This is a genomic window from Bacillus sp. ISL-78 (assembly GCF_018613455.1).
Lineage (GTDB): Bacteria > Bacillota > Bacilli > Bacillales > DSM-1321 > Peribacillus > Peribacillus frigoritolerans.
The window spans coordinates 56,850-98,450 of the sequence record NZ_JAGGQC010000044.1; the positions used below are offsets into that span (position 1 = coordinate 56,850).

General features: G+C 43.5%; 35 protein-coding genes and 3 other annotated features (1 of these 38 cut by a window edge). Of the genes, 8 read left to right on the forward strand and 27 right to left on the reverse strand.

Translation table 11 applies throughout. The features are described 5' to 3' along the window. From J7I96_RS26125 to kdgD, 8 genes are all read right to left on the reverse strand, one after another. On the reverse strand, positions 1–1,850 hold the 5' portion of the coding sequence (locus tag J7I96_RS26125) for an efflux RND transporter permease subunit (protein ID WP_214924780.1). 1,186 nt of this gene lie to the left of the window's left edge; the window shows 1,850 of its 3,036 coding nt (coding positions 1–1,850); the start codon lies at positions 1,848–1,850; its stop codon lies beyond the left edge, outside the window. Positions 1,851–2,389: 539 nt separating this feature from the next. Further along, positions 2,390–3,088: a polysaccharide deacetylase family protein gene (locus J7I96_RS26130; protein WP_214770559.1), complete on the reverse strand. Its 699-nt coding sequence runs from the start codon at positions 3,086–3,088 to the stop codon at positions 2,390–2,392. A 101-nt stretch (positions 3,089–3,189) separates the two neighbouring features. Continuing rightward, the gene (locus J7I96_RS26135) at positions 3,190–3,636 is read right to left on the reverse strand and encodes an ASCH domain-containing protein (RefSeq protein ID WP_214770556.1); all 447 of its coding nucleotides are present in this window, start codon (positions 3,634–3,636) and stop codon (positions 3,190–3,192) included. A 111-nt stretch (positions 3,637–3,747) separates the two neighbouring features. Beyond that, complete coding sequence (locus tag J7I96_RS26140; protein WP_214770553.1) at positions 3,748–4,068, reverse strand: hypothetical protein; 321 nt, start codon at positions 4,066–4,068, stop codon at positions 3,748–3,750. A gap of 130 nt (positions 4,069–4,198) precedes the next feature. Further along, on the reverse strand, positions 4,199–4,651 hold the full coding sequence (locus J7I96_RS26145) for a GNAT family N-acetyltransferase (RefSeq protein ID WP_214770549.1): 453 nt from the start codon (positions 4,649–4,651) through the stop codon (positions 4,199–4,201). 179 nt (positions 4,652–4,830) lie between these two features. Continuing rightward, a complete protein-coding gene (garD, locus tag J7I96_RS26150; protein ID WP_214924788.1) occupies positions 4,831–6,366 on the reverse strand; it encodes a galactarate dehydratase in 1,536 nt (511 codons plus the stop codon). An 83-nt stretch (positions 6,367–6,449) separates the two neighbouring features. Further along, on the reverse strand, positions 6,450–7,913 hold the full coding sequence (gene gucD / locus J7I96_RS26155; RefSeq protein ID WP_053536105.1) for an alpha-ketoglutaric semialdehyde dehydrogenase GucD: 1,464 nt from the start codon (positions 7,911–7,913) through the stop codon (positions 6,450–6,452). An 18-nt stretch (positions 7,914–7,931) separates the two neighbouring features. Then, complete coding sequence (kdgD, locus tag J7I96_RS26160; RefSeq protein ID WP_034309652.1) at positions 7,932–8,864, reverse strand: 5-dehydro-4-deoxyglucarate dehydratase; 933 nt, start codon at positions 8,862–8,864, stop codon at positions 7,932–7,934. 319 nt (positions 8,865–9,183) lie between these two features. Between kdgD and J7I96_RS26165 the strand changes: the two genes are divergently transcribed. The 3 genes from J7I96_RS26165 to J7I96_RS26175 all read left to right on the forward strand — a co-directional run bounded on the left by J7I96_RS26165 (position 9,184) and on the right by J7I96_RS26175 (position 12,784). Then, positions 9,184–10,542 (forward strand): MFS transporter, encoded by a 1,359-nt coding sequence (locus J7I96_RS26165; protein WP_214770543.1) that lies wholly within the window; start codon positions 9,184–9,186, stop codon positions 10,540–10,542. A gap of 30 nt (positions 10,543–10,572) precedes the next feature. Further along, positions 10,573–11,931 (forward strand): glucarate dehydratase, encoded by a 1,359-nt coding sequence (gene gudD / locus J7I96_RS26170; RefSeq protein ID WP_214924790.1) that lies wholly within the window; start codon positions 10,573–10,575, stop codon positions 11,929–11,931. A gap of 151 nt (positions 11,932–12,082) precedes the next feature. Continuing rightward, complete coding sequence (locus tag J7I96_RS26175) at positions 12,083–12,784, forward strand: FadR/GntR family transcriptional regulator (protein WP_214770540.1); 702 nt, start codon at positions 12,083–12,085, stop codon at positions 12,782–12,784. A gap of 344 nt (positions 12,785–13,128) precedes the next feature. Here J7I96_RS26175 and J7I96_RS26180 read toward each other — a convergent pair whose 3' ends face one another. Continuing rightward, positions 13,129–13,887, reverse strand: a complete 759-nt coding sequence (locus J7I96_RS26180) for an SDR family oxidoreductase (RefSeq protein WP_214770537.1) — start codon at positions 13,885–13,887, stop codon at positions 13,129–13,131. A 188-nt stretch (positions 13,888–14,075) separates the two neighbouring features. Here J7I96_RS26180 and J7I96_RS26185 point away from each other — a divergent pair, with 188 nt between their 5' ends. Continuing rightward, a complete protein-coding gene (locus J7I96_RS26185; RefSeq protein WP_214770535.1) occupies positions 14,076–14,690 on the forward strand; it encodes a TetR/AcrR family transcriptional regulator in 615 nt (204 codons plus the stop codon). Between the two features lie 30 nt (positions 14,691–14,720). Here J7I96_RS26185 and J7I96_RS26190 read toward each other — a convergent pair whose 3' ends face one another. Both J7I96_RS26190 and J7I96_RS26195 read right to left on the reverse strand, forming a co-directional pair. Next, a complete protein-coding gene (locus J7I96_RS26190) occupies positions 14,721–15,422 on the reverse strand; it encodes an alpha/beta fold hydrolase (protein WP_214770532.1) in 702 nt (233 codons plus the stop codon). A gap of 295 nt (positions 15,423–15,717) precedes the next feature. Further along, positions 15,718–17,166, reverse strand: coding sequence for a DHA2 family efflux MFS transporter permease subunit (locus tag J7I96_RS26195; RefSeq protein WP_214771289.1), 1,449 nt, complete (start codon positions 17,164–17,166; stop codon positions 15,718–15,720). A 254-nt stretch (positions 17,167–17,420) separates the two neighbouring features. On the opposite strand from J7I96_RS26195, the gene J7I96_RS26200 reads away from it, so the two are divergent. Together J7I96_RS26200 and J7I96_RS26205 are read left to right on the forward strand one after the other, a co-directional pair. Further along, a complete protein-coding gene (locus J7I96_RS26200) occupies positions 17,421–18,317 on the forward strand; it encodes a TetR/AcrR family transcriptional regulator (protein ID WP_251025183.1) in 897 nt (298 codons plus the stop codon). 133 nt (positions 18,318–18,450) lie between these two features. Beyond that, on the forward strand, positions 18,451–20,124 hold the full coding sequence (locus J7I96_RS26205; protein ID WP_214924792.1) for a ribonuclease J: 1,674 nt from the start codon (positions 18,451–18,453) through the stop codon (positions 20,122–20,124). Positions 20,125–20,171: 47 nt separating this feature from the next. On the opposite strand, the gene J7I96_RS26210 is transcribed toward J7I96_RS26205, so the two are convergent. The 4 genes from J7I96_RS26210 to asnA all read right to left on the reverse strand — a co-directional run bounded on the left by J7I96_RS26210 (position 20,172) and on the right by asnA (position 25,102). Continuing rightward, positions 20,172–21,590, reverse strand: coding sequence for an amino acid permease (locus J7I96_RS26210; protein WP_214770527.1), 1,419 nt, complete (start codon positions 21,588–21,590; stop codon positions 20,172–20,174). A 103-nt stretch (positions 21,591–21,693) separates the two neighbouring features. After that, entirely contained in the window at positions 21,694–22,326 is a 633-nt protein-coding gene (locus J7I96_RS26215) for a LysE family transporter (RefSeq protein WP_134783484.1), read from the reverse strand. 142 nt (positions 22,327–22,468) lie between these two features. Next, on the reverse strand, positions 22,469–23,701 hold the full coding sequence (locus J7I96_RS26220) for an MFS transporter (RefSeq protein ID WP_251029253.1): 1,233 nt from the start codon (positions 23,699–23,701) through the stop codon (positions 22,469–22,471). Positions 23,702–24,106: 405 nt separating this feature from the next. Further along, a complete protein-coding gene (gene asnA / locus J7I96_RS26225; protein WP_251025203.1) occupies positions 24,107–25,102 on the reverse strand; it encodes an aspartate--ammonia ligase in 996 nt (331 codons plus the stop codon). A gap of 230 nt (positions 25,103–25,332) precedes the next feature. Here asnA and J7I96_RS26230 point away from each other — a divergent pair, with 230 nt between their 5' ends. Then, positions 25,333–25,959, forward strand: coding sequence for a LysE family transporter (locus tag J7I96_RS26230; RefSeq protein ID WP_214770525.1), 627 nt, complete (start codon positions 25,333–25,335; stop codon positions 25,957–25,959). A 656-nt stretch (positions 25,960–26,615) separates the two neighbouring features. Here the strand turns inward: J7I96_RS26230 and thrS are convergent. Next, positions 26,616–28,523, reverse strand: coding sequence for a threonine--tRNA ligase (thrS, locus tag J7I96_RS26235; RefSeq protein ID WP_396020153.1), 1,908 nt, complete (start codon positions 28,521–28,523; stop codon positions 26,616–26,618). 60 nt (positions 28,524–28,583) lie between these two features. Then, positions 28,584–28,805, reverse strand: a binding site (T-box leader). A 32-nt stretch (positions 28,806–28,837) separates the two neighbouring features. Next, positions 28,838–29,059 (reverse strand) — a binding site (T-box leader). A 32-nt stretch (positions 29,060–29,091) separates the two neighbouring features. Beyond that, positions 29,092–29,312, reverse strand: a binding site (T-box leader). A gap of 109 nt (positions 29,313–29,421) precedes the next feature. Between thrS and J7I96_RS26240 the strand changes: the two genes are divergently transcribed. After that, positions 29,422–29,697 (forward strand): hypothetical protein, encoded by a 276-nt coding sequence (locus tag J7I96_RS26240; protein WP_214770518.1) that lies wholly within the window; start codon positions 29,422–29,424, stop codon positions 29,695–29,697. Positions 29,698–29,737: 40 nt separating this feature from the next. On the opposite strand, the gene J7I96_RS26245 is transcribed toward J7I96_RS26240, so the two are convergent. The 11 genes from J7I96_RS26245 to J7I96_RS26295 all read right to left on the reverse strand — a co-directional run bounded on the left by J7I96_RS26245 (position 29,738) and on the right by J7I96_RS26295 (position 41,206). Beyond that, complete coding sequence (locus J7I96_RS26245) at positions 29,738–30,388, reverse strand: DUF7010 family protein (RefSeq protein ID WP_311315238.1); 651 nt, start codon at positions 30,386–30,388, stop codon at positions 29,738–29,740. A 220-nt stretch (positions 30,389–30,608) separates the two neighbouring features. Next, positions 30,609–32,108, reverse strand: coding sequence for an amino acid permease (locus tag J7I96_RS26250; RefSeq protein ID WP_396020151.1), 1,500 nt, complete (start codon positions 32,106–32,108; stop codon positions 30,609–30,611). Between the two features lie 115 nt (positions 32,109–32,223). After that, entirely contained in the window at positions 32,224–33,549 is a 1,326-nt protein-coding gene (locus J7I96_RS26255) for a peptidase (protein ID WP_214924799.1), read from the reverse strand. Between the two features lie 42 nt (positions 33,550–33,591). Next, entirely contained in the window at positions 33,592–34,254 is a 663-nt protein-coding gene (locus J7I96_RS26260) for a 3-oxoacid CoA-transferase subunit B (protein ID WP_214770513.1), read from the reverse strand. Then, positions 34,239–34,937 (reverse strand): CoA transferase subunit A, encoded by a 699-nt coding sequence (locus tag J7I96_RS26265; RefSeq protein WP_214770510.1) that lies wholly within the window; start codon positions 34,935–34,937, stop codon positions 34,239–34,241. Before J7I96_RS26265 ends, J7I96_RS26260 begins: the two co-directional genes overlap by 16 nt. A gap of 10 nt (positions 34,938–34,947) precedes the next feature. Further along, a complete protein-coding gene (locus J7I96_RS26270) occupies positions 34,948–36,315 on the reverse strand; it encodes an aspartate aminotransferase family protein (protein ID WP_214924801.1) in 1,368 nt (455 codons plus the stop codon). Between the two features lie 45 nt (positions 36,316–36,360). Further along, positions 36,361–36,600 carry a ferredoxin gene (locus J7I96_RS26275; RefSeq protein ID WP_214770505.1) on the reverse strand — a complete coding sequence of 80 codons (240 nt, stop codon included), beginning with the start codon at positions 36,598–36,600 and terminating at the stop codon, positions 36,361–36,363. 12 nt (positions 36,601–36,612) lie between these two features. Further along, entirely contained in the window at positions 36,613–37,476 is an 864-nt protein-coding gene (gene ablB / locus J7I96_RS26280; RefSeq protein ID WP_214924810.1) for a putative beta-lysine N-acetyltransferase, read from the reverse strand. A gap of 65 nt (positions 37,477–37,541) precedes the next feature. Then, positions 37,542–37,808, reverse strand: coding sequence for a YokU family protein (locus tag J7I96_RS26285; protein WP_214770499.1), 267 nt, complete (start codon positions 37,806–37,808; stop codon positions 37,542–37,544). A 2-nt stretch (positions 37,809–37,810) separates the two neighbouring features. Further along, positions 37,811–39,241, reverse strand: a complete 1,431-nt coding sequence (kamA, locus tag J7I96_RS26290; RefSeq protein WP_214771277.1) for a lysine 2,3-aminomutase — start codon at positions 39,239–39,241, stop codon at positions 37,811–37,813. Positions 39,242–39,724: 483 nt separating this feature from the next. Further along, positions 39,725–41,206 (reverse strand): sigma-54 interaction domain-containing protein, encoded by a 1,482-nt coding sequence (locus J7I96_RS26295; RefSeq protein ID WP_251025182.1) that lies wholly within the window; start codon positions 41,204–41,206, stop codon positions 39,725–39,727. Positions 41,207–41,601 lie beyond the last annotated feature (395 nt).

Sequence of the window (41,601 nt, forward strand, 5' to 3'; positions counted from 1 at the left end):
ATTTTTTTCAGGATTGCATCTACATTTGCTTTATCCTTTACCAGGATGCCGAAAATCGCTTCTGTAGGTGATGCGACTTCGCCATATTGTGCTGTCTCGGCAGAGTTTCCTAATTGCATGAAAATATTATCCACTTCACTCATAGCCCGCATCGTTTCTTCGAGTTCAATCGCTTTTTCCTTTACTGTCTCATAGGGCTGATCATTTGGATAAGTTAATGTCACGGAGACATAGTCTGCTGAAGAATTATCAATCGCCCCTTTTGGCATGGCAAAATATGTACCAATGGAACCGACAAACAACAGCATCGCAACAATCAGGACAACCCATTTATGGTTTAGTGACCAAGTAACCAGCTTCGTAAAACGCTTGGCCGGCCGATGTTTTGGCAGCTCCGTCCTTTTCAGCAATCCTGCGCTCATTAACGGAACAACCGTCAATGCCACAATTAATGAAGCCAGCAAAGAATAAGTGACAGTCAAAGCAAAAGGAAGAAGAAACTCCTGAAGCCCTCCATTCAATAAAGCAACCGGCAAGAAAACGGCTACAGTCGTAAGGGTTGAAGCTGTGATTGCCACTCCCACTTCTTTCGTTGCATCCATCACCAATTCTACTGAAATCTTCTCCTGCTGCATTTTCCGGAAAATGTTTTCAATAACGACAATACTATCGTCCACCAAGCGCCCGATCGCTACAGCGACACCGCCCAGCGTCAAAATATTCAGCGTCACTCCCGACAATGACAGCAAAAATAACGTAAAGCCAAGAGATAGCGGTATGGAAACGATTGTAATGAATGTAGATCGTACATTCCGTAAAAAGACCATGATTACAATCGTAGCGAATAGCGCACCCAGCAGAACTTCTTTCACCATCGTCTGAACGGACGTCTCCACCATATCAGCTGTAGATAAATAAATGGTCGATTTCTGGTCACTATACTTTTCATTAATTTCTTTTGCTACTTTTTCAACCTCTTTACTGATTGTGACAGCATTTGATTGACTGTCCTTGATAATGCTTAAATCAATGCTTTCCTTTCCATTAAAACGACTGATGAGGTTGCCATCATTCGCTTCTTCAACTTTTGCTATCTCTCCAAGTGCGACATTAGGAGTGACCTTCAGCGCTTCTAATTTTTCGATACTTGTTAAATCACCAATCACCTTGATGTTACTTGCCTTCCCATCAATCACTCTTTCGCCTACGGCCAGAGCTGCATTCTGACCGTTAAGGACGCTCATGACATCTTGAATGGAGACTTTCTTTTTAGCCAATTCTTCATTATCCACTTTGACTGAAAGAATGGATTGTGAAACCCCAAATGTCTGTACATCCGAAACCCCTTTTATATCTTTATACATAGGCTCCAATTCTTTCTTGGCAAAGTCTATATTTTCAGCTGTTAACCCATCCTTAAAAGTAACTGATACAAATGAAATGGGAATCATTGATGTATTTAACTGTGTAACAGTAGGCTTTGCCATGCTTTGCGGTAATGCCACACTGCCTAAAGCTTCCTGAACATCCAGTTTCGCTTGTTTCATATCCGATCCGGCTTCAAAGAATAGATCTACTTTTGAAAAACCATCTCCAGTGGTGGAGTGTATGGAACTCTTCCCTTTAACTCCCGTAACTGCCCTTTCAATCGGATCTGTAACTTGTGCTTCCATTGTTTTCGAATCGGTGCCCTGCCCCATTGTGATAATCGTAACTTGTGGATTATCGGCAGATGGTAAAAATTCCATCGGCAGTTTAAAATAACTGACAACTCCTATCATCAAAATAAATATGGTTACCAATGAAACGGCAGCCTTGTTCTTGAACGACCACTTAGTAAAAAACTCCACGCACTAATCACCCCTGAATAAAATTTAGAAGAAAATAATTCCATTTCAAATCTTACCATATATTACTAATGTTGGAGTGTTAATTTTTTATTGATTTTTATATTTTTTTATGTCCCTTGATTCAAAGAAACAAAAAAAAGGCTGCGCAGCAGCCTCAAAGAAACAGACTCGATTATTTATACCCTCTGATAAAAAGCATAACGATTGCCAAAACCATTATCCCGATAAGCAATAACGGGCCTATGCCCGAGCTATACACGAAGTATACCGTGATGTGGCGAAAAAAGAGCACCACAAGAAATAGGAATAACAGGAAACCCAAAATCATGATCAGAGCGGTGTTTTTATTCCGATACAAGTAACCAGCCCCATTTTAATAGCTTTATTTCCACTAAGGAAAAATTCATGCGAATCCAAGTCCTAACAACAACCTTCCGTTAAGAAACAATATGCAGCCCATGTTTTGTACTATTCTTTATATCAAATAAAAAAGGGCTGCCGCAGCAACCCCATTCTTCGAAAATCGTCTGGACCAAAAACTACATTTCCTGAAGTTCATTGACCGTCACAAACGTATACCCTTCGTTCGTTAACTCTCGTAAGATTCCTTCAATCGCCTGCAGCTCTTTACCCGTATCATCATACATCGGATGCATCAGGATGATCGAACCCGGTTTTATATTTTCCTTCACATACTTCACTTTGTCAGAAGCGGTAGTGTAATAGCTATCTGGTTCCAGATCCCAGGTAATGGTCTCTCTATCATTTTTATTTAAATAATAAGGCAAACCTATGATTTTTTTCCCGTTTGGAGGCCGGACATCAATTTCACCCTTATATCCGGCGTCCTGAATCAATTTATCCGTTTTCTCGATTTCCTCCTTGATATAAGAAGGCGATTTAAACACCATCCGCCTGTGCGAATACGTATGATTCCCAATCTGATGTCCCGCTTCCGCTATTTTCCCAGCTTCCTCCGGATACTTTTCGATTTCGTTACCGATCAGGAAGAATGTAGCTTTCGCATCGTATTTAGCCAACAACGGCAAAATCTCATTTACATTCTTCGATGGGCCATCATCAAAAGTCAAAGCGACCACTTTTTCATTCGTCTCGACATGATCCGTTAATCCACCGAACACCTGATAGATTCTCGAATTCATTAATTTATACGTACCAAGCAACAGCAGGAAAACAACCAGGATTCCCAAGCCAATGAAAATCAGTTTCTTTTTCATGCAAATACCTATCTTTCTATAAGTTTTTTAATCCAATGACCTATTATAGCAAATCACTGAAAGAAAATACTTATTGCTCTATCCGACCGAGCCGTCCACACTCACTTTACATGTATCAATTCAAAACGCTCACACACCAGCAGCATATCTTCTTTAAAGGTGTGGCCGATTTTGTCCAGTTCTTCTTTAAAAAATTTCTCATGGGCATCCCACCAGTAAGTATAGGTACGATCTCCTTCCCCTTCCGCAATCGCAAACTCTTCACTCACTTCATTCATGGGCAATACTTCGACTTTCACTGTTTGTATGATGGCTAAGGGCAAATCCTCACTGCTTAAAATAATGCTGTAATCACCCACGGATGGTAATGGTTCATTTTCCTCTCCGTAAAAAACATACCCAGAGCATGTAGCCGTTTTTATCCCATCCATCACTAATTGAGCCAAATCATCGGGATCGGCCCCGAATTGCCATGCACTGACTGACTGAGGTTTTTCTTCTTTCCCTTGCCAATATTCATTCCAATATAATTCCGCTTTGACATTCATTCTATGATTCTCCATTCTGTTTTGCAGCTCCACTGAGCATCACGAAAGGTTCAATTGGTTCAACTCCAAACAATCTTCAAGCAAAACTCAGTAACTCTACCAAGGCAACTGCTAATTTGATCTGCGGGGCCATTCTATTTCACCCGTTAACAACAAAGTGATGATGATTACCCAAAATATAAAGAATGATGAGGAGAAAACCAATGATATGATGGAAATCATGTTTTTCTCCGTTTTTTTCAAAATTCCCATGACAGAGAGGACGATGCCGGCAACCGTAAGGAAAAGTGTGATATAACCACCAGTCAAGTTTCCGATATTCACCATTCTGATAGGTGTAATAAAAACAGTAAAAAAGCAAATGATTCCAATGATGAATGAAGTAAAACTAATTACACCGTACCTTTTCTGAATACAAGCTTCGTTTTCCATCGAGCTCACCCCTTTCATCAGTTTTTAAAGCCTATATACATCTTACATCTATTAATATCTCACGCATAATTTTAACATATAATGCCAGATGAATTGATCTGCACAGAAAATGGGGACAAAAGACCGTATATTAAAGCTTCATTTTCATGCCTTCATGAGTGGCTTTGAACCCTAACCGTTCATAAAATCGCAGCGCTTCTTCCCGCTTTTTATCGGTCGTGAGCTGAATGATATGGCAGTCCCGCTTCTTTGCACGGTCAATCGCATATTGAATCAACTTGCTGCCAATGCCTTTCCCCCGTTCTGAGGATGCTGTCCGAACTCCTTCGATCGTAGCTCTCCAGCCGCCTTGATGGGTAATATAAGGTGTGAACGTGATTTGCTGCACTCCAACGATTTCCTCACCAAGGCATGCAACGATCAATTCATTATTTTCATCTCCATCAATGGATTCAAATGCTTTTAGATAGCTGTCAGGAAGCGGGTTTTCATATCGCTCCCTCTCCCTCCCCAATGCATCATCCGCAAGCATCCTTACGATTTCACTTAAGTCTTCTGCTGTCGCATTCCTGAATGTGATCATGGTATCCCTCCCCTTATTTGTACTTCCGTATCACCCTGATGAAAATCAATCGTTCATTAATAACTTCTGCCAATAATCCGGCGCTCCTCTTTTCTGGAGTAAAAGTAATGCAACTGTAAAAATTGGACCAGCAAAAAAAAGGACCCCCTATAAAAGGAAGCCCTTCAATTCATTCACTATTAGGTAATTGGCGCAGGATTGAACAGCGCCAAATCATTATGCAGGCCCCAATGCTCTGCCCAGGTTTTCTTTTTACCGCTGGCCACTTCCAGAATAAGGTGAAATATTTCCCACCCGACTTCCTCTATGGTCGCTTCACCAGTAGCGATCGTTCCAGCATTTATATCGATCAGATCTTTCCATTGCTCGGTCAATGTATTTCGGGTAGATACTTTGATGACGGAAGCCATTGCCAGATTATAAGGTGTGCCTCTTCCAGTTGAAAAAACTTGAAGGTGCATGCCGGAAGCTAGCTGAAGCGTTCCGCAAACAAAGTCACTAGCTGGTGTAGCAGCAAAAATCAGCCCTTTTTCCGTTGCTTTTTCCCCTGGAGCCAGTACGCCAGAAATGGGGCTGCCTCCGGATTTGGCAATGGAGCCTAATGATTTTTCCACTACATTGGCCAACCCGCCCTTTTTGTTTCCTGGCGACGGATTGGCGCTTCGGTCGGCATCACCTAAAGCAAGGTAATTATCATACCAATCCATTTCCTTTATTAAAGCTCTCCCCACTTCTTCATTCACTGCACGAGGCGTTAATAGATGAATCGCATCCCGTACTTCTGTGACCTCGGAAAATAGAACGGTTGCCCCTGCCCTGACCAACAGATCTGTGGCATATCCTATGGCAGGGTTAGCTGTGACACCAGAGAATGCATCACTTCCTCCGCACTGGGTACCGATGACTAATTCGGAAACCGGAAATGTCTCGCGCTTCCGGCGGTTCAACTTGATTAAACGTTCCTCGGCCATTTCTATAATGGATTGGACCATTCCCGCAAAACCCTGCTGATCCTGAAGTGAAATGATATCTGAATCGTCCCCGCTTGGATTTATTCTCATCGGAGACAGTTTTTCACACCCCAGTCCAACTACCAAGGCTTCCCCGCCGAAATTCGGGTGTTTCGCAAGGTTTTGTATCGTGCGAATGGGAATGACCGCTTCCGGTGCATTGATAGCGACTCCGCATCCATAGTTGTGATTTATGGCGAAAACATCATCAACATTGGGATACTTCGGGAGTAGCTCTTTTTTTATCCGGTTCACGACGAAATCCAGCACGCCCACTACACATTGGACGCTTGTTGTGATGCCCAATATATTCTTGGTTCCAACACTGCCATCTTCATTACGGTACCCTTGGAATGTATACCCTTCAAGCGGGGGTAAAGTTTCCGGAATATCATTTGCTACCGGCAATTCCTTTAAATCCGGAGAAGACGGAAGTATCACCAGTGATTCGTCAATCCAACATCCCTTACTGATTGATTTAGCCGCATAACCGATAACTTCCCCATAGCGTATGATGGCTTCATTCTCGACTATGTCCATTAAAGCCACTTTGTGGCCTTGTGGCACTCTTTCTTTCAATTCAAGTCCACAAGGGAATACGGTTCCTTGATCCAAGCCTCCCGTATTAACCACGATGGCGACATTGTCGATCCCATTCACCTTAATATAAAGCGGTACCTCCGTCAGTTGCGTTTTCGTATCCACTTCACCACTCCTTCATTCTAAAAAAGCAAACAGACATCTCTAAACATAATGCCGTTAATTTTCAGAAATACTGTTTTTTCCCCTTATTTGACAAACACCGTTTTAATGGAAGTAAAAAACTCTTTTGCTGCTTCTCCTTGTTCCCTGGAGTGGGAGCTGGAGTTTTTCATGCCGCCAAATGGCGCCTGTAATTCAACGCCTGCGCTCTCGGCGTTGACCCTGATCAATCCCGCTTCCATATCATTAACAAATGAAAGCAGATGTTTGATATTGGCTGTGAAAATCGAAGCACTAAGGCCATATTCCACGCTGTTCGCAAGTTGCAGGGCTTCTTCAACTGAATCAGCTTTCAATAAGGCAATCACCGGACCAAAAATTTCCTCCTGTACAATTGTCATGTCTGACGTACAATTATCAAAAATAGTCGGTTCTACATAAAAGCCATTTGCTTGAGGGCCTTCTTCAGCGCGCTTCCCGCCAATTAGAAGTGCAGCGCCTTCTTCCACACCTTTTTCGATATAGGAAAGAACCGTATTCAATTGACTCTCGCTGGCACATGGTCCCATCCATGTCCCGCTGTCCAATCCATCCCCGATGGAAATGCCTTTCGTTTCCTTCACCAGCAGCTGCTTGAACTCTTCATAAACTTCAGCTGCAACGATGACACGGCTTGTCGCGGTACATTTTTGCCCAGTTGAACGGAACGCACCTGTAATGACTGCTTCTACAGCCAGGTTAAGATCCGCATCCGCTGCAACGATCACCGGGTTTTTCCCGCCCATTTCAAGCTGGTATTTCGCTCCGCGTGCTAACGCCGCTTGTCCAATCCTTTTTCCGACGCCGTTTGAGCCGGTAAAGGTAATCCCGTTTATATCTTCGTGATCGGCGATGCCCTGCCCTATGACACTGCCCGGCCCTGTAACCATATTGACAACACCCGCCGGGAAACCGGCCTCTTCAAAACACTCCATGATTTTCGCACAGGTGATGGCCGTCTCGGTGGCTGGCTTCACCACAATCGTATTCCCATATACGAGGGCAGGAGCCATCTTCCAGATTGGGATGGCAATCGGGAAATTCCAAGGTGTAATGACGCCGACAACACCAAGCGGAACGCGCGTCGTGAACATAAGCGCTGAACTGTCGGTGGATGGAATGACATCCCCCACCTTACGCATTCCTTCTCCTGCATAGTATTTCAGGATCGCGATGCCGCGTGCCGTTTCCCCTTTTGTTTCAGCAAATGTCTTGCCCATTTCCCGTGTTGCACATTCTGCGATTTCATCAATCCGCTTTTCAAGAATTTGCGCTGCTTTATACAGATACTCCCCGCGCTCTGAACCAGCTAGTTTGCGCCATTTATCTTTCGCCTTTTTCGCTGCTTCCACTGCCAGGTCCAAGTCTTCCTTGGTGGATTTTTGTACATAACCGACAATTGCCTGTTTATCAGCCGGGTTTAAACTTTTTTCAACTTCATTTGAAATGGAAGCAACCCATTCACCGTTAATATAGTTAAGATACGTTTTTGTTTGGACTGTAGTTATCATATATAATCCCCACCCTTATTAGATTGATTGAATTGGTGTTTCTTTTGGAAAACGATCTAAAGCATTCTCCAATATCGTTTGCATTTCTGCATAATGTTCTTTTTCCACCGGAAGAATCGGTAATCTGACTGTTTGCCCAACCGGCATTCCCATAATCTCCATACCTGCTTTAATGAGAGAAACGGCATACCCTTTTCGCTGACGGCGAATGTTGTTGATCGGCATGATGACCTGCTGGTAAATTTCATTGACCGTTTCTTGATCCCCGCTCAAAATGCCGTTATAGAACTTTCGTGAGATATGCGGGATGTAATTGGATATCGCCGATGAATAGGAATCAAAGCCAAGTGGAACGTATGCAGACATGGTAACTTCCGCAAGCGGCATTCCGTTCAGCCAGCCGAAACGTTTTCCGAAGGTTTGTGTAAGGAGTCCATTCAACTCCATATTGCCCAGACCGTCTTTGACGCCGACTACCTGCGGGACCTCAGCAAGCGCTTCCAAAGTTGAAAGTGAAAATGCCACATTATCGCGCTGATATACGATGGAATTCAAGTCTGTACTCTCTGCGATGGCTTTGAAATAAGCCGACAGACCTGCCTGTTCTCCAGTAACGAGATATGGAGGTAATATTAAATAACCATCTGCCCCTTTATCCGCAGATATTCTGGCAAGTTCGAGGGAAGTTTGAATATTCCCGCCTACCCCTGTGTATACAGGTACTTTGCCAGCGGTGACGGATACGGCTACCTCAACCATCGCTTCATATTCCTCTTTACTTAACGATGGATATTCCGCTGCTGCGCATGCCACGAAAATAGCTTCTAGTCCCTCATCTAATAAAAATTGGATATTTTGGGCGAGTGCTTGTTCATCAAGCTTATTACTCGTTGTGAATGGTGCCACGGGAAATCCGAGAATTCCTTTAGGTGCCTTGCGGATCTTATTCATTTTTTATTCCCCCTTGTGTATTATTGTTTTATTGTAAGACAAATACACCATCTGGTCAATCGTATTTTTTTTATTTTCTGAAAAATGAAGCACTACTTCATCCCTCGATAATTTCGCTTCTAATATATACAAAAAAACACGATAATGAAGGAGCTAAAATGAAAAAACTTTTAAGAAAAAAGCCATTGACAAACAATTTTATTTGTCTTACCATTGGACAAAACTAAATATTAAGAATTTTCACGAAGGAGGAAACGGTTAACATTGTAAGCGGTATCAATTAGAAAATATAATAAAATACGATTAAGGAAGTGAGTATATGAACGCTGAAGAAAAAGCTTTTCAACCATCTCCTAAACTGCCAAGTGCCCAGAAAAAAACACGCACACGATGGTTCATTGTCTTTATGCTCTTTTTGGTTACAGCCCTGAATTATGCGGATCGTGCGACGCTATCCATTGCGGGGACGGACATGTCTGGTCAGCTTGGTCTCGATTCAGTCATGATGGGCTATGTTTTCTCCGCTTTCGCTTGGTCTTATGTAGCTGGACAAATTCCGGGCGGATGGCTTTTAGACCGTTTTGGGTCGAAAAAAGTTTACTTTTGGAGTATCACGTTATGGTCTACCTTTACGCTTTTACAAGGGTTTCTCGGTTTTTTCGGTTCTGCGGGAACGGCTGTCATCGTATTGTTCGGACTGCGCTTCTTAGTTGGATTGGCGGAAGCCCCTTCCTTTCCGGCCAACAGCCGCATCGTTGCCACCTGGTTCCCAAGCCATGAACGCGGAACCGCGGCTGCCACTTTCAATTCGGCCCAGTATTTTGCAACCGTTCTCTTTGCACCGATCATGGGTTACATTACGTATAAATTCGGTTGGGAATACGTCTTCTTCTTTATGGGTGCTTTAGGAATCATCGTTGCTTTCATCTGGCTGAAAACGATTTATGGCCCAAAGGAACATCCTCGCATCAACAAAGCTGAGCTTGAATATATCGAAGCGGGCGGCGCTTTGATCAATATGGATCAAACCAGTACAAATAAGGAGGAAAAGAAAGGCGTCAACTGGAATCATATTAAGCAGCTTTTATCAAATCGCATGCTGTTAGGTGTTTATCTCGGACAATATTGCATTACGACGTTAACGTACTTTTTCCTGACATGGTTTCCTGTGTACCTAGTGCAAGAAAGGGGCATGACCATTCTTGAAGTTGGATTCGTCGCTTCCCTTCCGGCCATTTGCGGATTTTTTGGCGGCATTCTCGGAGGGACATTCTCGGATTTCTTGTTACGGAAGGGATTCTCATTGACTGTCGCCCGAAAAGTGCCGATTGTTGTTGGGATGATTCTATCGATGAGCTTGGTGGCAGCAAACTATGTAGATACGGAATGGGTTGTCATTTTCGTTATGGCCCTTGCGTTTTTCGGTAAAGGATTCGGGGCACTCGGCTGGGCGGTAGTGGCCGATACCTCACCAAAGGAAATGTCAGGTGTCAGCGGCGGGCTTTTCAATACATTCGGTAACATTGCCGGCATTACAACACCGATTATCATCGGATATATCATTGCCACGACAGGGTCGTTTAATGGTGCGCTAGTCTTTGTATGTGCCAATGCTCTTGTCGCGATTTTAAGTTATTTATTCCTAGTTGGTGAAATTAAACGTGTAAAATTACAATAAACTAAATATTCTGATATAGGAGGAAAAATCATGAACAATCAATTGCTAAAGGATCATGTAAAAATCGGCACACCGGTAATTTCAGAAATGAGCGTCATTCCAGTTGCGGGCCATGACGGCATGCTTTTGAACTTGAGTGGTGCCCATGCTCCTTATTTCACCAGGAACATCGTCATTCTGAAAGACAATGCGGGTAATACGGGTGTAGGTGAAGTTCCTGGAGGCGAAAAAATCCGCCAGACACTCGAAGATGCTAAAGAACTGGTTGTCGGCCAGTCCATCGGGACATACAACAACATTCTAAATGCCATCCGCAAGCAGTTTGCGGACCGGGATGCTGGAGGGCGCGGCCTTCAGACGTTCGATCTTCGTATTGCCATTCATGCCGTAACAGCATTGGAAGCGGCACTTCTTGATTTAGTTGGCCAACATTTAGGTGTGCCGGTCGCAGCCCTTCTCGGCGAAGGACAGCAGCGTGATAAAGTGGAAATGCTGGGCTACTTATTTTATGTAGGTGACCGCAATAAAACAGATCTTGGTTATTTAAGTGAACCGGAAGCTGAAGATGACTGGCTTCGACTCCGTCATGAGGAAGCGCTGACACCCGAATCGATCGTCCGCTTGGCAGAAGCCGCCCACTCTCGCTATGGATTCAATGATTTTAAATTGAAAGGCGGGGTTTTGCGCGGGGAAGAAGAAATCGAAGCGGTGACGGCACTTGCGGAACGCTTCCCTGAAGCCAGGGTCACCCTTGACCCAAATGGCGGCTGGCTGCTTGAGGATGCGATTAAACTTTGCCGCGATCAACATCATGTTTTGGCTTATGCGGAAGATCCATGCGGAGCGGAAAATGGTTTTTCCGCCCGGGAAATCATGACGGAATTCAGGCGCGCAACTGGCCTTCCAACCGCTACGAATATGATTGCAACGGACTGGAGGCAAATGGGGCACTCCATTCAACTTCAATCCGTGGACATTCCTCTTGCCGATCCGCATTTTTGGACGATGCAAGGCTCTGTCCGTGTCGCTCAAATGTGTAACGACTGGGACCTGACTTGGGGATCACACTCGAATAATCATTTTGACATTTCACTTGCCATGTTTACACACGTTGCTGCAGCCGCGCCTGGAAAAATCACTGCGATCGATACCCACTGGATTTGGCAGGATGGGCAGCGTTTGACGAAAGAACCTTTTAAAATTGTCGGCGGAATGGTCGATGTCCCTTCCAAACCCGGACTTGGAATTGAAGTGCATATGGAACAAATCGAGAAGGCACATCAGCTTTATAAACAAAAAGGACTTGGTGCCCGTGATGATTCAATGGCTATGCAATACTTGGTTTCCGGATGGAAGTTCAATCCGAAATCACCTTGCCTTGTCAGATGATTTTTTACCAACAATGCGTGCGTCTCTCTCTTTAGAGCGGCGCATTTTACTTTTTTTGGACATAGGTCTACATGCAAATAAGTGTATTATATTATATAATTAGTCTTACAGTACAAATACATATAGGATTTAACAGAAAAGGGGTTACACAATGGAAGAATCGTCAAAGAAATTAGGCGTACAATCGGTACACCGCAACACTCTTTCACAACAAGTCGTGGATCAAATTGTGCATCTGCTCGTCACTGGACAAATGAAAGCGGGCGACAAACTGCCTCCTGAAATGGAACTTATGAAAGAACTTGAAGTAAGCCGGCCTGTATTACGTGAGGCGCTCAGTGCCCTTGATACACTAGGGGTCATTACGCGGAAAACTCGTGAAGGAACCTTTTTTAACGATAAAATCGGTACACATCCATTCTCTGTCATGCTTGCGCTGGCTACGGATAATTTACCAGCGATCATCGAAGCGCGAATGGCTTTGGAGTTGGGATTAGTAACAATGGCTGCCGAGAAGATCACAGACGAGCAACTGGAGAAACTGCAGGTTACGATTGATACGATTGCCAATAGTGAAGACAACGATTATGGAGAGGCCGATAAAGAATTCCATAAGATCATCGCTTTAAGTGCGAACAATCCCATCATTGAAGGAATGATCGATTCCTTATTGATCACTCATAATAAAATAAATAGCTTGATTCAATTCAGGGAACGGGAACTGACTGTGAAGTATCATAAAGCCATCTATGCTGCACTTGCAGCACATGATCCACATGAAGCATTCAGCCAAATGTACAAGCACCTTGATTACGTCCGTCAGAAAGTCCTTCAATATTCTCACGCAAATTAATATATTGTTTGCGGGGTATCACAGCGTGCTAATGAATTACTTAATGAACAATTTCATAGGGAAAGTGGATTTTTTCAGGGAACCTATTTTGCTTCCGAGATTTCAGAGTTCAACTTATCTTTTAAATCCATTGATAGCATAATTCTTTTTGAGAAAAACTGGATAGCAGCGGAACTATCCAGCCCCCACTAATCCACTTTCGATTGAAATCACCCGTTGAAGTCAAAACCTTCCTCATGGGAATTGATGCTTACACAATCTCCTCCAATGACCAAGGCCCCACTCAAAAAAACATGCATCCCTGCTTTCTGGCAGGAATGCATGGATTCATGTTTATTCATGGCTTAATATGCACTCCAACCAGCATCTGCCGTGATGACAGTACCATTAACAAAACTGGAATCGTCTGAAGCAAGGAATAATGCCACTTTAGCGATTTCCTCAGGTTTGCCGTTTCGTGGATTGATCGCCATGCCCAGTTGTTGGCGAGAGAAGCCAAACTCATTGATATTCGTCATGCTGGATCCAATATTGGTTTCTACCCCGCCTGGTGCTATAGCATTGCAGCGAATCCCTTTATTGGCATACATGTAGCCCGTGTTTTTCGTGAAACCAACGACTGCATGTTTAGAGGCAGTGTAAGCAGCACCAGCCCGGGCACCGTACAAACCGCCAGCAGAAGCAATATTGATGATGACCCCTTTTTGTTTTTCTAAAAAGATCGGCATCACCTTTCTAGTCGAACGCATGACGCTTGTCGTGTTAATGGCAAAAATCCGATCCCATTTAGAATCTTCAATGTCCCCAGCAGGTTCCATGCCATCCATGATACCCGCGTTATTCACCAAAATATCCACCGTTCCATACATACTGACCGTGGTATCGATCAAATGTTGAATATCTTCCTCCACCGCTACGTTCGTTTTAATGGCAAAGGCCACTCCGCCATTCGCTATTATTTCTTCCACCGTATCGTTCGCACCATCAAGATTTAAATCCGATACGACGACTTTAGCTCCTTCTCGAGCATAATCTATGGCAATTTGTTTCCCCATGCCTGATGCTGCTCCTGTCACTACGGCTACTTTGTTTTGTAATTTCATTTGAACTCCCCCATTCATTCTAGTGAAGCGTTACTTATTGTACAGATGTTCATTATCTACCTTCCTATAGTATAATTAGTTTCAGTAGGCTTATACAATCAGCAAATGCTGTCCTCAATGTTGAATAATGAACAGAAAGTAGTAACTATGTTTATTTAAAGCACAATAACGAACAAAGGATGAAGAAAATGACTGATAATAATACTGGAATTGATAGAAGGATCAGGAAATCCAAAATGGCTTTGAAAGAATCCCTCATTTCTTTAATGCAAAGTAAGGATTTCAGGGAGATATCGATTACTGATATTGTAGAACTCGCCGACCTTAATCGGGGTACATTTTATAAACACTATCAGTACAAAGAGGAACTGCTTGAAGAGGTCATGGAGGATGTGATTGCCGATTTGATCATATCTTACCGGGAACCTTATAAGAACTCCGAAACTTTCACCATCAATGAACTAACGGCTTCGGTCATCAAAATATTTGAACATGTAGCTAACCATGCAAACATTTATACCCTCATCCTAAAGTCGAATGCATGGCCTACATTACTGGAGCGGATTTGTAATGAGTTAAAGAAACTTCCAGTGGAGGACCTGGAAGATTACCGGCCGAACCCTAAGATCAATAAAGAACTTGCCTCCAGTTACCAAGCATATGCGATATTGGGCATGATCATCGAATGGGTCAACACTGGCTTTAAATATAGCGCTGACTATATGGCTGAACAGCTGCTGGAAATCCTTAATAGTAAATCGGTAAATGCCGTCTTTAAAATAAACCATTTAAAGCAGAAATAAGAGGGCTGCACCGGCAACCCTCCTATCGCCTTAAAGCGCCTGTCCTTTGGAAAGAAACCTTTTTACGACAGACAAGAAAGCTGGTAAATCATCTTCATGGACAAAGTGTCCGGCACCCTCTATCGTCACCAATTCGCAATTCGGGATAAGCTCGGAAACCTCCTGCAATTTGTTTTGGGGAATATGGCTGGCCCCGCCCCCTATAACAAGCGTCGGCATCATAATATCGGTGAGTCGCGCCCACCATTCGGGATCGGGTTCATTAAGCTGCTGGAGAATCGAAGGCACTACCTGCCAATCAAATGGCAGTGGGACTGAAGGCCTGGAAGGAACCTCCATTGGTTTATCCGAGAAAGGAGGCGGTGTGTCTTCGACAATCAACCTTTCTATCCTCGAAGGAAAGGTTTGCGAGAAAAGATAGGAAACCGTCCCCCCCATGGAATGCCCCATTAGCGAAAACCTTCCCAAATCAAGCGCATCCGCAAAGTGAAGCAAATCATCACGCATCGATTCAAAAGTATATGTATTCGTTCTAGCACTCCCACCGTGGCCCCGTTGATCTAAAGCTAAAACACGATAACTTTCTCCTAATGCTGCAGCCGCTTGGTCCCATGATTCCGAACTTTTTCCCAGCGCATGAAGAACAATAAGCGGTGGTGCAGAAACATCCCCGCACTCCCGATATTGAAACGTGAATCCATTCAACTCAATTTGATTAACCCGAATTTCCATCTACGTTCACTCCCAGGATCGGATTCGTCATTTTGAACCCCGATCTATTTTTAGAAAACCTCTAAAATACTATGTGCACTATAGGTAAATTATACGTTTTATGCCTTCATCCATTTATTCATCCTGCATCTGTTCATTTCTGCCTTCACACCTTCTATTCCTGCCTTCATCCATTGGCTTCATTCCGCAGCAGCCTGAATTACATTCCGATACGGGCCTTAACGTGAAAGCAGAATAGAAAAAGCCCTATGCTACCTGAACGATTCAGGTGGCATAGGGCCTTTTATTGTTTCATTTAAGCGGTTTGATCTTTTTTCACAGCTGGTTTTTCTTCAGCCGGCCAAGCACGCTTAATGAATAATGCCAGAATCAGCGCCACACCGGCGATGAAGGTAGATATAAAGAAGGAGAAGTTAATTCCATCCAGCATTGCCTGCATCCCGATTTGGGCTTTCATTTGGCCCATCATCTCAGCGGTGGGCTGGCTTGTTAATTTGCTCATCGCTTTCGTCATTAATTCTTCGGCAGTAGAAGCTGCACGGTTAGACATGACCGTAACGAGCAATGCCGTACCGATTGCACCTGAAATTTGGTTAAGTGTGTTATTCATGGCTGTACCGTGCGGGTTCATACGGGCTGGCAGCGAGTTCAAACCATTTGTCATGATCGGCATCATGGACATTGACATCCCGAAGGAACGAACGGAAAACAGGATTACAATTTCTGTATACGTAGTTTCCATTGATAATTTACTTAGCAAATACGTAGTTACCACAGTGATGAGCAAACCGATTGAAGCAAGGATGCGGGCACCGAACTTATCGAAAAGCTTACCGGTGACCGGTGACATGAGGGCCATTAATAACGCACCTGGAAGCATCAATAATCCAGAATCGAATGGTGAAATGCCACGTACTGTTTGTGTGTACATCGGAATTAAGATCATCCCCGAGAACATCGCCATGTTCAGTACGATTGAGATCGTTGCGGATAAAGCGAACATCGGGTGCTTGAAGATATTGAACTCAAGCATTGGTGTTTCCATTTTAAGCTGGCGTGTTATGAAAAGGATCAGGGAGATGGCACCGACAATCAGTGTTCCGTATACCTCAAGGCTATCCCAGCCCTTGCTGCCTGCCGAACTGAATCCGTAAAGCAAACCGCCGAAGCCTAAGCTTGAAAGGATGACCGATATTTTATCAATTGAGATATCGACTTTTTCCTTATGGTCTTTAAGTTTAAAGAAGCCGAAAATAAGCACTAGTAAAGCTAGCGGAGTAATGAAATGGAATAGCATTCTCCAATCATAATGTTCGATGATCCAGCCTGAAAGCGTCGGCCCGATTGCAGGGGCAAACATCATGACCAAACCGAAAAGACCCATTGCCGAGCCCCGTTTTTCAACAGGGAATGAAGTTAAAAGTACGTTCATCAATAATGGCATCATGATTGCCGAACCGGCTGCCTGAACCATACGTGCGCTCAATAATAGCGGGAATACATGCGCTACACCTGCCACGATCGTCCCGATTGAGAATAGGAGCATGGCTGTCAGGAACAGATTACGTACCGAATATTTTCTTATTAAGAAGGCAGTTGTCGGAATCATGATTCCGTTCACGAGCATGTAGCCCGTTGTCAGCCATTGGACTGTGGAAGTCTCGATTCCCAGGTCTATTTGGATTGATGGCAGTGCAATATTTAAAAGGGTTGAATTCAGTATCGCTATGAACGCACCGACCATCAGTATGGCCAAAATGCCATACGAACCCTTTTTCTCATTTATTTGTGCAGTACTCACTTTTTATCTATTCCTCCATTCAAACTATTGGTTCATTTAATTATACGAGCGGTATATTCCAATCTCACAAAATCAATAATATACCCCTAGTTCATTTTTTGCAATAAAAATTTACTGGTTCAAATAAGGGTTTGTGCTGTGATGAAAAATAGAGTACGATTAATTTTATACAAGCAGTATAATGAAAATCAGGTGATATGATGAACAACCGAAGGCAGAATGTCATCGATACGGCTCATAAGCTGTTTATTGACAAAGGCTACCAAGCGACGTCCATTCAGGACATTTTAGACGGCAGCGGAATATCAAAAGGTACATTTTATAATTATTTCCCTTCGAAGGGTGAATTATTTATAGCCATTTTCCGCTCCTTTTATACAAAGATTCGCCATGAACGGGAAAAACTGTTGATTGGTCAAGATTCCGCCGATATTGAAATTTTCATCCGGCAGCTCGAACTGCAATTGATGGTGAACAAGCAAAGCAAATTGCTTATCCTGATCGAAGAAGTCCGTGTTTCCAATGATGAAGAATTAAAACAATTCATCAATAAGACACTATTGTTGAGCTTACGCTGGATGTATAACCGTTTTATCGATATCTTTGGTGAAAGTAAAAAACCCTATCTTTTAGATAGCGTCATCATCTTTCATTCGATGATGACCCACATGAGCCATTTTAGTTACCGTGCTAATCCAGCCGGTACACCGGACATACAAATTATTCGCTATTGCATGAATCGCATTGTCCATTTAGTCAATGAAGTGGCTGAAAGCGGGGAACAGATCATTGACCCTGAATTAATGGATACGTGGTTTCCAAAATTCACAAACCAGCTTGATGCTTGCCATAATGATTTGCTTCATTCCACCACGGAATTGAAAAAAGCGATAAACAAAGCTATTCCTTGCGATGAAGATCGAAGAAGAGCCATTGAATTGGTCGATTTCATCCAAGATGAGCTGATGCAGTCAGACAAACCGCGAGAATTCTTGATAGAAAGTCTGCTGGCCACTCTAAAAACTGGATATGCTTCACAGATCCAAGCATTGGAGACTTTTGAAGAAAGCATCCATTCTTGCTTGAGCCGATGAAGATTGAAGATACGCACCTACCGAAAGCGGCAGGTGTTTTTTTTATGGCTTTTTGAATTGCCCTGATTTTAGGTTTTATAAAAGCGACCTAAGGAAACACTATCCTTATCATAATAAAGGGAGGTCTATCCACTTGAGTGTGAAAGAGAATGCTTTGTCCATATTAGCTCTGGGCGGAGTGAATGAAATCGGCAAAAACATGTATGTGATTCAATATTCTAACGATATCGTCATTATTGATTGTGGTGCAAAGTTTCCTGATGAAAGTTTATTAGGAGTCGATTTGATCATTCCTGATATTTCCTTTCTTCAGGAGAATAAGGAAAAGATCCGCGCTTTGATTGTGACTCATGGGCATGAAGATCATATCGGCGGTATCCCCTATTTCTTGAAAAAATTGAATGTACCCATTTATGCCACACGTTTAACACTTGGTTTGATTGAATTGAAGTTAAAAGAACATAACCTTTTGGGTGATACGGAATTAATCCAGATCAATTCGGATTCAAAGCTGGAATTCGGGGAGATGTTTCTGGACTTTTTCAAAACGAATCATAGTATTCCCGATTGCCTCGGAGTCACCATGCATACGCCGGAAGGCACGGTCGTTCATACAGGGGACTTCAAGTTTGACTTGACCCCGATGAATGATCAGTATCCCGATATTCATAAAATGGCCAAAATCGGGAGTGAAGGTGTCCTCGTTTTACTATCGGAAAGCACGAACGCAGAGCGTCCCGGCTCCAGTCCCTCGGAGCATCTGGTTGGCAGCCATATTGAAGAGGCCTTCATGCAGGCAAAACAGAAGGTCATCCTTTCGACATTCGCTTCAAATGTCAATCGTGTTCAGCAAGTTGTGAACGCTGCACAGAAGACAAACCGGAAACTAGCCCTGATTGGGCGAAGCATGGTGAACGTCGTAACCGTTGCCATTGAACGCGGCTATCTCGAGGTTCCTGATGGGATGCTTATCCAACCACAAGAAGTCGATAGTTATGCTCCGGAAAGGGTTGCGGTCTTATGTACAGGAAGTCAAGGAGAGCCGTTTGCCGCCCTTTCCCGCCTTTCCAGTTCGAATTATCGGGATATGAGCATATTGCCTGACGATACAGTGATCCTTGCCTCCACACCAATACCCGGAAATGAACGGGATGTTTCACGTATCATCGACAACCTGTTTCAACTGGGTGCCAAGGTCATTTACGGTTCTGGGACTGTAACGGGCATGCATGTATCCGGACATGCTTACCAGGAAGAGTTAAAGCTCATGCTTACCCTGATGAAACCTAAGTATTTCATCCCGATTCACGGTGAGTACCGGATGCTGCACCAGCATCGATTGTTAGCAGAGTCTGTCGGGGTGGAAAAGGATCATACTTTCATCATCAATAATGGTGATGTGGTGGATATCGAAAACGCCGTTGCCCGTCAAACAAGAAAGGTGGCTGCCGGCAATACCTTTGTCGACGGTGTTGGTGTCGGGGATGTTGGAGAAATCGTTCTGCGGGACCGTAAGCAGCTTTCCGAAGATGGAATGCTCGTCATCGTCATAACACTAAGCAAGACGGAAAGAAAAATAGTATCAGGACCCGATACCATTTCCCGTGGATTTGTATATGTTCAAAATTCCGAGGATCTCCTTAAAAATGTGAATCGTATTGTCACGAAAACGGTTAACGACTTACAAAGTGAAAAAATATACCGGTGGAACATCATTAAACAAACCATTAAGAAGGAACTGGGGCAATATCTCTTTAATCAAACTAAGAAAAAACCAATGATCCTTCCAATAATCATTGAAATTTAGCGTCAAATCGAAAGGAACTCGACTTTGAATTAGTCGAGTTCCTTTTTTCAATCAAGTCCTGATTTACTCGCTTTTGCGGCCATTGCCTTGTTCTTATTCCATACCTTGAACTTCATGAAAACGGCCGCAAGACCGATGATCACGATGAATAAAAGGCTGATGAAAAATCCTGGACGTATCTCTTTTTCAAGCAGTGTTCCACTTACGGCCGCTAAAATTAAAAGCAGTCCGAAAACGGCCGTAATCTTACTCCACATCTTATTTTCCAGGATTTTGAATGAAGAAAGAATGATGAATGCCCAGTTATACAAAAGCAATATACCAGCGGATGTTGTAATGTATTCATAAATCTTGCCTGGCAGGAGCAAGGCAGTGATGATCGATCCTAAGAGTCCTAAGGCTCCTAGACCCAGTGACGGCAACGGAAGATCTTTGAATTTCTTGATCTTTTGCATGAATAATGCGGGTGCATTCCCATCATTGGATAGCGTTACCAACAGATTGGTTACACCGAATAGTGAAGCGGTCATCGTCGAGAAACCGGCAATGATGATCGCACCATTAAAAACGTGCGGGAAAAATGTCAGGTGATAACTGTCCAATGCCGAAACGAATGGGCTTTCTTTTTCACTGAATGCCCCTAACGAAATCATGGTTACGGCTAATCCCAATGAAACCACATATATGATGGTAAGGACCAAGAGCATGATCGTCCCTGCCTTTGGTGCATCTTCTTTCTTTTTAAGCTGCATCGCCATCAATCCAATGACCTCAATGCCGCCAAACGCATAAAAGGCATAGATAAGGGATGTCCAAAACCCCTTTAACCCTTTTGGGAATAATTCATTGAACGTATTCGGAAATGATGGCGGTTTATCTCCAGCAAGACCGAACCAGCCGCAAACGGCACATATTGCAATGATGATAAACATTACGATTGCTGCTGTCTTAATTACAGCAAGGATGTTTTCCACCCTGTCGAATCCTTTTGTTCCCAGCAATACCACCACGATTGAAACAATGGCAAAACCGGATGCAAATAGCCAAAGCGGCACTTTCGGGAACCAAAATTGAGATAATAGCGAAAGCGCAGTAAGCTGGCTTCCCATGATCAATATATTGGAGGACCAATAATTCCAGCCACAGCTAAAGCCCGCCCATCGTCCAAATGCTTTATTGGCATAATAACAAAAAGAACCTTCTTGAGGATCGGCAGCCGTCATCTTGGCAAGCAGATTATAAACGATATAGGTACCCAGTGCAGCCAATACAAATGAAAATACAATGGATGGCCCAGTCGTCTTAATCCCTATGGTCGATCCGAGGAAATACCCTGTCCCGATCGTACAGCCCACCCCGACCAATGATAGCTGCCACCATTTCATGTCGCCCTGTTGTTCACCCGATGCATTGGAATCTTGGACAGCCTTTCCTTTGGCTGAACTGCAATTGGCTTTTGTTGTCATAACATTACCCCCTTCCATCATTCATAGTGTTGATATTGCCACAATGAATTATGCAAGGAAGAAGTTTTCAAATACGCTATGTAATAACCTGAAGCATTCTCCTTTAAGATAGGATGGCAGAAATGCCTTGATAAGCAAAATAAACCCCAAAGCCGACCAATGATAATCCAGAGATGATTGAAATGGCCATTAAGCTTTTTTCATTTAAGAACCTGCGAAATCCATTCGTTAATGCCGCTACAAAAAAATCCCAGCAGGTAAGACCAAGAAAGATCATCCCGCTATAAATGAAAAGTTGGGATGTCCCATAACTTGAAGCCGTTTTAGCTAAAACAGATCCATAAATCCCCAACCAAAATAAAATGGATAATGGACTGGTCACGGACATGATGAACCCAGTCAAAAAACAGGAAATTAAAGAATCTCTATTCCTGTATTCATTTAATAATATCGTATTAACCCGTAATACACTCTCCACACCGGAATAAATAAGCACAAATCCGCCAAAAAGCCAAAGAAATATCTGGACGATCGGGATTTCTAAAAACCGTACCATTCCTACATATACTAAAATCATGAACAAGGCATCTGCGATCATCGACCCTGCCCCAACGATCCAGGCATGCCAAAACCCGTTCTTGATTCCTTTATCGATACGAGCGGAGTTCACCGGGCCGATCGGTGCTGCAAGGGTAAGTCCTAAGAAAAAGTAACTTAGCAGTAAATGTACACTCAAAAAGCATCACTCCTTCGAGCTAGTTCATGACTTGTACATTTTATGTGACAACCCTCTGCCTATAACCACATGCCAAAAAAATTTCACGATTCACAAAAAAGCCGTGGGAAAACCCGGCTTTTTGGAGATGTATTGAAGCCGATTAGGCAGCAGCTTCTTTTTTGTCTGAACTAATGAATTTCATAACAATCAATACGATGCCTATACCGATGATCCCTGAAATGATATAGGTCAAATTGATATGATTTTTCATGACAAGGGACATGACCGGAGGGCCTGCCGCAACGCCGATGAACCTTGATGACATGTAGAAGGAGGTTATCGTCCCCCGCTGTTCCTTTTCTATATTTTGAGTGATGATTGCGTCGAGTGTCGGCAATAAAGCACCAATTGCTATGCCCACCAAGCTTGTTATTATCAATAGAAGGACGACCCTGTTTTTAGTAAAACCGACAAATACAAGGCTGATTGAAAGGACAGCTAAACTGATCATGATGATCTTTTTCATGATTGGTAATTCCCCCTTGATTTTTTTCCCTGCAACATAAGAAGATACGCAAAGAAAAAATAGCGGGATCGCTATCACTAAACCTTTTTTGATACCATGCAAATCATGGATTTTTTCCAAATTATCAGACAAAAAGAAAAGAACACCGAATAAAGCCAACATGACAAAGACACCAATCAGGAAAACCGTATATAACCATTTTCCTTCCTTCTTGAATATTTTTTTCGTATCATGCCAGAAATCTTTGAATTTCTTCGGCTCATCCTTCTCTTTTGGTACCTTTATAAAGAAAAAGACCAAAACAATAGATATTAAACTGAAGAATGAAATCGAGAAGAATGGTAAAAACCAGATAAATGCAGCAAACAGGGAACCCAATATTGGACTAAGCACTTTTCCAAACGTATTCGAGGTTTCTATGATTCCCAAACAAGAACTCGTTTTTTCATCATCATCTTTGTATAAATCCCCCACCAAAGGCAAAATGATTGGTGATGCCCCAGACGCCCCAATCCCTTGCAATACCCTCCCAATGATGATCCATGTATAGGGATTTTCCATTTTCCATGACGCATAACCTGCGATCAAACCACCGATAAGGGCTAGGATCAAGCTTGGCAGGATGACCATTTTCCGTCCGAATCGATCTGATAAATAACCAGCAATGGGAATTAAAAAGATGGATGCAACGGAATAGCTTGTTATCACCATGCTTGATTGAAATGAAGATATCCCCACCTTTTCCTCGAAAATGGGCAAAACCGGGATAAGCATTGAATTTCCAAGTGTCATAACCAATGGAATCGATGCCATACTAATCAAGCACCACACGCTTACATCTTTATTTTGCTTCTCATGACCTTCCATACTTACACTCCTCATCCATTATAAAAGCAACTTATTGCATAAAAGGTAACCATCTGTGAAACCAATTTGTTTTGTCATCATATATTAGATGTCTTAAATTATTATGTTATAGTGCATAAACATTTATTCAGTTGCGCTTCTCCCAAAATTACCCCTATTCCCTTTCAAACAAAAAAACCATACCGTTTAAGAATGGTCCTTCTTTTTCTGCTTGTACAAATTTGAACGTTGATTGGAACGTAGGGCACTCGCTTTCCCGGGCAGTCCGCCCTCGGCGTCCCTTGGACTCGCTATTCCCGCAGGAGTCTCACATACCCGTTTCCAATCAACTATGTTTAAAAATTTGGATAGAACTCCTTTTGCCTACAATCTAACCATTCTAAAATGGGTTTCCTGCTTTCGTCGTTATAAAAGAATAATATTCCTTTTTTCACATTCCTCTATTATTTGGTCATTCCATACCGAAACCTGAACCTCGCCAATATGTGCCTTCTTCAGCAAAAACATGCATAATCTGGATTGACCTATTCCCCCGCCTATTGAATATGGAAGCTTTCCTTCCAATACGGCCTTATGATAATCGAGTTCCTTACGATTTTCGTTTTTGGATAATCTTAATTGTTTTAACAATGACTTTTCATCTACTCGAATGCCCATTGATGAAACCTCAAAAGCACATTCCAAGAGTGGGTTCCATAAAACGATATCTCCATTTAGATCCCAATCATCATAATCCGGTGAACGTCCATCATGCCTTTCCCCCGATTGCAACGCTCCGCCAATTTTCATAATGAAAATTGCACCATATTTCTTCGCTGCCACGTTCTCTCTTTCCTTCGGAGTAAGATCCGGGTATAAATCCTCCAACTCCTGGGTCGTAATGAAGTGAATGTCCTCAGGTAACACCGGCTTAAGCAGATGATGGAATTCAAACATATAACGTTCGGTCGATTTAATGGCACTATATATTTTTTCCACTTCGGATATTAATGTATCCACGTTACGTTGTTCTTTCGTTATGACTTTCTCCCAGTCCCATTGATCCACAAATAACGAGTGTAAATGATCCAGTTTTTCATCACGTCTTATTGCATTCATATTTGTGTAAATGCCTTCATCACAAGCCAAACCATACCTTAAAAGAGTGATTCTTTTCCACTTTGCCAAAGATTGAACCACTTCTATTTGTTTATCCTTAATATCCAGAGCATCAAAGGTAAGAATCCGCTCCACACCATTTAAATTGTCATTGATACCATTACCTTCATGTAAAACGAAAGGGGCTGATACTTTAATAAGGTTTAACGCATTTGAAAATCCTTCTTCAAAATGATCCTTCATTTCATTTATTGCAATATCAGTATGCATGATATCTAGAATTGTTTTGTATTTATTCGGCATCGATAATTCAGGCATAATTCTCCTCCAATTCCGCTTTGAATAGCGCATGCACTAAAATAGGCGTCTTTCCATTTGACTAAATTACATTATGAAGGAGATTTCTGTGTTGCTACAAAAAAACCAGGTCAGACAAGGCGGACTAAACTCAAAAAAAGGACTAAAAAGGTGGTACAAGTCCGAATGTTTGAATACATTCAAATAAGCGAAGTGTAAAACGATGAGGTGATGAATTGGGTGTTTTTTTCAGCTTTGTATTATTAGGTTTATCACTGGCGGCTCCTATCGGTCCCATAAACGCTGCTCAATTGGACAAAGGAATCAAGAAGGGTTTTTGGCATGCCTGGGTATTTGGCTGGGGTGCCATTTTAGCGGATTTTGTTTTTATAGCCCTCGTCTTTTTCGGGGTCGTCCACTTTTTGGACAACTCCTTCATGAAGACATTTTTATGGCTGTTTGGATTTTTCGTCCTGACCTATACCGGAATCGAAAGTCTGCTAAGTGCAGGCAAGATTGAAGTGAATGCACGAAAAGCGAAAGATTCCCTTTTTTCTTCATTCCTGACAGGATTCATCATGTCCCTTTCGAATCCCTTATCCATATTGTTTTGGCTGGGGATTTACGGATCCATTCTCGCGAACTCCGCGTCAAAATATGATATGGATCATTTACTTTTGTACAGCTCAGGAATCCTTATCGGCCTCTTAACCTGGGATTTCGTAATGGCCATCATCGCCAGCACCTTCAGACGCTTTTTATCCAAACCCATTCTAATGGGCATCTCGATCATTTCGGGGATATCCCTTATAGGGATCGGCATATACTTTGCCATCCAGGCAGCAAAGGTTTTATTTACATAAGAAGTTGAGCATTTACTCGGGAATTGCTTTATATAAAATTGACCGCTATTTTATTATCCTTCTTTGTCCATGTCGGACACTTATTCCTCATTGTTCATAGCCTGAAAGGGTAAACACAAAGGGAGGATTTCTTGAATGTATAATTACGGCTATCACTCTTATAATGTTCCATATTATACTGCTCCATATTAATTTGCCTTATTACGATGACAGACTGCCAGTACAAACACAGGTTCCAGGAGCCACTATTCAGAGCCATTTAAACGCAGGCAGGCAAGGTCATAGCTTCAGAGGTTTTTCGGGCAACACCCAGCACACCTTTATTTTAATGGGGATAAATAATACTACTGGAATGGTACAGATACTCGAAGGCGGCATACCAAATGAGGTACATCATACACATATAGTTGGATTACATACCTAGGATTAACCTGCCCAGTCGGTGGCGACGGTCAAGGCGGCCCGGGGGGTAACTGTTTCCAGCAGCTCATTCCTGGTGTTGGCTGGGTATGGATTTGTAGATAAAAAGAAACAGCCGATTTATTCGGCTGTCTTTTTTATTCCATACTTGTGAGTTTCGCGCTTTTACTCGTGAGTTTCGCGCTTTTACTCGTGAATTCGGCGCTTTTACTCGTGAGTTCCAAGCTGCGTTCTTGTTAGATGCTGCGTTCTTTTATTTGATGGTCCATTTTCTTGATGAACGCTTCTATTGTGACATTTTCAAATTCTTGTTCCCCGTATTTCCGGACATTCACTTCATTTTCTTTCTCTTCTTTATCTCCAAGGACCAGCATATATGGGATTTTCCCCATCTGTGCTTCCCTGACTTTATACCCCAGCTTTTCATTCCGATCATCGATTTTCACTCTTATGCCTTGTTTCTTCAGTGCTTTTTGAACCTGTAAACAATAATCCAGGTGAACTTGTGAGACGGGGATGATCTGTACTTGCACCGGGGCGAGCCATACCGGAAAAGCACCGGCAAAATGTTCTATCAGGATTCCAAAAAATCGATCGATCGATCCAAAGATGGCACGATGAATGACGACCGGACGGACTTTTTCATTATTTTCATCGATGTAAGTCAGATCAAATTTGTCGGGCATTTGAAAATCAAGTTGGATTGTTGCACATTGGTGGCTTCGTTTTAATGCATCTTTAATATGAAAATCAATTTTCGGTCCATAAAATGCCCCGTCCCCTTCATTTACTTGATATTGTATCCCAATGCTTTCCAGAACATTTTTCAAGGCAGTTTCAGAAGCTTCCCAAAGGGAATCATCGCCCATTGAATCCTCCGGGCGAGTCGAGAGCTCCACGGAATACTCGAACCCAAAAGTGCGATACACCTTATCGATCAGATGAAACACTTGTTTAATTTCACTTTCGATTTGATCCTGCCGTACATAGATGTGGGCATCATCCTGGCAAAATGTACGGACACGCAGCATCCCGTTCAATGCACCGCTATATTCATGACGGTGGACTTGACCGAATTCGGCCATCCGGATGGGTAAATCCCTGTAAGAATAAAGAGTGTTTTTGAATATAAGCATATGACCCGGACAGTTCATTGGCTTCATCGCGAATTTTGTTTGATCCACCTCAGTGAAGTACATATTCTCGTGATAATGATCCCAATGGCCCGATTGTTCCCATAACCGCTGGTTCATCATGAAAGGAGTCCGAACTTCGTCGTAATCAGCTTCAGTCTGAAGCTCCCGCGAGAACTTCTCCAATTCATTTCTAACGATTTGTCCTTTCGATAAATAAAATGGCATTCCAGGGGCTTCCTCTGAAAACATGAATAACTCCAACTGCTTCCCTAATTTACGATGATCGCGTTTGGCCGCTTCTTCCAGGAATTTAAAATGATCCTGTAAGTCCTTATTCTTTCGGAAAGCCACGCCATACACCCTTTGGAGAACTTCATTTTGATTGTCTCCCCGCCAATAGGCACCAGATACACGAGTCAATTTGAATGATTTTACAAATGATGTGGATGGAAGGTGGGGCCCTTTGCAAAGATCGATGAATTCCCCCTGTTGATAGAGCGTTAATTTTTCACCATTGGGGATGTTCTTTGCTATATCCAACTTGAATGACTCCCCTCTCCCCTCGAATAACTTCACAGCTTCTTCATAAGTCACTTCGATCCTTTTAATTTCCAGATTTTCACTTATGATATGTTCCATCTCTTTTTCAATGGCTTGCAGATCTTCTGAGCTCAAAGAGTGGTCTAACTTAAAATCATAGTAAAAACCGTCTTCCACGACTGGTCCCATCCCTAATTCCACATTTTCGTAAATTCTTTTCACAGCCTGTGCCAAAACATGAGCCGCTGTATGTCTTAATACTTGTAATCCTTCATCCGAATCGAGAGTCAAGATCGACAGTTCGCCATCCTTATTAAGCTTATGACTTAGATAAACCAATTGCTTATCCAGTTTTCCAGCTACTGCCTTTTTCCTTAAACTTGGGCTGATTGAGCCTGCCACACCTTCCACTGTGATCCCTTGCGGATACTCCTTTTGCTGCCCATCCGGGAATTGAACTTTAATCATTTTTTCACCCATCACATAAACACTCCTTTTTTAATAATAAAAAAACGCACTCATCCCTATGCAAGGGACGAGTGCGTTTACCCGTGGTTCCACCCAATTTCCCATAAGCAAAAAACGCTCATGGCTCTGGAGCTTGTAACGCAGCTTAGACGATATCAGTTACTTTTGTTCACCGATATAGCTCAAAGGCGGTAAATCAGTTTCCTAAGCCAGGAAGTTCGCAGCTTTCCTTCCCTCTCTGCAGGCCGTAAAAATGATTCATGTCCTCATCTTCGCAATATTTGTATATATAAAAAAAACGCACCCATCCCTATGTAAGGGACGAGTGCGTTTACCCGTGATTCCACCCAATTTCCCATAAGCAAAAAACGCTCATGGCTCTGGAGCTTGTAACGCAGCTTAGACGATATCAGTTACTTTTGTTCACCGATATAGCTCAAAGGCGGTAAATCAGTTTCCTAAGCCAGGAAGTTCGCAGCTTTCCTTCCCTCTCTGCAGGCCGTAAAAATGATTCATGTCCTCATCTTCGCAATATTTGTATATATAAAAAAAACACACCCATCCCTATGTAAGGGACGAGTGCGTTTACCCGTGATTCCACCCAATTTCCCATAAGCAAAAAACACTCATGGCTCTGGAGCTGTAACGCAGCTTATACGATACCAGTTACTCTTGTTCACCGATATAGCTCAAAGGCGGTAAATCAATATCCTAAGCCAGGAAGTTCGCAGCTTTCCTTCCCTCTCTGCAGGCCGTAAACATGATTCATGTCCTTATCAATGCTTCTAAAATTTTATATTGTTATATATATTACAATATATTCCCATAAGTGACAACCCCAATTTTTTCATTCCATTACTAACACCAAATTGGTATAATTAGTAAAAAAGGAGTTTCTATGAAACGTTTAAGCAATTGGTCAATCGTATTTGCAGTGATTGGACTACTTTCATTTTGCTGTTCCCTTGCTTTTTCAAAAGCCTCCGAGCTGCTTATGATTTCAGGATTCGGGGCGTTGCTAATTGGTATGTTATGCAGCTTAGGGGCCATGTATAAAAATGAAAGAGGAATGTCGAAATTTTTGGCTGTGGCTGCATTCTTTCTTTTAAGTTTCATTCTCGTTTGGTATGAACCATTTCAAATTGTCAGGCTCTTGACCTGGATGAAAAATTAAATGAAAAAACCCGTTCGCCATGACGGGTTTTTTCATTGATTCATTCTTCATCGGTTATCGTTCGGCTTGAATTCTTCATTCCAAGCCATAGCGTAAGTCCAGTGGTCCAGAGTATTAGCGCGCATCCAAAGCCGAGCAATGATAACGGTGCAAGGATTTGATGTTCCCCAACCATGACGGTGTCTGGCACAACCAGCCATGTGATAAGCGCCAATAAACAGAGAAGCACACCTGTTGCATAATAAACCTTGATTTGGAAAAGTGACGCCAATGGCAAAAAATGAATCCCTACAATAATGGCGATGACTCCCGGTATAAGATCGGTCTGATTGATCAAGTTACAGATGGCAATGGCAATCCCGATCAGCAAACCTTCGGCAATGAAGACCATATTAAACAAAAATCCGATACGCTTAAGACGTCTTGCCCCATCATCTGAAACTTGATTGGACATTTTTTGTGATGCATGAATTAATGAAATGCCAACGATAACCATGATGATTCCCACGAATATGGCTGCGAGTTCCACGTAGGGAAACCCCCACCCCTGCAATCCCATTACACCGGTACCCGCCCACAGTGTCCCGAATACCGCCATGAAAATGACTCCAATTCCAGAACCGCGAAACGCCTCTTTCATCATCAGTTTCCTTTCATCCACAGCATAATCGTACATAGAATAATATTGCACCACTTCTCCAATTATTCAGCTATAAAAAAATCATTTGAGATGAGATAATTGCCGTTTCGCAGATATAATTCGATTTTCGTAGATATATTGCGTTTTTCGGAGATATAACTGGATTTTCGCAGATATATTCTGATTTTCGCAGATATAATTCGATTTCGATACAAATCTTCATAAAAAAACCTGAGTCCCCAAAGGGGGGCTCAGGTTTTTTCCATTGGTATCAAGCCACATCTGATTTATCGAATTGACAATCTTTTAATGCTATTAATTTGGTCTTGTGATAAATCTTGTATCCTAACCAGACTGCCAGGAATATCGGTAATCCGATATAGGAGACGGCGACGCCATACCAGTCGATGCTGCCGCTTAGGAATGCTCCATAGTTCTGTCCTGCTATGACGAGCATGCACAGGGTGAATGAAAGAATCGGACCGAATGGAAACCATTTTGCTTTATATTTCAGTTCGTTTAGGTCACCACCCTGTGCAACATAGGCACGTCTAAAGCGATAATGGCTTATGGCGATTCCAATCCAGGCGATGAAGCCAGTCAGCCCGGATGCATTCAATAGCCATGTAAATACATGGTCCCCAAAAATGGAGGTCAAGAAGGCGAACCCTCCAATTAAGGACGTCATGATCAAGGCATTCATCGGGATCCCCCTGCGGTTGACTTTGGCCAGGAATTTGGGAGCTTGATGATCTTTTGCCATCGACCATAACATCCTTGTTGATGCATATAGCCCCGAGTTCCCGGCGGATAGTAAGGAGGTTAACACGACTGCATTCATGACGGATGCCGCGAATGCCAGCCCTGCCCGTTCAAAGACAAGTGTGAAAGGGCTTACAGAAATGTTTTCGACATCTCCGTTCAACAAGCTTGGACTCGTATACGGTATTAAGAGACCAAGTATCAGGATTGCCCCGATGTAAAATAGTAGGATGCGCCAAAATACTTGGCGGATTGCATTCGGAACATTTTTTTCGGGTTCTTCACTTTCCCCGGCAGCAATACCAACCAGTTCCGTGCCTTGAAAAGAAAATCCCGCGATTAGAAAGATTGAGATGATCGATAAAAATCCTCCCTTGAACGGTGCCTCATCCATGGTGAAGTTTTCAAATCCGATCACCTTTCCGCCAAAAATCCCCAATATGGTCAATAAACCAATGACGATGAAGCAAATGATGGCAATGACTTTTATTAGGGCAAACCAATATTCAGATTCACCATAGCTTTTAATGGATAGGGCGTTGAGGGTGAAGACGATTCCAAGAAATAAGGCACTCCATATCAGGCTGGGTACATCAGGGAGCCAGAATTTCATGATGATGGCTGCTGCAGCTATTTCCACGGCAAGCGTGACTGCCCAGTTAAACCAATAATTCCAGCCAAGTGCAAAGCCGAATGCAGGATCAACAAAGCGTGTGGCATAGGTGGAAAAGGATCCCGACACAGGCATATATGTCGCCATTTCCCCTAAGCTTGTCATCAGGAAATAAACCATGATCCCAATACAGGCATAGGCAGCGAGGGCACCGCCGGGCCCTGCGCTCTGGATGGTTGCCCCGCTTGCCAGGAATAATCCGGTTCCTATTGAACCGCCAATGGCAATCATGGTCATATGTCTTGCTTTCAGTTGCCTTTTAACTGTCGGTTCTTGATTATCAATGGGATTCCTTTTAACTGTCGGTTCTTCATTATCAATGAGATTCATGTCCATAAGGTTCCTACCTCATTTTCTTTTAAAGTTAAAAGTTCAAGAATAAAAGAGTTTTTTAACAACCGCTTTGTGAAAGACTTAATCGTTCGCTTCACTTGCTGGGATGCCATCCAGTTTAATTGCCATTTCCTAGTATCGTCTCCCTGGTCCCGGATCGGGTGACCCCATCCTGCCCAGTCTCCATTCCACACCATTGAATTAGAGTAAGCGCAATGATTTCGGCTGTGGAGAACACGTTATCGAGCAGGATGTATTCATTTGGATAGTGGGCAACCTCAGTTACTCCTGGTCCGAAAACGATTGCTGGCGTTTCCCCGACATGTGTCAGCAACCCCCCGTCCGTTCCCCAAGGGGAGGCTTCAATGACCGGGTCCTGTCCGGCAACTTGCCGATATTGATGAACTAGTGCATTCATCAGTTCATGCTCTACATCAATTGATCCTGGAACCCAGCGTGCACCGAACCATTCCAATACGGGCGGGTTTTCTTTGAACCATTGGTCGGCTTCCTCGAGTTGCAATAACCAGGCAGCCATTTCCTCTTTCGCCTGCTCCATCGTTTCCTCAGGCGCAACGCCCATCCTTCCTTCGACTTTCACAAGGTCGGGAACGGATGACGGCCAATTACCGCCTTCAATGACACCAAGATTGATTGGAATCGGAATGGGTGTATTCTGATAAAGCGGATCACTGATACGTGCATTTCGCTTTTCTTCCAAGGCACGAATATGATTGATGACAGTCATGCTTTTTTCAATCGCACTAACGCCTTCATACCTTGTTCCGCCATGGGCTGACCGGCCTTTAACATGGATTCGGAACCACATCGAACCCTGCTGTTTTGGGAAGATCCTCATATTCGTCGGTTCAGGGATCAGGGCGGCATCGGCTTTATATCCTCTCAGGACAGCCGCTAATGTTCCGGCACCGCCGCTTTCTTCTTCAATTACACTTTGAAAAATGACATCTCCTTTTAATTGGATGCCATTTTCCTTCAATGCCTGCATCGCCAGGATCAGCGATACATTTCCACCCTTCATATCGGTTACGCCGCGTCCAAACATTCTTCCATTCTTAATCGCGCCGCTATATGGGTCGTCGTCCCACTGATCTCGGTCTCCGTCCGGAACCACATCGATGTGTCCGTTCAAGATGATTGAACGTCCGCCTCCAGTCCCTTTCATGATACCCACCACATTGGGGCTGTTGGAGAATTCACTGCGCGGAGAATAGAAATAAGAATGCTTTTTCAGCTCGCTGCCGTCAGGTTCCCAGCTATCGATCTGCAAACCCATTTCCTGCAGCTTTTGGGCGACGATGGCCTGTGCCCCGGCTTCATTTCCTTGTGTACTCGGGGCTTGTACCATTTTTTGCAATAGATTCGTTCCTTCTTCCCGATGATCCTTGATCCATTGGTTTATCCGTTTTTGTATATCCGGCACGTTTATCCTCCTTAATTACACATATTCTGTTCCTTTTTCGGCTTATTCAATGGTGTTGACGGCAGCATGGATTTTCAATGATGCCTCTGTATTCCTTAGCACATCATCCACGGTATATGGCGCCATCACTTCCTTAAGCACCAATCCCTCTTCTGTTACTTCCATGACAGCCATATCCGTAATGATTAAATCCACACTCTTTCTTGCCGTCAATGGAAGCGTACATGTCTTCAGGATCTTAGATTCACCCTGCTTATTCACGTGATTCATCAGGACGATCACCTTCTTGGCTTTCTGGGCAAGCTCCATTGCCCCGCCCATACCCGGCACCCGTTTTCCTGGGACGATCCAATTCGCCAAATCCCCTTTTTCACTGACTTCCAGGGCTCCAAGGATGGTGATGTCGATGTATCCTTTCCTGATCATCCCAAATGCCGTTGCACTGTCAAAGTAAGAAGCTCCCATTACAGTGGTGATCGGGAAACCTCCCGCATTACAGAGGGCAGGATCTTCTTTTCCGGGTTCAGGACTTGGCCCCGTACCGAGAACTCCATTTTCCGCATGGAACAGCACATGGATATCTTGAGGAATATGATCCGCCACCAAGGTAGGGATGCCAATGCCTAAATTGACGATCAATCCGTCATGGATTTCCTTGGCGGCGCGTTTCGCGATGCGATTTCGTACATCTACTGCCATGCCCATTTCCAATTCACCCCTTTTGTCGGAATCACCATATCTACATAAATGCCTGGTGTGGCAATACATTCCGGATCCAATTCGCCTGCAGGAACGATTTCCTCCACTTCCGCAATCGTGAAGGCCCCTGCCATCGCTACCAGCGGATTGAAATTGCATGCCGTCTTGTCGTACACTAAATTCCCAAGTGAATCGGCTTTTTTGGCATGGACGATGCTGACTTCAGCCGTCAGAGCGGTTTCCACCAAATATTCTTTTCCTTCTATCACAATCTTGTCCTTGCCTTCTTCGGCTATCGTACCAATCCCGACATCGACAAAAACCCCGCCTAAGCCTACACCGCCGGCACGAATTCGTTCGGCTAATGTCCCCTGCGGTGAAAATTCGACTTGCAGCTTTCCTTCAGTCATGAGCTTGCCGGCATTAGGATTGGATCCAATATGCGAAGCGATCACTTTCTTTGCCCTTTCAGCGGTCACAAGCCGGCCAATGCCGATATCAGGGAATCCAGTATCATTGCCAATCAAGGTCAATTCCTTAACGCCCTTGTCAAGGATACCCTGTACAAGCGTCGGAGGAGTCCCCACTCCGCCAAATCCGCCATACATGAGTGTGCATCCATCGGAAATATGCTCCAGCGCTTCTTCCATGGTCACAATTTTGTTTTTCTTCGTAATGACCTGCTTCATACCGTTCCTCCTAAATAGCCTGCATGTCTTCAATCAAACCTTCCGCGTGCAATTCTTGCCGCAACTCATTGAGGGAAGCTTCCAGTATCATGACAAGGCGATCGATTTCTTCATTCGTAATGATTAATGGCGGAGATATGATAACCGCATCACCAGCGATTCCTTCAATCGCACCTGAAGCAGGATAGATTATCAACCCCTTCGCAAAAGCCTTATTGACAAGCCTTGGAGTCAGGCCGATTTGCAAGTCGAATGGCTTTTTTGACACCCGATCTGAGACAAACTCAAGACCAAGGAGAAGCCCTTTCCCTCTAACATCACCGATGATGTCGAATTCTTTAGCCAACCCTTGCAGCTTCTGAAACAGATATTGACCTTTCTCTTCCGCTGCCCGAACCAGGTCATTGCGCTCAATGTAGGAAAGCACTTCCAATGAAATGGCTGCCGATAGGGGGTTTGCACTATATGTGTGTCCAGCCATGATTGATTTCGAGCCTTTTAAAATGGGCTCCATGACACGGTCAGTAATCATCGTGGCTGCGATTGGAGTATACCCGGCGCTCATTCCTTTACCCAATGCGATGATATCCGGGGTGACTCCCCAGTGTTCCATTGCGAACATTTTTCCTGTCCGGCCGATTCCCGTCATTACCTCATCGGCGATAAAAAGAATGTCATAGGTTTCGCAGATTTCCTTAATCCTTTGATAGTAGCCATCCGGCGGTGTTACAGCACCAGCGGATGCCCCGATTATCGGTTCTGCGATGAAGGCTGCGATATTCTCGGAGCCGACCCTTTGAATGGCTGTCTCCAGTTCATCTGCACACTTAAGCTTGCATCCTGAAGTTTCATTATTATGAGGACAGCGATAGCAGTAAGGAGCAGATATGCTAGGGAAATCCTCCAATAGCGGCACAAAACGTTTTCTTCTTGGTACATGGCCTGACATCGATAAAGCGCCCATCGTGATCCCGTGATAACTCGTCCACCTTGAGATTATGCGATTTTTTCGTTCAAACCCTTTTTCTTGCCAATGTTGAATCGCAATCTTCATTGCCGTTTCGGTCGCTTCCGATCCACTGTTCACAAAAAATGACCAATTCAAATCCCCTGGAGCCAGCTCACTTAGCTTTTTGGCCAATGCCTCTGCGGCCCCGCTCGTAAAATGAGACCTATATGCAAAAGAAACCTTGCGGGCCTGCTCCGTCATGGCCTCGACAATATCCAATACACCATGTCCGGTACTTGCCGTGACCGCTCCTGATGAGCCGTCTATATACTGCTTTCCATCTGTATCATAAAGATAAATTCCATTCCCATGAGAGATAGTGGGATAGTCATGATCTAAAGTAGGCTTAATCAAATGATTTCGTTCCATTTCATCTCTCCTTTTTCACGTTCGTTCACAATATCTATTAATCTATTACGTTCTTACAAGACTGAAAGGCTCATCCTGAATCAGGATGGATTCCGTAGGGCAGCCTTCCATGGCATCTTGCATGTCATCATGCAGGATTTCAGGAACTTCGGCAATCCCCTGATTATCGTCAAGGATCACGAAAGCGATCCCTTGATCGTCATAGTCATAAATGTCAGGACCTGTTGAACCACACGCCCCGCAAGCAATGCAGGTTTCTTTATCAACCCATGTGTATTTAGCCATAGAAAAATCCTCCTACTTGAGGGATAAATCTTTACCCCAAATATTCATGTCCTCATACTTATCCCAAATATTGCAATTCTTCGTCATTCTGCCGCCATATTCATATCCCAGCTGATGAAAGACCGCGTTCATGCCCATTGACAATGAACGGGCCAATGAATAAGAGCAATAAATGTTTTTCCTGAACAATTCTTGTTCCAATGCGGAGATGAGCACCTTCATGAAACCATGCTTTCGATGCTGGGGAATTGTTGCACAGTCCGTTATTTCAGCATTATGATACATTTCATTCACTTCAGCGGATGCAGCACTCACGATGGCTCCTTCATATTCGATAACACTAAAGATCGTCCCTTCCTCCATCACTTTCTTGATATATCGCTCATCATTCATCGGTGTAGGATAGGTTTCAAAAATGGCACCATATAGCTTCGCCAGCTCCTGTGCATCTTTCTCCGTAGCAGACCGGAGGATATAACCTTCAGGTATTTGCTGGGATTCAATCGGTCTTGAAACCTTGGTTACATCTTGGATGACCATATCTTCCTTGACCCAAAAGTCGCTAGTCCGCCTTTCATCCGTTAAATAGAAGGCCATGCAATAGGCATCATTCCCTTTGAAATACTTGCTCAATATTCCTTCCAGCATGAATCCTTGACCCAACGCCGCTGATACATCTTCATTCCTTGCTTTAAGTATCACTTTTGTAAAGCCCTGCTCCTTTGCGATGGCAAGGGCCCGATCGATCGCTTTTTTGATATTTCCCCGATAATCATCCATGCGCAAGCGCTGATTGGCATGATCATGATAGAGCTCCATCGTATAACAATCCCCGGTCTCCATTTGGGTGAAAAAAGGCAGCTTTTGAACAGGCATCATGTATCCCCCTTATTTAAAGAATTCGGGAGAAGAGATGCCTAACATCCGCTTCTCCCGGCATTCTATTTCCAATTGAATAATTTTTTGACAGGTGCCTGAAGAAGCTGTTCATACGTAAACTCGTCAGGATATTCACTCACATCATATATGGATAAGGCTTCATCCACCTTTTGATTCATTGAATCAGACACATAGATTCCACATTCAGGACAGTTTATGGCCGGAACTTGAAGGACTTTTATTGAGCGTTTCCCGTCAGGCATGATCCAGTAACAATCCTTCTTTTCGCTTTCTTCTACGTTTGGGGCATTGCACCATAAGCAGTCCATCTTCATTCCTCCTTGCCAGCAGATTTCACCGCGCCGCTAGCGGCCAACTTTTTTTCTTGGGCCAACCTTAATTTTTCCTTCATTTCATCCCGTTTGTCACGGCGATCCTTCAAGGAAGCATGTTCATCAGTGCTTTCATACGCTTTTCTCTTGTCAAGACGACGAAGGCCCTCTGGCACCAAGTTGAATTTCTCATCCGTCATGAGCGCGGAAATCCCGACGGCTTCTTTCCTATCCGCAGTACCATACACTTCATCGAAGTAAGCATCCGCACTGCCGGCCACATAGTTCTTCGGCTCCGGATAGCTTGTGATCACTCCTTCAAAGTTCCGTAAAACGACTTTATCCGGACTTTGCGAAAGGAGGTAATTCGGAGTCAAGGCAATCTTTCCGCCTCCGCCAGGAGCATCCACCACAAAGGTTGGCACTGCATATCCTGATGTATGGCCGCGCAGTGCTTCAATGATTTCCAGTCCTTTTGAAACCGGCGCCCGGAAATGGCCAATCCCTTCAGATAGATCACATTGATAAATGTAATAAGGTCTTACCCTTGCTTTAACACAGTCATGCATAAGCTTTTTCATGATATGGACACTATCGTTAATACCAGCGAGGATGACTGCCTGATTACCAAGCGGCACTCCTGCCATCGAGAGCATATCACATGCTTTTTTCGCTTCATCCGTCAGTTCAAGCGAATGATTGAAATGCGTATTCAACCAAACCGGATGGTACTTTTTCAGAATATTACATAAATTTTCCGTAATCCTCTGTGGGAAAACGACCGGTGCACGTGTGCCGATCCGGATGATTTCCACATGCGGGATGGCGCGTAGGTTACTCAATACGTATTCAAGGATCTTATCATTGATCAACAGTCCGTCACCGCCAGAGATCAGGACGTCCCTAACTTCCGGAGTGTTCCGGATATATTCAATCGCCCCATCAAGCTGCTTCTTGGGAACACCCATGCCTACCTGACCTGAAAAACGGCGTCGCGTACAATATCTGCAGTACATGGAGCATTGGTTCGTTACAAGGAATAGAACGCGATCCGGATAACGATGCGTCAATCCTGGAACTGGGGAATCCTCATCCTCATGCAGCGGATCCTCCAAATCATATCTAGTCTTGTTCATTTCTGCCGAAAGCGGTACAGACTGTAAACGAATCGGACAGCGAGGGTCATCGGGATTCATCAAAGAAGCATAATAAGGCGTAATGTTCAACGGAATCGTTTGAGTAGAAATCCGGACTCCTTCCTCTTCTTCCGGTGTCAGGTTGACGACCTTTTTCAGATCATCCAGTGATTTAATCGTATTGGTCAATTGCCAGATCCAATCATTCCACTGCTCTTCCGTTACATCCTTCCACAATTCGATATCATTATAATGCCTGCGTCCACCTAGGTATTCTTTATGTTTTACATCCATTCCCATCAAATTCATTAATAATGCCCCCTTATTATAAGAACTTATCTATATACTCTCGCAAGAATGATGCCAACATTGATAACACGGTAATCATAAGCAAATGGGGGTAAACCGAGCATAAAATCGCAAGATATTTTTCATTATGCATGATTTTTTGCAGCCAAATTCTTTGCGCCAAGCAATAAAAAAGAAGGCTCTCTTTCAAAGGAACCCTCGAGTTTGTAAACAGGGAGTTCTATCCAAATTTTTAAACATAGTTGATTGGAGCGGGTCTGCGAGTCCAAAGGAGACCCCACAGGCGAAAGTGCGTCGAGGGCGGACGGCACACAGAAAGCGAGTGCCCCACGTTCCAACCAACGTCCAAATTTGTACAAGCAAAAAAAATGTAGACAAACTCGATTTTCATCGAGCTTGTCTACATTCTGAAAGTCCCTTTAGATTACATCATGATATGACAGTGACAGCGTTTCCAAAAAAACGAACTCACTTGGACTCCTTCGACCCTGCCGTATAAACTTTTTCAATGCCGTACTTGTTTAACTTATATTGCAGTCCCTGCCTTTTAATATTGAGGGCTTCTGCCGTTTTGCTGATATTCCCGTTATATTTCTCGAACATATTGATGATCATTTCCCTTTCCATTTCTTCAAGAACGACAGGTAAATCAATCCTGTTCTTCAATGGGGAAGGCTGGCTTTGCGCATTTGCTGCAGCATAATTTCCTGAAGGGAAAAGATAAGCAGGAAGATGATGTTCATCAATCATATCTTCCCCAGCGTCCATGACGTTAAAGGTTAACTCGATGGCATGTCCCAGTTCACGAATGTTCCCGGGCCATGGATATTGAAGAAGCCGCTGCATCGCCTTTTGACTGATCCCGCGCACTTCCGTAAAAAATGATTTGTTGAATTTTTGAATAAAGTGATTGACGATTTCCGGAATATCCGTTTTACGCTCGGAAAGTGAAGGCATCTGGATCGTTACGACATTGAGGCGAAAAAACAAATCCGAACGAATAATTCCCCGCTCCAACGCCTCTTCCGGAGAAATGTTCATCGCAGCAATGATCTTCACATTAATCTTTTGCTCCTTCGAACCTCCAACACGGCGCACTTCACCTTCCTGAAGCACCCGCAGCAATTTTGCCTGCAGACCGAGGTCGAGGCTATTCAGCTCATCAAGGAAAAGAGTACCGCCATTTGCCTGCTCAAAAATGCCCATGCGATCCATCGCTCCGGTAAAAGCCCCTTTCGTCGTGCCGAACAGCAGCCCCTCCATCAATTCCTTTGGAACGGCCGCACAGTTTTGCGCGATGAAAGGCTGATTTCGCTGAGCACTTACATTATGTATACTTTGCGCGACCAGTTCCTTACCTGTCCCTGTCGGTCCATAAATCATGACCGGGGAATGTGTACGGGCCGCTTTTTTAGCCAAAGAAATCGCTTGCTTAAAAGCAGGACTATTGCCGATCAAATCACTAAAATGATAGGTCGCCGTCCCTTCAGAAAACTTATTTTTCCTATGCGTCTCGGCCAGCTGGGAACGCAAATCGACAATTTGGTCATACATATTCATGACCTTCGTAATGTCCTTTGCGATTTCCACTGCCCCAATAATTTCACCATCCTCATACAAAGGATACGTACTATTGATCGACGTTATTTTTTTCTCCTTTAAATTGACATATGTTTGAATCGACTCAATCGTTTCATTGCCTTTTTCCAAGGCCACATGCAGCGTACTGGATTCATCTGTCAATGAAGGATAAAGCTGAAAAATATTCTCCCCCAGCACCTGCTCCCGATCCAGCCCGTCGATATGCGCCATCATTTCATTGTAAAAAACCGTATCCCCATCTTTATTCACAATATGGACACCCACATTGATCACATTCAATATCCATTCAAATTGAGTGGAAAACTGATTTACTGAAGATTTCATTTCTTCATCTCCGTTCTCTGTCATTTGATAGAATCACCTGTAAATTATAGCATTTAATGGGAAACATTCATCTCTTTATTCTTATTAAAATCAAACTTCAGCACAAAGGCAATAGAATAATAAGGTCAAATAAAGGAATCTCGCATGAAGCCAAGAAGATTATAAGAGAAAATATAATCTTTAGGGGTGAGTCGGATTTCGGAAACTAGATTAGAAATTAAACCGTGGCAAGCTAAAGACCTTCCATTACTATTTCAACTAAATGCCCCAGAAATGATGGAACATCTTGGCGGACCAGAAAGTGATGAACAAATCCTAACGCGTCATCAACGGTATCTACAGATTGGAGATAAGGGATGCATGTTTAGCATCACCCCGTTTCCAGAAGCAAAGGCAGCCGGTTCCGTTGGCTACTGGCA

Bases quoted from the DNA above. Each gene is read 5' to 3' on its own strand.
- J7I96_RS26130 (WP_214770559.1), bottom strand. From the start codon at position 3,088: ATGAAAAAGAAACTGATTTTCATTGGCTTGGGAATCCTGGTTGTTTTC.
- J7I96_RS26135 (WP_214770556.1), bottom strand. From the start codon at position 3,636: ATGAATGTCAAAGCGGAATTATATTGGAATGAATATTGGCAAGGGAAA.
- J7I96_RS26140 (WP_214770553.1), bottom strand. From the start codon at position 4,068: ATGGAAAACGAAGCTTGTATTCAGAAAAGGTACGGTGTAATTAGTTTT.
- J7I96_RS26145 (WP_214770549.1), bottom strand. From the start codon at position 4,651: ATGATCACATTCAGGAATGCGACAGCAGAAGACTTAAGTGAAATCGTA.
- gucD (WP_053536105.1), bottom strand. From the start codon at position 7,913: ATGATAACTACAGTCCAAACAAAAACGTATCTTAACTATATTAACGGT.
- kdgD (WP_034309652.1), bottom strand. From the start codon at position 8,864: ATGAATAAGATCCGCAAGGCACCTAAAGGAATTCTCGGATTTCCCGTG.
- J7I96_RS26165 (WP_214770543.1), top strand. From the start codon at position 9,184: ATGAACGCTGAAGAAAAAGCTTTTCAACCATCTCCTAAACTGCCAAGT.
- gudD (WP_214924790.1), top strand. From the start codon at position 10,573: ATGAACAATCAATTGCTAAAGGATCATGTAAAAATCGGCACACCGGTA.
- J7I96_RS26175 (WP_214770540.1), top strand. From the start codon at position 12,083: ATGGAAGAATCGTCAAAGAAATTAGGCGTACAATCGGTACACCGCAAC.
- J7I96_RS26180 (WP_214770537.1), bottom strand. From the start codon at position 13,887: ATGAAATTACAAAACAAAGTAGCCGTAGTGACAGGAGCAGCATCAGGC.
- J7I96_RS26185 (WP_214770535.1), top strand. From the start codon at position 14,076: ATGACTGATAATAATACTGGAATTGATAGAAGGATCAGGAAATCCAAA.
- J7I96_RS26190 (WP_214770532.1), bottom strand. From the start codon at position 15,422: ATGGAAATTCGGGTTAATCAAATTGAGTTGAATGGATTCACGTTTCAA.
- J7I96_RS26195 (WP_214771289.1), bottom strand. From the start codon at position 17,166: ATGGTCGGTGCGTTCATAGCGATACTGAATTCAACCCTTTTAAATATT.
- J7I96_RS26200 (WP_251025183.1), top strand. From the start codon at position 17,421: ATGATGAACAACCGAAGGCAGAATGTCATCGATACGGCTCATAAGCTG.
- J7I96_RS26210 (WP_214770527.1), bottom strand. From the start codon at position 21,590: ATGACAACAAAAGCCAATTGCAGTTCAGCCAAAGGAAAGGCTGTCCAA.
- J7I96_RS26220 (WP_251029253.1), bottom strand. From the start codon at position 23,701: ATGGAAGGTCATGAGAAGCAAAATAAAGATGTAAGCGTGTGGTGCTTG.
- asnA (WP_251025203.1), bottom strand. From the start codon at position 25,102: ATGCCGAATAAATACAAAACAATTCTAGATATCATGCATACTGATATT.
- thrS (WP_396020153.1), bottom strand. From the start codon at position 28,523: ATGATTAAAGTTCAATTCCCGGATGGGCAGCAAAAGGAGTATCCGCAA.
- J7I96_RS26240 (WP_214770518.1), top strand. From the start codon at position 29,422: ATGAAACGTTTAAGCAATTGGTCAATCGTATTTGCAGTGATTGGACTA.
- J7I96_RS26250 (WP_396020151.1), bottom strand. From the start codon at position 32,108: ATGGACATGAATCTCATTGATAATGAAGAACCGACAGTTAAAAGGAAT.
- J7I96_RS26260 (WP_214770513.1), bottom strand. From the start codon at position 34,254: ATGGGCATGGCAGTAGATGTACGAAATCGCATCGCGAAACGCGCCGCC.
- J7I96_RS26265 (WP_214770510.1), bottom strand. From the start codon at position 34,937: ATGAAGCAGGTCATTACGAAGAAAAACAAAATTGTGACCATGGAAGAA.
- J7I96_RS26270 (WP_214924801.1), bottom strand. From the start codon at position 36,315: ATGGAACGAAATCATTTGATTAAGCCTACTTTAGATCATGACTATCCC.
- J7I96_RS26275 (WP_214770505.1), bottom strand. From the start codon at position 36,600: ATGGCTAAATACACATGGGTTGATAAAGAAACCTGCATTGCTTGCGGG.
- ablB (WP_214924810.1), bottom strand. From the start codon at position 37,476: ATGCCTGTTCAAAAGCTGCCTTTTTTCACCCAAATGGAGACCGGGGAT.
- J7I96_RS26285 (WP_214770499.1), bottom strand. From the start codon at position 37,808: ATGGACTGCTTATGGTGCAATGCCCCAAACGTAGAAGAAAGCGAAAAG.
- kamA (WP_214771277.1), bottom strand. From the start codon at position 39,241: ATGGATGTAAAACATAAAGAATACCTAGGTGGACGCAGGCATTATAAT.
- J7I96_RS26295 (WP_251025182.1), bottom strand. From the start codon at position 41,206: ATGACAGAGAACGGAGATGAAGAAATGAAATCTTCAGTAAATCAGTTT.